General features: G+C 64.2%; 44 protein-coding genes and 1 riboswitch (2 of these 45 running past the window's edge). Of the genes, 22 read left to right on the plus strand and 22 right to left on the minus strand.

Annotated features, from left to right (window positions below):
- Window positions 1-725, minus strand: partial view of a M56 family metallopeptidase gene (locus tag QM588_RS10560; RefSeq protein WP_283313103.1) — the 5' portion only. Its footprint begins 232 nt before the window's first position; 725 of the gene's 957 nt are visible here — the first part of the coding sequence; it begins with the start codon at window positions 723-725; the stop codon falls past the left edge of the window.
- Between the two features lie 23 nt (window positions 726-748).
- Entirely contained in the window at window positions 749-1,165 is a 417-nt protein-coding gene (locus tag QM588_RS10565; RefSeq protein WP_032366177.1) for a BlaI/MecI/CopY family transcriptional regulator, read from the minus strand.
- Window positions 1,166-1,359: 194 nt separating this feature from the next.
- Between QM588_RS10565 and QM588_RS10570 the strand changes: the two genes are divergently transcribed.
- On the plus strand, window positions 1,360-2,661 hold the full coding sequence (locus QM588_RS10570) for an alpha/beta hydrolase (protein WP_283313108.1): 1,302 nt from the start codon (window positions 1,360-1,362) through the stop codon (window positions 2,659-2,661).
- 101 nt (window positions 2,662-2,762) lie between these two features.
- On the plus strand, window positions 2,763-5,285 hold the full coding sequence (locus QM588_RS10575) for a bifunctional lysylphosphatidylglycerol flippase/synthetase MprF (protein WP_283313526.1): 2,523 nt from the start codon (window positions 2,763-2,765) through the stop codon (window positions 5,283-5,285).
- 9 nt (window positions 5,286-5,294) lie between these two features.
- Here QM588_RS10575 and QM588_RS10580 read toward each other — a convergent pair whose 3' ends face one another.
- From QM588_RS10580 to QM588_RS10590, 3 genes are all read right to left on the minus strand, one after another.
- Window positions 5,295-6,164, minus strand: a complete 870-nt coding sequence (locus QM588_RS10580) for an ABC transporter ATP-binding protein (protein ID WP_283313110.1) — start codon at window positions 6,162-6,164, stop codon at window positions 5,295-5,297.
- Window positions 6,161-7,156 (minus strand): FecCD family ABC transporter permease, encoded by a 996-nt coding sequence (locus tag QM588_RS10585; protein WP_442972899.1) that lies wholly within the window; start codon window positions 7,154-7,156, stop codon window positions 6,161-6,163. Before QM588_RS10585 ends, QM588_RS10580 begins: the two co-directional genes overlap by 4 nt.
- A gap of 104 nt (window positions 7,157-7,260) precedes the next feature.
- Window positions 7,261-8,736 carry an iron chelate uptake ABC transporter family permease subunit gene (locus QM588_RS10590; protein WP_283313115.1) on the minus strand — a complete coding sequence of 492 codons (1,476 nt, stop codon included), beginning with the start codon at window positions 8,734-8,736 and terminating at the stop codon, window positions 7,261-7,263.
- Between the two features lie 183 nt (window positions 8,737-8,919).
- On the opposite strand from QM588_RS10590, the gene QM588_RS10595 reads away from it, so the two are divergent.
- The 8 genes from QM588_RS10595 (at window position 8,920) to QM588_RS10630 (ending at window position 16,164) form a co-directional block, all read left to right on the plus strand.
- Window positions 8,920-9,681: a hypothetical protein gene (locus tag QM588_RS10595; protein ID WP_442972894.1), complete on the plus strand. Its 762-nt coding sequence runs from the start codon at window positions 8,920-8,922 to the stop codon at window positions 9,679-9,681.
- A 222-nt stretch (window positions 9,682-9,903) separates the two neighbouring features.
- Entirely contained in the window at window positions 9,904-10,365 is a 462-nt protein-coding gene (locus QM588_RS10600) for a PaaI family thioesterase (RefSeq protein ID WP_027497142.1), read from the plus strand.
- A 5-nt stretch (window positions 10,366-10,370) separates the two neighbouring features.
- Entirely contained in the window at window positions 10,371-11,642 is a 1,272-nt protein-coding gene (locus tag QM588_RS10605) for a DUF6986 family protein (protein ID WP_283313119.1), read from the plus strand.
- Between the two features lie 50 nt (window positions 11,643-11,692).
- The gene (locus QM588_RS10610; protein WP_283313122.1) at window positions 11,693-12,325 is read left to right on the plus strand and encodes an urease subunit gamma; all 633 of its coding nucleotides are present in this window, start codon (window positions 11,693-11,695) and stop codon (window positions 12,323-12,325) included.
- Window positions 12,325-14,046: an urease subunit alpha gene (locus QM588_RS10615; protein WP_283313123.1), complete on the plus strand. Its 1,722-nt coding sequence runs from the start codon at window positions 12,325-12,327 to the stop codon at window positions 14,044-14,046. Before QM588_RS10610 ends, QM588_RS10615 begins: the two co-directional genes overlap by 1 nt.
- Entirely contained in the window at window positions 14,046-14,735 is a 690-nt protein-coding gene (locus tag QM588_RS10620) for an urease accessory protein UreF (protein ID WP_283313125.1), read from the plus strand. Before QM588_RS10615 ends, QM588_RS10620 begins: the two co-directional genes overlap by 1 nt.
- A 61-nt stretch (window positions 14,736-14,796) precedes the next feature.
- On the plus strand, window positions 14,797-15,501 hold the full coding sequence (gene ureG, locus QM588_RS10625) for an urease accessory protein UreG (protein WP_283313127.1): 705 nt from the start codon (window positions 14,797-14,799) through the stop codon (window positions 15,499-15,501).
- A 3-nt stretch (window positions 15,502-15,504) separates the two neighbouring features.
- Complete coding sequence (locus tag QM588_RS10630; protein WP_027497138.1) at window positions 15,505-16,164, plus strand: urease accessory protein UreD; 660 nt, start codon at window positions 15,505-15,507, stop codon at window positions 16,162-16,164.
- A 91-nt stretch (window positions 16,165-16,255) separates the two neighbouring features.
- Here the strand turns inward: QM588_RS10630 and QM588_RS10635 are convergent, their stop codons facing one another.
- The 6 genes from QM588_RS10635 to dapA form a co-directional block, all read right to left on the minus strand.
- Window positions 16,256-17,659 carry an NAD(P)/FAD-dependent oxidoreductase gene (locus tag QM588_RS10635; RefSeq protein ID WP_032366182.1) on the minus strand — a complete coding sequence of 468 codons (1,404 nt, stop codon included), beginning with the start codon at window positions 17,657-17,659 and terminating at the stop codon, window positions 16,256-16,258.
- Between the two features lie 112 nt (window positions 17,660-17,771).
- Window positions 17,772-18,572: a HugZ family pyridoxamine 5'-phosphate oxidase gene (locus QM588_RS10640; protein ID WP_027497136.1), complete on the minus strand. Its 801-nt coding sequence runs from the start codon at window positions 18,570-18,572 to the stop codon at window positions 17,772-17,774.
- Window positions 18,573-18,582: 10 nt separating this feature from the next.
- Window positions 18,583-19,272: a GAP family protein gene (locus QM588_RS10645; protein ID WP_283313130.1), complete on the minus strand. Its 690-nt coding sequence runs from the start codon at window positions 19,270-19,272 to the stop codon at window positions 18,583-18,585.
- Window positions 19,273-19,284: 12 nt separating this feature from the next.
- Entirely contained in the window at window positions 19,285-19,845 is a 561-nt protein-coding gene (locus QM588_RS10650; protein WP_283313131.1) for an isochorismatase family protein, read from the minus strand.
- A gap of 32 nt (window positions 19,846-19,877) precedes the next feature.
- Window positions 19,878-22,259: an excinuclease ABC subunit UvrA gene (locus tag QM588_RS10655; protein ID WP_283313133.1), complete on the minus strand. Its 2,382-nt coding sequence runs from the start codon at window positions 22,257-22,259 to the stop codon at window positions 19,878-19,880.
- A gap of 71 nt (window positions 22,260-22,330) precedes the next feature.
- The gene (dapA, locus tag QM588_RS10660) at window positions 22,331-23,275 is read right to left on the minus strand and encodes a 4-hydroxy-tetrahydrodipicolinate synthase (RefSeq protein WP_283313136.1); all 945 of its coding nucleotides are present in this window, start codon (window positions 23,273-23,275) and stop codon (window positions 22,331-22,333) included.
- 73 nt (window positions 23,276-23,348) lie between these two features.
- Here dapA and QM588_RS10665 point away from each other — a divergent pair, with 73 nt between their 5' ends.
- Entirely contained in the window at window positions 23,349-24,266 is a 918-nt protein-coding gene (locus QM588_RS10665; RefSeq protein WP_283313138.1) for a LysR family transcriptional regulator, read from the plus strand.
- Here QM588_RS10665 and helR read toward each other — a convergent pair.
- Window positions 24,225-26,384, minus strand: a complete 2,160-nt coding sequence (gene helR, locus QM588_RS10670) for an RNA polymerase recycling motor ATPase HelR (RefSeq protein ID WP_283313140.1) — start codon at window positions 26,382-26,384, stop codon at window positions 24,225-24,227. The genes QM588_RS10665 and helR overlap by 42 nt on opposite strands.
- Before the next feature lie 94 nt (window positions 26,385-26,478).
- Between helR and QM588_RS10675 the strand changes: the two genes are divergently transcribed.
- Window positions 26,479-26,988, plus strand: coding sequence for a hypothetical protein (locus QM588_RS10675; protein WP_283313141.1), 510 nt, complete (start codon window positions 26,479-26,481; stop codon window positions 26,986-26,988).
- On the opposite strand, the gene QM588_RS10680 is transcribed toward QM588_RS10675, so the two are convergent.
- The 3 genes from QM588_RS10680 to QM588_RS10690 all read right to left on the minus strand — a co-directional run bounded on the left by QM588_RS10680 (window position 26,961) and on the right by QM588_RS10690 (window position 30,127).
- The gene (locus QM588_RS10680; RefSeq protein ID WP_283313142.1) at window positions 26,961-27,362 is read right to left on the minus strand and encodes a hypothetical protein; all 402 of its coding nucleotides are present in this window, start codon (window positions 27,360-27,362) and stop codon (window positions 26,961-26,963) included. The two genes, QM588_RS10675 and QM588_RS10680, sit on opposite strands and share 28 nt — an antisense overlap.
- A gap of 217 nt (window positions 27,363-27,579) precedes the next feature.
- Entirely contained in the window at window positions 27,580-29,775 is a 2,196-nt protein-coding gene (locus QM588_RS10685) for a sensor domain-containing protein (protein WP_283313145.1), read from the minus strand.
- Between the two features lie 103 nt (window positions 29,776-29,878).
- On the minus strand, window positions 29,879-30,127 hold the full coding sequence (locus QM588_RS10690; RefSeq protein ID WP_283313147.1) for a hypothetical protein: 249 nt from the start codon (window positions 30,125-30,127) through the stop codon (window positions 29,879-29,881).
- 107 nt (window positions 30,128-30,234) lie between these two features.
- Here QM588_RS10690 and QM588_RS10695 point away from each other — a divergent pair, with 107 nt between their 5' ends.
- Entirely contained in the window at window positions 30,235-31,194 is a 960-nt protein-coding gene (locus QM588_RS10695) for a squalene cyclase (protein WP_283313149.1), read from the plus strand.
- Window positions 31,195-31,451: 257 nt separating this feature from the next.
- Here QM588_RS10695 and QM588_RS10700 read toward each other — a convergent pair whose 3' ends face one another.
- Window positions 31,452-31,754, minus strand: coding sequence for a hypothetical protein (locus QM588_RS10700; RefSeq protein ID WP_283313151.1), 303 nt, complete (start codon window positions 31,752-31,754; stop codon window positions 31,452-31,454).
- A gap of 103 nt (window positions 31,755-31,857) precedes the next feature.
- Window positions 31,858-31,945: riboswitch (ZMP/ZTP riboswitch) on the plus strand.
- Window positions 31,946-31,960: 15 nt separating this feature from the next.
- On the opposite strand from QM588_RS10700, the gene QM588_RS10705 reads away from it, so the two are divergent.
- The 6 genes from QM588_RS10705 (at window position 31,961) to QM588_RS10730 (ending at window position 38,437) form a co-directional block, all read left to right on the plus strand.
- On the plus strand, window positions 31,961-33,178 hold the full coding sequence (locus tag QM588_RS10705) for a benzoate/H(+) symporter BenE family transporter (RefSeq protein WP_283313154.1): 1,218 nt from the start codon (window positions 31,961-31,963) through the stop codon (window positions 33,176-33,178).
- 113 nt (window positions 33,179-33,291) lie between these two features.
- Entirely contained in the window at window positions 33,292-33,636 is a 345-nt protein-coding gene (locus tag QM588_RS10710; protein WP_283313156.1) for a nuclear transport factor 2 family protein, read from the plus strand.
- A complete protein-coding gene (locus QM588_RS10715; RefSeq protein ID WP_283313158.1) occupies window positions 33,633-34,472 on the plus strand; it encodes an SDR family NAD(P)-dependent oxidoreductase in 840 nt (279 codons plus the stop codon). Before QM588_RS10710 ends, QM588_RS10715 begins: the two co-directional genes overlap by 4 nt.
- 139 nt (window positions 34,473-34,611) lie before the next feature.
- Window positions 34,612-35,058 (plus strand): VOC family protein, encoded by a 447-nt coding sequence (locus QM588_RS10720; protein WP_283313160.1) that lies wholly within the window; start codon window positions 34,612-34,614, stop codon window positions 35,056-35,058.
- A gap of 542 nt (window positions 35,059-35,600) precedes the next feature.
- Window positions 35,601-37,199, plus strand: a complete 1,599-nt coding sequence (locus QM588_RS10725; protein ID WP_283313162.1) for a DUF2207 family protein — start codon at window positions 35,601-35,603, stop codon at window positions 37,197-37,199.
- 215 nt (window positions 37,200-37,414) lie between these two features.
- Window positions 37,415-38,437, plus strand: coding sequence for a GGDEF domain-containing protein (locus QM588_RS10730; protein WP_283313164.1), 1,023 nt, complete (start codon window positions 37,415-37,417; stop codon window positions 38,435-38,437).
- 35 nt (window positions 38,438-38,472) lie between these two features.
- Here QM588_RS10730 and QM588_RS10735 read toward each other — a convergent pair whose 3' ends face one another.
- From QM588_RS10735 to QM588_RS10750, 4 genes are all read right to left on the minus strand, one after another.
- Window positions 38,473-40,110: a cation:proton antiporter family protein gene (locus tag QM588_RS10735; RefSeq protein ID WP_283313167.1), complete on the minus strand. Its 1,638-nt coding sequence runs from the start codon at window positions 40,108-40,110 to the stop codon at window positions 38,473-38,475.
- Window positions 40,111-40,312: 202 nt separating this feature from the next.
- Window positions 40,313-40,768 (minus strand): tellurite resistance TerB family protein, encoded by a 456-nt coding sequence (locus tag QM588_RS10740; protein WP_027497122.1) that lies wholly within the window; start codon window positions 40,766-40,768, stop codon window positions 40,313-40,315.
- Between the two features lie 142 nt (window positions 40,769-40,910).
- Window positions 40,911-41,243 carry a hypothetical protein gene (locus QM588_RS10745; RefSeq protein WP_027497121.1) on the minus strand — a complete coding sequence of 111 codons (333 nt, stop codon included), beginning with the start codon at window positions 41,241-41,243 and terminating at the stop codon, window positions 40,911-40,913.
- Window positions 41,244-41,249: 6 nt separating this feature from the next.
- Window positions 41,250-41,390 carry a hypothetical protein gene (locus tag QM588_RS10750; RefSeq protein ID WP_155290166.1) on the minus strand — a complete coding sequence of 47 codons (141 nt, stop codon included), beginning with the start codon at window positions 41,388-41,390 and terminating at the stop codon, window positions 41,250-41,252.
- A gap of 30 nt (window positions 41,391-41,420) precedes the next feature.
- Between QM588_RS10750 and QM588_RS10755 the strand changes: the two genes are divergently transcribed.
- The 3 genes from QM588_RS10755 (at window position 41,421) to pabB (ending at window position 44,508) form a co-directional block, all read left to right on the plus strand.
- Window positions 41,421-41,759 carry an RNA polymerase-binding protein RbpA gene (locus QM588_RS10755; RefSeq protein WP_027497120.1) on the plus strand — a complete coding sequence of 113 codons (339 nt, stop codon included), beginning with the start codon at window positions 41,421-41,423 and terminating at the stop codon, window positions 41,757-41,759.
- Between the two features lie 276 nt (window positions 41,760-42,035).
- Window positions 42,036-42,425: a chorismate mutase family protein gene (locus QM588_RS10760; RefSeq protein WP_222068521.1), complete on the plus strand. Its 390-nt coding sequence runs from the start codon at window positions 42,036-42,038 to the stop codon at window positions 42,423-42,425.
- A gap of 10 nt (window positions 42,426-42,435) precedes the next feature.
- Window positions 42,436-44,508 carry an aminodeoxychorismate synthase component I gene (pabB, locus tag QM588_RS10765; RefSeq protein WP_283313172.1) on the plus strand — a complete coding sequence of 691 codons (2,073 nt, stop codon included), beginning with the start codon at window positions 42,436-42,438 and terminating at the stop codon, window positions 44,506-44,508.
- A 54-nt stretch (window positions 44,509-44,562) separates the two neighbouring features.
- On the opposite strand, the gene QM588_RS10770 is transcribed toward pabB, so the two are convergent.
- Complete coding sequence (locus QM588_RS10770) at window positions 44,563-45,159, minus strand: hypothetical protein (protein WP_032365824.1); 597 nt, start codon at window positions 45,157-45,159, stop codon at window positions 44,563-44,565.
- Between the two features lie 99 nt (window positions 45,160-45,258).
- Window positions 45,259-57,671, minus strand: the 3' portion of a protein-coding gene (locus tag QM588_RS10775) for a non-ribosomal peptide synthase/polyketide synthase (RefSeq protein ID WP_283313174.1). The gene runs 14,341 nt beyond the window's last position; only the last 12,413 of its 26,754 coding nucleotides appear in the window; its start codon lies off the right edge, out of view — the gene reads right to left on this strand; the stop codon is at window positions 45,259-45,261.

Genomic DNA, 57,671 nt, shown 5'->3' on the forward strand with positions numbered 1-57,671 from the left:
CCGGTGACCTTGACCGCTGTGTCATCGGCCAGTAGTTCGACCAACAGCTGAACGCTGCCCAGGGCGGACTTGCTACGAACGATTCTGGGGAACGCCTCGTTGACCGCGGTGAACGCTTCGAGCACCAGGTCGTGACGGGATCGAAGATGTGATCGCTCGTGGCTGAGAATCGCGGTCACCTCCGCCTCGGAGAGGCTGGCGAGCGTTCCGCGGCTCAGTACCACCCGCTGCCGTAGTCCGGGCAGGCAATACGCGATCGGTTCCGCCGCGTCCAGAACCCGGATGTCCGCATCACGCAGGCCCCTGAACGGATTGTCGGTCTTGTCGGTTCTGTCGAGCAGATCGACCAACATGCGATGACGGGAGCGGCGACGGCGGGTACGCACCGCCACCTGAACCACCGAGAACATCAGTTTCGCGCCGATGCCCAGCGTGATCGCGAGTACCACGACGTACAAGGTCCACAGGGGCAGGCCCAAGGCATCGATTTCGTCGGTCGGAGCCGTAGTCGGTCGACCGTCGGGTCCCGGCACGAGCAGCAATCCGCCGATCGCGAGGCCGGAACTGAAGGCCGACAGCACGGCTGCGAGGGCGATGGCCTGCCACAGCACCAGAGCAGCGCGAGGCGACCGGTACGGCCAGCTCGCACGGGCGAGCATTGCCGGCACAGGTCCAGCCAGGATCAGCGCGAGTATCGCGAATACCAGCGCAGTGGTGGAGTTCATGTCCTCACTTACTACGAGGAGCCTCAGTCCGTCGGACGGCCTTCTGCAGCAGAAGGTGACTCTGTCGTCGATTGTGCCACTTCCAGCGCCGCGAGTGCTTCACGGAGGGCGGCGGCCTCATCTGCTCCGACCTGCCCGACGAAGTGCACCAGGGCTGCTGCACGCCCACCGGAGGCGGGGGCCTGGGACAACGCGTCGACCATCAGACTCGCCACCAACTCGTCGCGGCCATGGACCGGGGCGTAGCGATGCGCTCGGTCGTCACGCTGCTGGACGACCAAACTCTTCTTCGCCAGACGCTGCAGGACCGTCATCACGGTCGTGTACGCGAGTTCACGATGAGTCGCGAGGGCCTCGTGGACCTGACGAACGGTCTGCGGCTCCGTCGATTCCCACAGATGGTCCATTACTGCGCGTTCCAATTCACCAAGGCCAGCCATTCCTCCGAGTCTACGGCCAGTCCGACGCGGATGCGTACTACTCGTAGTAGTAACTACGGTCCCGATGCTGTGGTCTCTGTCATAGCCGCGGTCGAGTGGCGTCGGCGGGTCGTGACCGTGTGCGGGTGCGTGCGAATACTCTGTCGAGAGTTGGTGCCGCTGGGCCGAGTCGGAAAGATGAGTGGAGACCTCGAGTGAAGTGGTTCGATTCGCTGTCGTTGCTCGATGGGCCGCTGCCGGTGATCGTGTCCGTGCTCGGCGCGGCCGGCGGACTGTGGTTGCTGGTCTCGAGGTCGCGTCGGTACGTCAGGCGCGCGCTGCCGATCGCTGCCACCGCGGCGATCGTCGTCACGGCCATCGGTTACGTGCTGGTCGAAAAAGTGTGGCGACCGTTCCCCGATCCGATCGACATCTCGATCTACGTGTGGATCGGAGTGGGTGTGGCGGCCCTGTTCGCGCTCGTACCACGGTCGATCGCTGCCCGCGGCGTGGTCGGCACAGTGGTGTCTGTGCTGGCGGCGGTCCTCGTGGTGGCAACGTCTGCTCTGCACGTCAACCTCGAATTCGCTGCGTATCCGACCGTGGGAAATGCGCTCGGTGTCGAGTCGGCCGAGCGCATAGCGTTCTCGGACGTGCCGCCTGCGGTCTCCGATACCGTCACCGGCACGCCCCTGGAATCTGCCTGGTCCGCACCTGCCGACCTGCCTTCCGCCGGCCGCGTCACCTCCGCCACCATTCCTGCCACCGCGTCGAACTTCACGGCGCGAGACGCCCAGATCTACCTACCGCCGGCCTATTTCGCCGACCACCGTCCGCTTCTTCCTGTCCTCGTACTGCTCGCCGGCCAGCCCGGCGCACCCGAAGACTGGTTGAACGGGGGCAAGCTCGCCGAGACCATGGACAACTTCGCGCGTGATCACGCCGGTCTGGCACCGGTGGTGGTGGTGGCCGACGGCACCGGTTCGTCGATCGCCAATCCGCTCTGCGTGGATTCGGCACTCGGCAACGCGGCCACCTACCTCGCGCGTGACGTTCCCGACTGGATCGACAACTCCCTTCAGGTGGATCGCAATCGTGCTCGTTGGGCGATCGGCGGATTGTCCTACGGCGGAACGTGCTCGATACAGATGGCCACCAATCATCCCGAGGTCTATCCCACGTTTCTCGACATGTCGGGTCAGCGCGAGCCGACCCTCGGCGATCGAGATCGAACCGTGCAGCAGGCGTTCGGCGGCAACGCCGCAGCGTTCACCGCGATCAACCCTCTCGACCTGCTGAAATCGCGTCGATACCCGGACTCTGCCGGTATTTTCGTCGTGGGGTCCGAGGACAAGGATTACCAACCGGGCCAGCAGGAGATGTACGACGCGGCGAAGGCCGCTGGAATGGATGTGCAGTACGTGGAGGTACCAGGGGGACACAGCTTCGCGGTGTGGTCCGAAGGCTTACGTCGAGAACTGCCGTGGCTGGCTACGAGAACAGGACTGACGGCGTGAACACCGATGAGTCGGGGAGTTCGACGGAAGCGATAGATGCTGCGGCACCGACATGGGTTTCCGGGAAGGTGGCCGTCGTGAGATCCGCCGCCTCGGCGACGATGCGGCAGTCGCGGCGATTGTGGTCGCTGATCCTGTTCGGTGCCGTGGGTGCCCCGGTCAGCTTCACCCTGCTCGCCGTGGTCTGGCTCTCGGGGATATATGCCGTCGTGTCGGACGGCCGTGGTCAGGTCGACAGGTACTTCGCGGTCGGCATCGTCCCGTTCGAGCACTGGCACCTCTGGACGCCACTGACTTCGGGCCTGGCAGCGCCGAACATCGCGGGCTGCGTGGTGGCGACGGTTGCGGTTCTCCTCGCTGCTGCTCCGATCGAACGTCGTATCGGTTCCCGACGGTTCGCGGTAGCCGCATTCGTGACGCAGGTTGCCGGGTCGTTGTTCGGGCTGGGCCTGGCCGTGCTGGCGAAGACCGTCGACGAGGATTGGGGTTTCCGCCTGCACGTAGGTACGGCCGTGGGCCCGACGACATGGGTCTTCGGAGTTGTGCTGGTTGCCACGTCGCGTATGGACACGCTGTGGCGCAGGCGGATTCGCGTCGGAGTGCTGGCCCTGTTGGTGACCCTGGCCCTGTTCGGCGGTCATCTGCAGGACGTCGTTCGGTTGGCGGCAGCGGTGATCGGTCTGATCGTGGGCCCGTGGATCGTCGGCCGCTCGGCGCGCGGTCCGAGATTGGCGGGAACGCAGCGTGAAGGACGTGTGCTGGTCGCGCTGATCGTCGCCGCCAGTGCCCTGGGTCCGGTGCTGGCGGCCTTGAGCCCCAATGCCGTGGGGCCGTTCGCGGTGCTTCGCGACGTGGTTCGCGGGGTGCCGTACACAGCTGCCGAGGTTCGTGAGATTTGCGCCGATGCCACGACCGATCCGGTGGAATGCCGCCGCGGGCTGCTCGACCTCAGGCTGGGCGGAGTCGGACCGACGATCCTGAGCATCATGCCGTCGCTGTTCCTCTTGGTGGTCAGTGACGGTTTGCGCCGCGGTCGACGGTTCGCATGGGCGATGGCAGTGATCTCGCAGGTGGTTCTGCTTGCGCTGTCGGTGGCGAACTACGCCATCCGGTTCCTCGAGGCCGGCGACGACGAATCCTTGTTCTACGGGCTGGAATCTCCCACTGCCTATCGCACTGCAGTGCCGTTCCTTCTGCCCCTGCTGGTCCTGCTGGTCCTGATCGTCACTCGGAAGTTCTTCGACGTGTCGGCGCCGGCAGGCACGTACCGACGCTGGGCCGCGTCCGTCGTGGCCGCCGCAGTGGGACTCGGCCTGATCTACTCGCTCGGCGGTTATCTCGGTCGCGGCGGTTTCGCCGACTCGCCGTCCTTCGGCGGACTGCTGATCGATTTCCCGCAGAGGCTGGTTCCGCCGGTCTATCTGCAGTGGCTCGAGCCCGCCCTTCTACCCCAGAGCATCCCGACCACCTTGCTGTTCGAGTGGACCGGCGTCGTGTTCTGGGTCGTGGTGTGTGTGCTCACGATCAGCACCTTCCTCACACCGGTGTACGGCCCGGAGACCGATGCCACCGAACGGGCTCGCAGCGTGCTGATGTCGAGCAGCGGCTCGGCACTGTCGTGGATGACGACCTGGCGCGGAAACAAGTACTGGTTCAGCGCCGACGGCCGCAGCTACGTGGCGTATCGCGTCATTTCCGGCGTGGCTTTGACCACCGGTGACCCTGTCGGTCCGCGAGAATCGTTGCGAGACAACGTCGTCGAGTTCGCCGAGTTCGCGTCGAAGAACGGGTGGATTCCGTGTTTCTACTCCGTCACCCCGGCCGTCCGGCGCATCACCGATTCTCTCGGCTGGGGCGGTATCCAGGTCGGTGAGGAGACCGTGCTCGATCTGGACGGGATCGCGTTCACCGGCAAGCGTTTCCAGGATGTACGTACTGCGCTCAACCGCGCGAAGAAGGCAGGCGTCGTCGCCGAGTGGATTCGGTTTCCCACCGCTCCTCTGGCCATCACCGATCAGATCACCGCGATCTCCGAGGAGTGGGTAGCAGACAAGGGGATGCCCGAGATGGGCTTCACCCTCGGCGGACTCGAGGAGGTCGACGACGAGAACGTGCGATGCCTGATCGCCGTCGACGAGCACCGAACCGTTCACGGGGTCACGTCGTGGATGCCCGTCTACGAGGACGGCGTCATAGTCGGGTGGACGCTCGATTTCATGCGGAGACGCTCGGAAGGATTTCGGCCGACGATGGAGTTTCTCATTGCTTCGGCCGCCCTGCTCCTCGAGCAGGAGGGTGCCCGGTTCCTGAGCCTGTCCGGTGCCCCTCTGGCCAAAGTCGACGAGAAGCAGCCCGAGCACGTGTCCAGCGCCGAGCAGTCGACGCTGTCCGGCTTGCTCGAACGGTTGCTCGATGTACTCGGGCGCACCCTCGAACCCGTCTACGGGTTCCGGTCGCTGCTGGCGTTCAAATCCAAATTCCAGCCGCGCTACGAACCGATGCACATGACGTTTGCCGATCCTGCCGCGCTGCCCAGCATCGGCAACGCAATCGGCCGGGCCTACCTGCCCGACGTGTCCATCGGGCAGGGCTTCAAGCTCGTCCGAACCATGATCGAGCGGTGACGGTCTGCGCTAGACGGCCTGCGAGTCCGGTGTCCCGGAGTGCCTGTCCGACTTCACCGGACCACCGACCGACCCGTACACGTGGCGAGTCCCGATCGGAACGATGAGCGGGCGATCCGACATGGGATCGTCGATCACGGCTGCTTCGAGTCCGAACACGTCGAGCAGTAGTTCCTCGGAGATGACGTCCTGAGGGCGACCGGACGTGACGATGTTTCCTTGCTTCATGACAATCAACTGGTCGCTGTACCGAAGCGCGAGGTTGAGGTCGTGCAACACCATGACGATGGTGCGGCCGAGCTCCTCGTGCAGCCGATCGACGAGGTCGAGTACCTCGATGGAGTGGGCGAGATCGAGGTACGTGGTCGGCTCGTCCAACAGCAGGATGTCGGTGCCCTGCGCCAGTGCCATCGAGATCCAGGCGCGCTGCCGTTGACCACCGGACAGCTCGTCGACGGGGCGATCGGCGAGGTCGCCGACGCCGGTGAGTTCGAGTGCGTTGGCCACTTCGGCCTCGTCGTCCGAGCTCCACTGCCTGATCCACGACTGATGAGGGTGACGACCGCGCGACACCAGATCGGCAACGGTCAATCCTTCCGGAGCAGTGGGTGCCTGCGGCAGCATGCCCAGGGTTCGGGCAACCTCTTTGGTCTTCATCGAAGAGATCGCCCGGCCGTCGAGCATCACGCTTCCGGCCTTGGGCTTGAGCAGGCGTCCGAGCGACCGCAACAGGGTCGACTTGCCGCAGCCGTTCGGGCCGATGACTGTGGTGATCACCCCGGTGTGAATCGCGAGGTCGAGGTGCTCGATGATGGTCCGGTCGCCGTAACCGAGGCTGAGATCGTCTGCGACCAAACGCGAAGCATGGCTGATTGTCATACGGAAGCCTTTCGATTACTGCGCACGAGAAGGTACAGAAGGAACGGTCCACCGAGTGCCGAGGTGACGATGCCGACCGGCAGTTCCACCGGCAGGATCGTCCGCGCGATGAGATCACTCGCCACTACCAGCAGTCCGCCCAACAATGCCGAGGCAATGATCGGCGGGCCAGGGGTTCGGAGGAGTCGTACCGCGATCTGCGGGGCTGCCAATGCTACGAACGCGATCGGTCCGGCCGCAGCCGTGGCAACGGCAGCGAGTGCGACGGCGGCGAGCAACATCACGGCCTGGCTGTGCTGCAACCGCACTCCGAGCGATCGCGCATTGTCGTCACCCAAACGCAGTGCTCCGAGCGTGAACGTCGACACGATGGTTGCGCCTCCGACGACGACGACAGCGACGGCGACCGGCCACACCGTCGACCAGTTGGCTCCGTTCAGAGAACCGTTGAGCCAGACCTGCGCGCGCGACACGTCGTTGATGTCGGCGCTGATCAGCAACCACCCGATGACGGCCGTGAGCATTGCGTTGACGGCGATTCCCACCAGAATGAAGCGAAAGCCGTCGACTCCTTTCCTCCAGGCCAGAGAGTAGATCGCAATCGCAGTCAGGACGCCGCCGATCAAGGCTGCCAGTGGAAGACCGAGGGTGGCGAGCAGACCGCTGAAGGTACCGCCGCCGCCCAGCACGATCAGTGCGACGGCTGCAGCGCTGGCACCGGCGGTGATACCGAGAATGTCGGGGCTGGCGAGTGCGTTCCGAGAGATGGATTGCGTGATCGCACCGGAGATTCCCAGGGCTGCTCCGACGAGCAAGCCCGTCAACGATCGGGGCAGGCGCAGGTCCATGACGATGAACCGTTCGATCCGCGTTCCGCCGCCGAGCAGGACGTCGAGCACCTGGGGGATCGACAGCGGAAAGTCGCCGCGGCCGATGTTGACACACATGACGAGAATCAAGGCGGCAGCCACGAGGAGGGTGGTGACGACCATCAGTGGACGGCGGACGAGGGACACCCGCCCCAGGCGAACGGCGGGCCGTGCGGGCACGGTGCCGGGACCGGCCGTGGAGGGCTCGGAGGACCGAAGCTCGGCGGTCACAGGCTCGCCAACTTTCTACGGCGTACGAGTGCGATGAAGAACGGCGCGCCGAAGAGGGCCAGGACGATGCCCACCTGCAGCTCGCCCGGGCGCACCACGACGCGTCCGATGACGTCGGCGATCATGAGCATCACGCCGCCCATGAGGCCCGCGTACGGCACGAGCCATCGGTAGTCGGGCCCGGTCACCGCTCGAGCGATGTGCGGAACGACGAGGCCGACGAAGGCGATGGGCCCGCAGGCAGCAGTTGCCGCTCCGGTCAGCAGAGTGATGGCCAGGATGCCGACAGTTCGGGTGACCGCGATGTTCGTTCCGAGGGATCGCGCAACGTCCTCGCCCAGGCTCATGACGTTCAGGCCCGGGGTGCTGGCGAGTGCGATCAGCACACCGAGAATCAGGAAGGGGAGAACCTGCCACAGCACGTCGAGCCCCCGGCCGGCGACCGATCCGACCACCCAGAAGCGGTAGCCGTCGAGGCTCGTCTGGTCGAGCAACACGACGGCATTCGTCATCGCCGAGAGGAAGAACGCGACACCCGCGCCCGCCAGGGCGAGGTTGATCGGACTCGATCTGCCCGACCCGATGGACGACAGACCGAACACCACGACGCTCGCCACCGCCGAACCTGCGAACGCGAACCACAGGTACTGGCTCGGAGAGGTGAACCGGAACAGGTAAATGGCCATGACGACGAAGAACGCAGCCCCGGAATTGAGGCCGAGCAAGCTGGCATCGGCCAGCGGGTTGCGCGTATGTCCCTGGATGAGGGCACCGGCGATACCGAGCGCGATGCCGACCACCAACGCCAGCACGGTTCGGGGGACCCGCAAGGTCCGCACGATGATGTCGGTGTCCGTGCCATTCGAATCGATCAGTGCATGGGCGATCTCGGCGAACGTCAGTGGTCGGGCACCGATGGCGATGCTTGCAAAGATGCCGGCGGCCAGAGCGACGACCAATACTGCCAGTCCGAGCAATCTGCGTCGGCGAATGGCGGCAACCGAACCATCCTTGGGAATAGGCTCGAAATCATCAGCTGAAGCTGTCTTCTCCCGCACGACCTCCGACGTGGACCGGCCGAGACCGAACTGGCGACGGAGAGCTCGACGGACACCGACCGGGCCGGTGGTGTCGGTGTCGCGGAGCGTCAGACTCATCCACCGTCTACCTGTGCTCTGCCCCTCGTTGCCATCGCGGTAGCCGCGGTTCCAGACGAACAAGGCGACGGCCACCGAGAGAGAAATGGCTCCGAACACGACACGGTCGGCCTGGCCACCGCCGTTGTCGTCGCGAAGGGCGTCGACGATCGACCACCCGATGAACAACGGCACGAGCACGATCAGAGCATCGATCCCCGCGGCTGCGACGCGTGTGCTCCGCGGTGCGGGACCGGTCGGTACGTCCTCGGTCCCGTATCGCTCGTCGGGCGAGCGACGCGAGCCGTGGGGGCCGAGTAGCGGAGCTGTGGTCACTGGGGTCGTGACTCCTCGCTGGATCGAAGGGACACGGTTTAGGTTACGGAACCCTTGCTCGCCGTGCGACAAGAGGTAAGGGTAGCGGTACCTGAGTCGGCAGTTGAATCTGGTTAGGCTAACCTACATTCATTGGTCGACGGTGGGGCGAGTTCACCGGTCGCGAACAGAAGGAGCGTTCAGGTGTCAGTTGCAACTGCGGCATTCACGGGCTGGGCCGATGTGCACCGATTCTCGGACCGATCCGGTGGGCGAGCCTTGCTGGCCGAATCGTGCTCCACCCTGCGCGCGCTCAATCCCGACTACCCGCGGATGTACGCGGTGGCCGCCATGGCCGACGAGGGCAAGCGGCGTTGGTGGCAGCTGTCGGTCGGTCTCGACGACGGTCGCGTCGAGCAGATGTATCGCCGTTCGCTCGAGGATCTCGATGTGCCGCACGCTGCGGCGGTGCAGGTGGCGACTGCGCTGATTCATGCGGTGGTCGGGCGGGTCGCAGCACTGCTCGTGCTCGAAGCGCGTGCCTGGGATCCGGGCATCGAGAACTTGTGGATCCATATGGACAGCGACGGGGGAATCGACTGGGCGGGTGTTGCGTCGCCCATCTTGCGAGTGCTGCCGGAGGATCCGGCAGCCGGCGAGCCCGGAACCGTGACGTTGCCCTGTGAACAGGCACTTCTCGTCTGGACCGCGCATCGGTGCCTCACGTCCCTCGGGTCTGTCTATCGCGCGATCAGTGAGCGGGCTCCTCTGGAAGCTCGCGTCTTCTGGGCGCTGGTGGGTGACGCAATCCTCGGTGCGTCGACGTACGTTCCGATTTTGGCCGGGACCGGCCCATCCGCCGGAACACGGCGAGGCCAGTTGCTGCTCGACGCGATGGTCGCTGCCGGAGCGCCCGTCCGATCGCGAGTCGGAGTGCCGGGCCGGCAGCGACTGCGAGCCTCGTGAAGGCCTTGCGCCCAAACTGAGGTATGCCTATGCTAATTTCACACCAACGGACCGCGCCGGAGACCTGAGGGCTGCAGTGTCTCCCGGTCCTTGCCACGGTGGGCCTCTCGTTCGACTCGAACGAGAGGCCCACCGATTTTCTCGGGCACTGTGTCGTGTATTTCTGGTCATGGGTCGACTGCAGTCGGCGAACATCCTCAGTACGCGACCGGAAGCGGAGCAATGACCGATTCGAACGGCACCACCGAAGCGAGCCCCTTCGAGACCCTCACCCCGGAACAGCTGACCGAACTCTGCGGACGCGGATTCGACGGCGTGGTCGGACTGACCTACCGAGAAGTGACCGGCGACGTCGTTCGCGCAGAGTGGGATGTCACCCCGCAACTGCACCAGCCGGCCGGGATCATGCACGGCGGTGTCCTGTGCGCCGTGGTCGAATCGGTTGCCAGCATCGGTGGATCGGCCTGGTTCGGTTCGCGCGGTCATGTCGTCGGGGTGAACAACAGCACGGACTTCCTGCGAGCAACGCGCTCGGGCTCTCTTGCCGCGCACGGACATCCGATCCATCGAGGCCGCACCCAGCAACTCTGGCAGGTCGACATCTCCGACGAGGGCGGCCGCCTGGTGGCGCAGGGCAAAGTGCGGCTGGCGAATATCGAAAACACAGCACGTCTGGGACAGTGAAGCCCATGACCGGACACGACGATGTCGTTCCCCCTCCCGCCGGCGGTGCGCTGACCGACGACGCGTTCGCCCGCATCGAAGCACTCTTCGAGCCCATCGATGCCGATCTGGCGCAGCACTATCCGGGAGACCGCATAGGCGGGCAGCCCTCCCACACTGTCTACGTCCCGGCCTCGGAGGCGTCCGAGAACATCCCGGCCGCATGGGGAACCGCAGCCCTCGGCCTGCTCGATGCGCATCCCGAGGCATTCGCCGACCTCGGTACCACCGATGCTCTACCAGTGGTACGGAACAGGCTGAGCGCGGCACCGATCCAGGACCTCAGGTTCGATTTCGAGGACGGCTACGGGTGGCGCTCCGACGCCGTCGAGGATCGTCACGCCGCGGCAGCAGGTGCAGCGTTGGCTGCCCTGGCACGCGACACGGCAGGCCCGTCGTGGCTGGGCATCCGCGCGAAGGGCCTTGCCGCTCACGAGCGTCGGCGTGGCATTCGAACCCTGGAACTCGTCCTGGACGGGGCCGGGGGAGTGCCCAACGGGTTCGTGTTCACAGTGCCCAAACTCCGCGCGGTCGAGCAGGTTTCGGCCGTGGTCGCGTTGTGCGAAGAGCTCGAGCGGGCTCACGGTCTTCCCGATCGGGCACTCCGTTTCGAGTTGCAGATCGAAAGCCCGCAGGCCGTGGTCGGTGCCGACGGTACGGCGACGCTGGCGCGTGCGATCACCCGCGCGGACGGTCGCTGTACATCGCTCCACTACGGCACCTACGACTACAGCGCGGCGTGTGGAATCACGTCGGCGCAGCAATCACTGACTCATCCGGTGGCGGACCATGCCAAGAACGTCATGCTCGCTGCGGCAGCGCAGACAGGCGTGTGGGTGTGCGACGGATCGACCCAGGTGGTTCCGACCGGCAGCGCCGAACAAGTGGCAGCGTCGGCGCGGCGGCACTTCGATCTGGTGACCAGATCCCTCGAGCGGGGTTTCTACCAGGGGTGGGACATGCACCCCGGCCATCTTGTGACGCGGTGGTTGGCCACGTTCGAGTTCTTTCGTCACGCGATGCCCGTCGCCGCAGCTCGGCTGGGCAACTACCTCGATCGTCGCGGCGGAGATGTGATGGACGAGCCGGCGACGGCGCAAGCTCTCGCGGGCGTATTGGTACGCGGCCTGGACGCGGGCGCGTTCGGGGTCACCGAACTGCAGGACGTGGCCCCTTCTGTTGACCGAAATGTCCTGCGGGGTCTGCTCGATCGGTCGGTCACCGTGCCCTTGGGCTGACTGCGTGTCAGAATTGCCGAGCATCATCACCGATCGGACGGAGAACCTACATGCGGTTGTCTCCGCACGAGCAGGATCGACTGCTCGTCAGCTACGCCGCCGAACTCGCGCGGCGGCGCCGTGCTCGCGGCCTGAAGCTCAATCACCCCGAGGCGATCGCGGTCATCACCGATCACCTCCTCGAGGGTGCTCGTGACGGAAAGTCCGTGGCCGAGCTCATGGCGTCGGGTCGGGAAGTGCTCACGGCCGACGACGTACTGAGTGGTGTGCCCGAACTGCTTCCCGAGGTGATGGTGGAAGCGACGTTTCCCGACGGAACGAAACTGATCACGGTGCACGAGCCGATCTCGCCCGAGCGCGGAGACGGCCATCTGGTTCCGGGTGAGATCTTCACCGTCGCAGGAGATATCGAGATCAACGACGGTGTCGAACCGATCACCTTGACGGTGGTGAACGGCGGCGATCGACCGGTGCAGGTGGGAAGTCACGTGCATCTTCCTCAAGCGAACGCCGCCCTGCAGTTCGATCGCGATCGCGCCTACGGGTGTCGGCTCGACATTCCGGCCGGCACTGCCGTGCGTTTCGAGCCGGGCATCGAGCAGACGGTGCAACTCGTGCCCCTCGGTGGGACTCGCGAGGTATACGGCTTGAGCATGACACCTCCAGGAAAGTTGGACAGCTGATGGCGCGTATGAGTCGCAGTCGATACGCCCAGTTGTTCGGCCCCACGACGGGTGATCGGATTCGGTTGGCCGACACCGACCTTCTGATCGAGATCACCGAGGACCGAAGTGGTGGTCCGGGCAAGGCCGGCGAGGAAGCGGTGTTCGGCGGCGGCAAAGTGATCCGTGAGTCGATGGGCCAGTCACGTGCCACCCGGGCAGACGGTGCCCCGGATACCGTCATCACCGGCGTCGTCGTCGTCGATTACTGGGGAATCATCAAGGCAGACCTCGGTATTCGCGACGGTCGGATCGTTGCGCTCGGAAAGGCCGGCAATCCCGACACCATGACCGGCGTTCACCCGGATCTCGTGATCGGACCATCGACCGAGATCATCGCGGGCAACGGAAAGATCGTCACGGCCGGCGGCATCGATTGCCATGTGCACCTCATCTGCCCGCAGATCAAGGAAGAAGCCCTCGGCGGCGGCATCACCACGGTGATCGCGGGTGGTACCGGGCCCGCCGAAGGCAGCAAGGCAACCACCGTGACCCCGGGTGCGTGGCATCTGTCCAGGATGCTCGAATCGCTCGACGACTGGCCGATGAACATCGTGCTGCTCGGCAAAGGGAACACGGTCAATCCCGATTCGATGTGGGAGCAGTTGCGCGGCGGCGCTTCGGGATTCAAGTTGCACGAGGATTGGGGGTCGACTCCCGCCGCGATCGACGCGTGCCTGCGAGTGTGCGACGAGGCGGGAGTTCAAGCGGCTCTTCACTCGGACACCCTCAACGAGGCCGGATTCGTCGAGACCACCCTCGCTGCGATCAACGGCCGTGGAATACACGCTTATCACACCGAAGGTGCAGGCGGCGGACACGCTCCCGACATCATTACCGTTGCCGCGCAAGCACACGTGCTGCCCAGCTCGACCAATCCGACGCGTCCGCACACCGTGAACACGTTGGACGAGCATCTCGACATGTTGATGGTGTGCCATCACCTCAGTCCGAGCATTCCGGAGGATCTGGCGTTCGCCGAGAGCCGCATTCGGCCGTCGACCATCGCTGCCGAGGACTTGCTGCACGACATGGGAGCGATCTCGATGATCGGCAGCGACGCCCAGGCCATGGGACGTATCGGTGAGGTGGTGCTGCGAACCTGGCAGACAGCTCACGTCATGAAGGCGCGGCGCGGATACCTGTCCGGGGACAACGGCGCCGACAACAATCGGGTCAGGCGATACGTCGCGAAATACACGATCTGTCCGGCCGTGGCCCACGGTCTCGATGCGGAGATCGGGTCGATCGAAACGGGAAAGCTCGCCGATCTGGTGTTGTGGGATCCGGCCTTCTTCGGTGTGCGTCCGCACATGGTCATCAAGGGCGGCATGATCGCCTGGGCCGCGATGGGCGACGCCAATGCGTCCATTCCTACGCCGCAACCCGAGTTGCCGCGGCCGATGTTCGGAGCGTCACCGAAGGCCGCCGCCGCGACGTCGCTGCATTTCGTTGCGCCGCAAGCGATCGAGGACGGTCTGGCCGATCGCCTCGCGTGCGATCGTCGTCTCGTTCCGGTTGCGAACGTGCGCGGGATCAGGAAAGCCGATATGCCGCTCAACGATTCGCTTCCGGAGATCGAAGTCGATCCGGACACCTTCACCGTGCGTATCGACGGCGAGGTATGGAAGGAACAACCGGCGTCCGAATTGCCGATGGCGCAACGGTATTTCCTCTTCTGATGGCCCTTGGATCCCTCACGTCGACTGCGTCGTCGAACGCTGCACGTCGACAGGTCACAACCCTTCTCTCGCTTGCAGATTCGCGACTTCCCACCGGTGGGCACGTTCATTCCGGGGGAGTCGAAGAAGCAATTGCGTCGGGTTTCGTGCGCGACATCGATACCCTCGAAGCATTTCTGCGTCGGCGGATCCGGACGTCGGGAGCCACGGCGGCGTCCATCGCGGGTGCGGTGGTTCTCGGCTCGTTGGATACGGATGCGGCGGACGCCGAGTGCGATGCCCGGACGCCGTCGCCGGCAGTGCGAGCTGCGTCGCGAGCTCAGGGTCGGGGGCTGCTCAGATTGGCCAAATCGGCATGGCCGCATCACGATTGGCAGTCCATCGGCCGCCGTCCGCATCTGGCCGTCGCGGCGGGGCACGTGGGACTCGCAGCCGACCTGTCCGTCGCCGACACCGCGGCTGTGCAGGTGTACATCACCATGACCGGCTCGGCGATCGCGGCGCAACGTCTGCTTGCGCTCGACCCCGCCGAGGTTGCCTCGTGCACCATTCGGTTCGGGGACTTCTGCGACGAGGTGACCGACGCCGCGTGCGCATCGCTCCCGGTTCTGATGGAGCTGTCCGATCCGCTGCTGGACATGTTCGCCGAAGCCCACGCCGTCCGCGATCGCCCACTGTTCGTATCCTGAACTCACGACCGCCGACACGGTTCTCGACCGCAGTACCGTTTTCTCGACCGAAGGAGATGTCATGCCCCCGCACCTGATCGATGGTGAGCCCCACGACCACGGGTTGGACCGACCCAAGCGCACACGGGTCGCAGGCGATGCTTTGCGTGTGGGAATCGGCGGACCCGTCGGGTCGGGCAAGACCGCCTTGGTGGCCGCCTTGTGCCGCCAGCTCCGCGACGAGCTGTCTCTGGCCGTGCTCACCAACGACATCTACACCACCGAGGATGCCGACTTCCTGCGGCGGCACGCAGTGTTGCCGGACGAGCGCATCACGGCCGTGCAGACCGGCGGCTGTCCGCATACCGCGATACGCGACGACATCACCGCCAATCTCGACGCGATCGACGACCTGATCGAGAACAACCCCCCTCTCGACCTGATTCTGGTGGAGTCCGGTGGCGACAATCTCACCGCCACGTTTTCTTCCGGTTTGATCGACGTCCAGATTTTTGTCGTCGACGTCGCGGGAGGAGACAAGGTGCCTCGTAAGGGTGGTCCCGGCGTGACGTTCTCCGACTTACTCGTTGTCAACAAAACCGATCTCGCGCCGTACGTCGGTGCGGATCTGGGTGTCATGGAGCGCAACGCCGCGCAGGTGCGCGAGGGTCGTCCCACGGCCCTGATCTCTCTCACGGACGATCCCGCAGCAACGACGGTGCTCGGCTGGGTGCGTGAGCAATTGAAGGTCATCGCCGACGCCGACGCACACGACCACGCGCACTGAACGATGCACACCGAGCTCCGCATCGACGCGAGTCGTCGACGCAGTCCCCGCATCACATCGGTCGGCGGACTCGCAGGTAGGCAAACGGGGCCCGACACCGTCCACCTGATCGGCACCGCGGCCACGCCTCTCGGCGGAGACACCATCAGCGTCAGGATCTCGGTGGCTGCCGGCGCTCGTCTGGATGTGCGCAGTGTGGCAGCGTCCTTGGCGATGCCCGGTGCAGCACAACGTCATTCGTCGGCGCACTGGCACGTCGAGTTGGGGGCGGGGGCGTCACTCGTTTTCGACCCCGAGCCGATGGTCGTCGTCTCCGATGCCTCTCATACGGTGCTCAATGTCATCGAACTGGAACAAGACTCGGATCTGTGGCTGCGTGAGCGCGTACAGATCGGCAGGCTCGACGAGGTGGCGGGACAGTGGGCGAGTTCGATGCACTGCGATGTGGGAGGCCGGCCGCTGTTGCGCCACCGGGTGGAACTGGGGGAGGGGACGGTGGCGCACGACGGCTTGTCGGCACCGATGTCGATGTCCAGCACGCTTCGCTATCCGGACAGTCGGGATTCCGAGGTCGATCTAGCGGGCGGCACCGTGCGCTTGGCCTTGGCCGGGGGTGGCTCGCTGAGTACCTCCGTCGGTCATCGCCTTCAGCCGACCCGATAGATCGGGCAGGGCAGAAAGAAAGGGCTCCGTCCGACGATGTGCGTCGGACGGAGCCCTTTCTGCTTCGCTTACCTTGCGGGTGCTGCGTGGATCAACCCGCTGCTTTTTCGCGTTCCTCTTCGACCTCGGCCGTCCGCTTGTTCACGTCGCCCGCTTTCTCGAGAGAGTTCAGTTGTTCGATGGCAAGCCGCGCGAACACCTGCTGCTCCGTCGATGCCATCTGAGCACGGCCTCTACCGAGGAACGTGACGAACCAGGAAATGACCGTGGTGATACGGCTGCGGTACCCCACCAGGTAGTACAGGTGCAGGGCGAGCCACATGAGCCATGCGATGAAGCCACCGAACTCCAGCTTACCGACCTTCGCCACCGCATTGAACCGCGACACCGTGGCCATGGAGCCCTTGTCGAAGTACTTGAAGGGTGCTCGCTGGGTGGGGTCGTCCTGCCCCTTGACCGATGCCTTGATCAGCTTGGCTGCGTAGGTGGCACCCTGGATCGCACCCTGTGCCATGCCGGGAACGTCCTTGACCGACATCAAGTCGCCGATGACGAAGACGTTCGGATGACCCTTGACAGTCAGATCCGGTTCCACCAGAACTCGGCCGGCGCGGTCCGTCTCCGAACCCGACTGGTCGGCCAGCTGCTTGCCGAGCGGGCTGCCCTGCACGCCCGCGGACCAGACCTTGCACTGAGCCTCGATACGACGCGTCGTTCCGTCTTTTTCCTTGACGGTCAGGCCGTCGTTGTCGACGTCGGTGACCATCGCGTTGAGCTGGATCTCGACACCGAGCTTCTCGAGCCGTTCGGCTGCCTTGCGGCCGAGTTTCTCGCCCATCGGGGGAAGGACGGCCGGTGCGGCGTCCAGCAGGATGACGCGCGCGTCGCGGGGATCGATGTTGCGGAACGCTCCGTCGAGGGTGCGGTCGGCGAGTTCTGCGATCTGCCCTGCGAGTTCGACACCCGTCGGACCTGCTCCGACGACGACGAACGTCATCAGGCGGTCCTTCTCCTCCTGGTCGTCGGAGAGTTCCGCCTGCTCGAAGGCTCCAAGGATGCGTCCGCGCAGTTCGAGTGCATCGTCGATTGTCTTCATGCCGGGCGCGAACTCGGCGAAATGGTCGTTACCGAAGTACGACTGCTGGGCACCGGCGGCCACGATCAGGCTGTCGAACGGGGTGACGGTGACGCGCTCGAGCAACTTGGACGTGACCGTCTTGGCCTCGAGGTCGATGTTCAGCACGTCGCCCAGCAACACCTCGGCGTTCTTCTGCTTGCGCAGGATGACGCGGGTAGTGGGAGCGATCTCACCGACGGACAGAATGCCTGTGGCCACCTGGTAGAGCAGCGGCTGGAATAGGTGGTGGGTCGTCTTTGCGACGAGGGTGATGTCGACGTCGGCCTTCTTGAGCGCCTTGACGCCGAACAGACCTCCGAACCCGGAACCGATGACGACGACACGGTGACGCTTCGATTCGACCGGTTGGATGCTCATTACCTGCTCCCTAGACGTTGCGATGTAGCCACAACGGTAGTCGCCCCGGGGCGGAGCGTCTCGCCAAGGGCCCAGCTACCGGTCGTCGGGCAGCTCTCGCTGTCGCGGGGAACTACGGGGCAGTAGCCGACCTCTTGGCCAGTTCCACCGTTGCAGCGCGCAGCTCGTCCGCGGAATCGATGGGCTCGGCGTAACCGACTCTGGTGTAGGCCACACCGCGCGGTGTGTGGACGTTCAGATCGAGGCCGTATCGATCTGCGGCCGTACACGTCGCCGAGGTCGCGTCCGGGTAGCCCCCCAGCTTTCGGGCCATCGCCAACAGAGACGTCGAATGGTCCGCGTTGAGGTGCTCGACGGCATAGGCCGAGGACGGAGACACGGGATCCGGGGACGCCTCGGAGTACGCGTCGGCCGTCGCCGAATCCATTCGGCCGTACCCGCCGACCCATCGCACCCGATGCACTCGCATGACCCAAAGCGTGAAGTCGCTGTAATCCACGTAGTACTTGGCGGCCGGCACCGCGTCGAGATGCGCTTGTCGTGCGGCAGTGAGCTCGGCTCCTGCCGGTCGCTCGACCACCCCGGCCAGCGTGATGCGGCCCGAGGCCAGCGGGTCCGTCTGTGACTGGGGTGCAACGATCGACAGACTCGCTCGTGGATCACCGTCGAGATTTCGACCATGCTCCGCCATCCGCGACACGCACAGCACGGGTGCTCCGTCGAGCAAGCCGTATGTCACGAACGACGCCCATGGATCGCCGTCGGCGGTCAGGCTGGCCAGCGTCGCGATATTGGTGGACGCAGCGATCGTGCGCGCCTCCTCGGCCGCCGACGGACGACGGTCCGCGACCACCGGAGACAGGGGAGGGGGAACGGACGGGGCGTCGCCGGGATCGCCGTGATCGAGTGCCATGGGCGGCAGTCTACGTTCGTCCCGGAACGAGATGGTGTGCGTGCGTGACCGCGTCGCCGATCAGTGCCAGTCCGAGAATCACGAAGATGATCCGAACCGCGGTCGGTCCGTACCGCGTGAGTGTGCGGACGGTGGTGGCGAACGCCCGCCTCGATCGTGGGCTTGTGCGCGAAGCGAGAAACAGTACGAGCACCGGCGGCAGTAATGCGATCGTGCAATAGACGATCACGATCGCCGGCCACCATGCTGGACGCGGTTCGTGAGCTGACAGCATGGCCAGTCCCGCCAGATAGGGGACACCTGTGGGCCCTTGGACCAGCCCGATCACGGCACCGGCGAGGCCGACGATCCACGGGTTGGAACCGAGCCGCGTCGCCCACGCAGGCGTGGAACTTTGCCTACTGCGCACGGAGGCCAACGCAAGCAGCACGACACCCACGATCACTTGAGCCCAGTATCGAACGGACGGTGTGAGGGTGAAGTCGAACAGGCCGGTCACGAAGTCGATGCCGAGCACCGTCAGCAGACCGAACAGGCTCGTCGCCGTGAAGATCCCGGCGAGGAACGCCGACCCGGCGCGGAAGGGGCTGCGCCGGGAAACCCTGGCCTGCACCGAAATAGCCGCGGTGATACCGACGACGAGCACATCGAGGGAGTCGAGAACCGCGAACCCGACGAGCGCAGCAAGCAGAGCAACCATAGGAGCGTCAGGCTAGCGGCCGACGAACGCGACGTCCTCGGTGGCGACGGCCGATGCGGTTCGACCGGGTGCGGTCTGGTTGTCCCAGTACATGTTCGTGTGCGCGATGACCTGCTGCGCTGTAGGCAGGGCGGGGTCCGGCAGGTTCTCCGTCGTGTGGGCGTCGCTGACCAAGGTCACGTCGTACCCACGAATCAGAGCTCCGTGCAGAGTCGATCGCACACAGAAGTCCGTTTGCGCGCCGGCAACCACCACACGACCGACGCCGGCACCGGCGAGCACCTCCTCCAAGGACGTGTCCTCGAAGGCGTCTCCATGCTTCTTGTGCACCAATGCATCTCCGGCGTCGATCGGAAGTTCCTCCACGAGTTGCCAGCCTGGGCTGCCGGACACGAGCTCGTGGTCCGAGGAATGCTGCACCCAGATCACCGGTGTGTCGGTCTTTCGCGCTCGTGAGACCAGTCGCACCATGTTGTCGACGACGCGAGTGCGATCGTGGGCGGCGGCCATGACGTCGTTCTGGACGTCGACGATCAACAGCGCAGTTGCAGGGCGGTCGGGCAGGGTGGTCACGTCGTCTCCATCGGGTATTCGGTTCTGGTCAGCTATCCGACGTACGCGGCCAGGTGCTTCGCGGTCAGGGTGGATCCGTCCGCCACCAGATCTGCGGGGGTGCCCTCGAAGACCACGAGGCCGCCGTCGTGCCCGGCTCCTGGGCCGAGGTCGATGATCCAGTCGGCGTGGGCCATGACGGCCTGATGGTGCTCGATGACGATCACCGACTTACCCGAGTCGACCAGGCGGTCGAGCAACCCGAGCAGTTTGTCCACATCGGCGAGGTGTAGCCCGGTGGTCGGCTCGTCGAGTACGTACACCCCGCCCTTCTCGGCCATGTGTGTCGCGAGCTTGAGTCTTTGCCGTTCGCCGCCCGACAGAGTCGTCAGCGGCTGGCCGATCTTCAGGTAGCCGAGTCCGACGTCGTTGAGCCGTTGCAGAATCTTGTGTGCCGCAAGCAGTTTCGCCGGTCCGTCGGAGAAGAAATCCTCGGCCTCGGCAACCGACATGGACAGCACCTCGTCGATGTTTCGCCCGCCGAAATGGTACTCGAGTACCGAAGCTTGAAACCGTTTGCCCTCGCACACCTCACACGTCGTGGCAACGCCGGCCATCATGGCGAGGTCGCTGTAGATGACGCCCGCCCCATTGCACGTCGGGCAGGCACCTTCCGAATTGGAGCTGAACAGAGCGGGTTTGACCGCATTCTCCTTCGCGAAGGCTTTGCGGATGGGCTCGAGCAGGCCCGTGTAGGTCGCGGGGTTGCTTCGCCTCGATCCCCGGATCGCACCTTGATCGACCGAGACCACATCGTCGGTACCCGAGAGCGACCCGTGAATCAGCGAGCTCTTACCGGAGCCCGCCACTCCGGTGACAACGACCAGCACGCCGAGTGGAACGTCGACGTCCACGTCTCGCAGATTGTTCGAATCCGCCCCTCGAATCTCGAGCACCTCGGAGAACTCGCGAACCGAATCCTTGAGACTCGCGCGGTCGTCGAAATGGCGGCCCGTGACCGTATCGCTTTGTCTCAGCTGGTCGACGGTGCCTTCGAAGCAGACGTGCCCGCCCGCGCTGCCGGCACCGGGCCCCAGGTCGACGACATGATCGGCGATGGCAATCGTTTCCGGCTTGTGCTCCACGACGAGAACGGTGTTTCCCTTGTCCCGCAACTGCAGCAGAAGGTTGTTCATCCGTTCGATGTCGTGGGGGTGCAGACCGGTCGTCGGCTCGTCGAACACGTAGGTGACATCGGTCAGCGACGACCCGAGATGTCGAATCATTTTCGTGCGCTGCGCTTCTCCGCCGGACAGTGTTCCCGACGGCCGATCCAGGCTCAAGTAGCCGAGGCCGATTTCCACGAAAGAGTTCAGGGTCTCGCTCAGTGTCGTCAGTAGCGGTGCCACCGACGGTTCCTTCAGGCCCGCGACCCATGTGGCCAGGTCGCTGATCTGCATCGAGCAGGCGTCGGCGATGTTGATGCCCTTGATCTTCGACGATCGTGCACCCTCGTTGAGCCGCGTTCCGTCGCATTCGGGACACGTGGTGAACGTGATCGCGCGCTCCACGAACGCCCGGATATGCGGTTGCATCGCGTCGACATCCTTCGAAAGAAACGACTTCTGGATCTGAGGAATCAATCCGGAATAGGTCAGATTGATCCCCTCGACCTTGATCTTCGTGGGCTCTCGATACAGCAGATCGTCGAGCTCTTTCTTCGTGTATTTCGAGATCGGCTTGTCGGGGTCGAAGTAACCGCAGCCGCGAAAGATCCTGCCGTACCAGCCTTCCATGCTGTAGCCGGGAATGGTGATGGCGCTCTCGTTGAGCGACTTGTCTGCGTCGTACAGGGCATTCAGGTCGAAGTCGCTGACCGAGCCGCGTCCCTCACAGCGCGGGCACATTCCACCGGTGACGGAGAAGGACTTCTTCTCCGTGGTCTGACGGCCTCCCTTGTCCACCTTGTAAGCGCCTGCACCGGAGACCGACGCCACGTTGAACGAAAAAGCCTGTGCAGAGCCGATATACGGCTTCCCCACTCTGCTGAAGAGAATGCGAAGCATGGCATAGGCGTCGGTGGCGGTTCCGACGGTGGAGTGGGGATTGGCACCCATTCGCTGTTGGTCGACGATGATGGCCGTCGTGAGCCCGTCCATCACATCGACGTCGGGCCGCGCGAGAGTCGGCATGAAGCCCTGAACGAAGGCGCTGTAGGTCTCGTTGATCATGCGCTGGGATTCGGCCGCGATGGTGCTGAAGACGAGGGAACTCTTACCGGAACCGGAGACACCGGTGAACACAGTCAGGCGTCGCTTGGGAAGTTCGACGCTGATGTCGGCGAGATTGTTCTGCCGCGCGCCCTGTACTCGAATCAGATCGTGACTGTCGGCGGCGTGCGCTGCCGATTTCTGCGTGACCTTGGTCGTCGCCATGCTCGCGGTGTCTCCTGATCGTCACGGCAACCGAAACCGAGAAGGTCGATTGCACCGAGGTATGTGTGCGATCACGGTAGTCGTATCGGAACGCGCATGCTTCTCGATTCCTGATCGATTCCTGTCACCGCCAACGCGTGGGCCAGACGCTGCAGATCTGCGGCGGACGATTCGAGCAACGGGCGCCGCACCGTGGCGTCGGCCAGCACACCGATGGCGACCAAGGCCGCCTTGGCCATGATCGCTCCCTGGGTGGTGCGCATGATGGCCTCGACGAGAGGTAGCAGCGATCGCTGTACCGCGTTCGCGCGAGTCAGATCTCCGGCACGGACCGCGTCGAAGAGCTCGGCGTAGCGGTCGGCGACGACATTGCCGACCACACTCACCGAACCCGTTGCACCGCAACACAGATAGGGCAGTGTCAATTCGTCGATACCGCAGTAATAGGCCAGGTCGGTTGCGGCCATGACGTTCATCGCCTCGTACAGGTCACCTTTCGCGTCCTTGACCGCCGTGATCGAGGTGTGCCGCGAGAGTTCGATCAGCGTCGAGGCGTCGATCGGCACACCGGTCCGAGCCGGCACGTCGTACACCATGACCGGTAGCGCTGCGGCATCGGCGATGGCGACGATGTGCTCGACGATGCCGGCCTGCGTGGGGCGCGAGTAGTAGGGGGCGGTCACGAGCAATGCGTCGGCCCCTGCATCGGCGGCACGTCGCGCCGCCTCGATCCCGGCGGAGGTGTTGTTGGTGCCGACACCCGCGATCACGCGCAGGGCGTGGCCCGAGAATTCGCGCGTCGCCGTGATCAGATCGGTCTGCTCACGCGGCGTGAGAGTCGGCGCCTCCCCAGTGGTGCCGGCGACGACGACGCCGTCGCACCCGGTCGCGAGCAAGTGGGTCAGCAATGCGTCCGTGCCGGTGCGGCTCACCTGCCCATCGGCGTTCATCGGTGTGCACATGGCAACGAGGTTGGTGCCGAACGTCGACGTGGCCGAAGGAGTGGACATGTTCATCGTCCGAGTGTGAGGCCACATGATCGTCCCGGTCCAGCGATGTAATTTCGGCAATATTGCGTACCGTTGCTTCATGATCGATGTCAATGCACTCCACGCGCTGCGTGCAGTCGCCGCCCTGGGCACGCTGACGAAAGCGGCCGACGAGCTCGGCTTCACCTCGTCGGCCGTCTCCCAGCAGATCAAACGGCTCGAACGCCAGGTCGGAACGCCGGTACTTGCGCAGGCGGGCAGAGGTGTTGTGCTCACGCCGGCCGGACGGGCAGTGGTCGAATCCGCGGACGAGGTGTTTCACGCCCTCGAGCGGTGTCTGGAGTCGGCGAGATCGGCAGACGAGGGTGCCGCGCGCGGGGTGGTACGAGTGGTCGGATTCTCCACTGCGATCCGCGGTCTGCTCGCACCTGCACTCGCGACCCTGAGCGCTCGCTATCCAGACCTCACCGTGCAGATCGGGGAGGAGGACCCGGATCGGGCGCTGCACAGTGTGCATTCGGGGGCAGCAGACTTGGCGCTGGTGCACGACGCCGACGGAGTTCCCGCAGTGGCTCCGCGCTCGATCGTTCGGCGATCCATTCACACCGACCACGGCGATGTCGTCATGAATCGAACCCACCCCCTCGCCGCAGGGAAGTCTCCACTGACACCGGCAGGCCTCGCGACGTACCCATGGGTGACGAGCCCGGCGGGCACGGTGTGCCACCAATGGTTTCGACGGTTGTTCGCCGATACGTCGAGCGAGATCGACGTTCGGCACCTCGTCGACGACTTCTCCACGCAGCTTTCCCTGGTCGAGGCAGACGATGTGCTGGCACTGATTCCCCGTCTCGCAAGACCGCCTCTGGGCTCGGCGCTCGTGGCCGTACCGCTGGCGCGCGCCCCCGAGCGAGAAGTGCATGCCGCGTGGAGGCGCAGCGCCGATGCGAGTCCGGCGATCCACGCCGTGCTGGACCTACTCGATTCGGCGCTGCGACGAGGTCAAGATGACGAGTAGACCGGTGGCTCGTGTCATGGCCACATAGGTGTCCACCGCAGCTGCGATGCCGGAGCCGAACGAATACGGGTCGATCAGAACGACCAGATCGAATTCCAGACCTTTGGCGAGCTGCGGTGTCAGCGAGCTGATTCGATCGGAATGCGGAAACGTCGGATCACCGATCGCGCATGCGGTTCCGCCGGTCGTCGAACCGAGCCAATCGGCGAGAACCGTCGGTAGAGACGCGACGTCCCGATATTCGACCGGCACGCCGGTACTGCGTATCGACGTGGGAACGTTGGCGTCTGGCAGCGCCGCCCGGATCACCGGCTCGGCCACGTCCATTACTTCCTGCGGCGTGCGGTAATTGACGCCGAGAGTGCTGATGGTCAACTCGTCGATACCTACTCGTTCGAGCCGATCCGGCCACGACTCGGTGAAGCCCCGACGAGACTGCGCACGGTCACCGACAATGGTGAAGCTCCCAGCAGGGCATCGCCGAATCACCATGTGCCACTGCGCATCGGTCAACTCCTGAGCCTCGTCGATCACTATGTGCGCGAAGGGACCCGCCAGCGGATCCGTCGGGTGGTCCTCGAAGCCGGACGAATCGACGAGAGCATCCCGAATTATCTCCTGACGGAATTGCGCGGCCATCTTCTCGTCGTCGTCGACCGCCATCAACTCGTCGACGACACTGTCCATTCGCGAGCGTTCGATCGCAGCAGCCAACGATCGGCGTCGTTGTCGTAGAGCATGTTTCGGATCGCCGAGTCGCGCCCGTGCCGCGTCGAGCAGAGGTAGGTCGGCCACGGTCCAGCGTGCCGCATCCGGGCGTCGAAGTGCTCGGATGTCGTCCGCGTCGAGCCAGGGTGCGCATGTGCGCAGGTATGCCGGAACGCTCCACAGGTCCGCGACGAGGTCGGCGGCATCGACGATCGTCCACGAGCGTTCCAGGGCATCACGCAGATCCTCGTTGTGCTGCAGCGACTGCCGAAACTCTTCGCGGGATGCTCCTCCGGCGCAGCGATCGGTCACGATGGTCGTCAATAGATCCCAGATCAGCTCGCGAGCCTCGTTGTGCGGAGTACCGGGATCTGGCGCACCGAATGCCTCAACCCAGTCGTTCGGCGTCACTACGAATGTGCCCCAATCTGTTTCGACTGTGACGTTCTGGACTGGTGGTCGTTCGTAGAAGGCAACAGCCGCCTCGATGACCGCGTCGACGTCGAGGTTTTCCTTGAGCCGCGCCGCAACAGGATCGGTGTCGTCGAGCGCATGTGCCCCCTCTGCGACGAGGTCTCGAAGGGTCCACGTCCGTACTCCCTCCTCGCCGAGACCGGGGAGTACGCCCGAGACGTACTCGAGGTAGGGCTGATGCGGACCGATGAACAGTACTCCGCCGCGGTTGTGTCCAATCCGTGAGTCTGCGTACAGCAGATACGCGGTGCGGTGGAGGGCAACAACAGTTTTCCCGGTTCCCGGGCCGCCGTCGACCACCAGTGCCCCGTGCGCGTCGGCTCGAATGATTGCGTCCTGATCCGCCTGGATCGTGCCCAGTACGTCACGCATCCGAGGTGAGCGCTCGACACCCAGACTGGCGATGAACGCGGACTGATCGTCCAGTGCGCCGTTGTCGTCCAGAGACGTGGGATCGAACACCTCGTCCCAGTAGTCGGTGATGCTGCCGTTGGTCCACCGATAGCGGCGACGGCTTCTCAGCCCCATCGGGTTGGCATGGGTTGCACCGAAGAACGGCTCGGCACCGGGGGAGCGCCAGTCGACGAGCAGTTGCTCGCCCGCATCTCCGAGCAAGCCGGTGCGCCCTACGTACACCGGTTGGTCCGAGCCGATCGGGACGAACCGCCCCAGACACAGATCGGCACCGTAACGATGCAGTTGACGCAGTCGCCCGTTCAATCGATGAATCTCGAAATCACGTTCCATCACCTCCTGTCCCATCCGTCCGGATGACTTCTGGATGGCGTTCAATCGAGCGATCGTGTCGGAACGTGACTTCTCGATACTGGCAGTGATCGCCGAAAAGTGCTGTCGGTCATGACCTATGAGCGAGGGTTGGCGCTTCGATGCGAGCCTGTCGGGGAGGTCGAAGACATGGGGCGGCACTGATTTCACGGGACTCCGATCCGATGGTGCGGGTGTGCAGCGAGCCATTCTGAACCCTCGACGGGGTCTTGCCGCAAGACCCCGGGTGCGCTATACATTGAAAGTGGAAAGAGAGCGAATCTTCTTCTCCGCATCACGCCGCAGACGCCCGTTTCGTGTTCTGCGTGGATTACTTCCCTTGATCGGCACGGGCGTATTGGCCGGCGGAGCCGTTCAGCTCGGTTTTGTGACCGGCGTACGGGTCGACGGTCACGGCGGTGAGGTCGGCGCTGCTGTCGCTCTGATCGGCCTGACATGTTGCGTAGCGCTTCTCGCGTGGGGTTGGACCGGATTGTGTGCGTCCCCGAAGGCGCTCGCGGCGGCCATTTCGACCGGGGTCCTGGCGTTCCTCACCACGGCGCTGACCATTTCCTTCGTGGCAGCGCCCTACGACGCGATCGTGTGCGGACACTCATCGGACTTCTGCGGACTGGGAGTGCTTCAGGTGGTTCCGACAGTCGGGGCGGTAGCGCCGTGGACCGTCGCCGGAATTCCCGGCCTACTTCTCGTACTCACGGATCGGCGCGCACGACGCATAACGAGGGATCAGACGGTCAGCCCACCACCGCGGTGAAGTTCGAGTCGGTGGATGACGCCGCCGAACAGGCTTCGTTGTACTGCTTCGTCGGCGAAGTAGCTGTCGATGTGAAGGGGTTCGAGATTGGGGTGCGCGTCGAGGTGTTCACGAATGACCGGTAAGACAACATCGGGCGTGAGCACGAATCGCTCGCCACCGAGGTCGGTGATGCTCGCTCGGCCGCAGCCGTCCCAATCGTGGACGTTGGACCAGTGGCGAATTCCGCAGCCCTCGATCGCTTCGATCAACAGTCGCTGCGCGTAGGGCAGCACAATGGTGCAGTTCGCGCGCACCGCCGCAAGGCTCTGCCGATACCCGGGAGCCGCGGCGTAAGCCCGAGCTGCGTGCTTTTCGACGTCGTTCCTGGTCATGAGAGTTCCAATCGCATTGTGCACCGGCCCCGCGCGCCGTTGCACCGGTCGGAAATCATGAACACGGCGTGACGTAACTGAACGTTCTTCATCGCAGATCCGGGCGGACCTTGCCCCTGAATCGCTGTCGGAGGCGGCGCGGGTGCCTTCTGCAGCTGGGGTGGCTATGCGAGTAGCTCTGATTCGGCACGCTATCACGAAGCGAAGTGACGGGGGTTCACTTAGAAGACCGCAGCAGATCGGTGATTGCTGCGGCGCTCATCGGACGTCCGAGCAGGAATCCCTGAGCTACGTCGCATCCTGTTGCGGCGAGTGCTTCGAGTTGTTCTTCGGTTTCGACGCCTTCGCCGACGACTGTGACGTCGAACGCGCGGGCGAGTGCAACGATCGCCGAGATTATTGCCCTGGCGCGGACGGCGGGCAACCGGGCCACGTATGACTTGTCGATCTTGAAGCTCTCGAACATCGGGTACCGGTCCAGATACGACATGGAACTGTGCCCCTTACCCATATCGTCGAGGAGCAAGGACACACCCATTGCGTGCAGCGCCGCAACGGTATTCGCCACCCTTTCGGTGTCTGCGACCCACACTGTTTCGGTCACTTCCAGACCCAATGCGTTCGGTGGTAGGCCGGTGTCAGCCAGAACAGTGGCGACCTGCGTCGGAAACTCGTGGTCTCGCAGTTGGAGCGCACTGACGTTGACGCGCACCACGACGTCGGAGAATGCGCGCCACCGCACTGCGTCGGTGCACGCGACGCGGAGCGCCCACGCGCCCAATGGTGTTGCGAGACCTGTTCTCTCGGCGACTGCGACGAATTCGGTCGGCTCGACAGGCCCTAGATCGTGATGATTCCAACGGGCGAGCGCCTCGACTGCAACGACCTCACGCGTCGAGATGTCCACCAGAGGTTGGTATGCCATGGTGAGTTCGTTCGAGCTCAATGCCGAGCGCAGGTCGACCGACAACGATCTGATCCGGTCGGCGTCGTACAGGTCTCCCGGGTCGAAAACTGCATGGCCACCGGTTCCGCTGTCCTTGGCGCGATACATTGCCAGATCTGCCCGGTGAATCAGCTCATGCCTTGTCGAATTCGAGTCGGAGACAGCGACACCGATGCTGGCACTGAGTGGGATGGGGACGTCCTCGGCAGCGAATGGTTTCGCGATGGTGCGGGCGATGTGTCGCGCGATCTCCTCCGCTCGTTCCACAGTGCGCACCCCTTCGCAGATGATCAGGAATTCGTCCCCGCCGAGACGAGCAATGGTGTCGGTCGCGCTCGTTGCGGACACCAGTCGCTCCACGAATTTCACCAGCGCCCTGTCTCCGGCGTCGTGGCCCAGGCTGTCGTTGATGATTTTGAAGTCGTCGATATCCAGCAGAAGGAGGGCCAAAGTATCGGACTGAAAGCGTGCCCGAGCCAGAGCGGTGTCGAGGACGTCGTAGGCGAAAGTGCGATTGGGCAACCCGGTGAGTGCGTCGTGGGTGCTGCGCCGTCGGAGTTGGCTTTCCAGTTCCATTCGTCGAAGTGCCGCGGAGACGATACCCGCGACGGAGCTGAGGAACGAGACTTCCTGTTCGCGATACAGCCGTGCTTCCACACTGTGGATCGAGAGGACTCCCCAGGCGTCTCCAACCGCAGTCATGATCGGTACTGCCACACCGCTGCGCAGTCCGAGCTCCGCCATCGTGCCTGTACGAAACCGGCTTTCGTCGCCGCGGTTGCTGCAAATCACTGGCTGTTCGTGAGCGAGTGCGTACCCGGTCATGGAGCCGTCGCCGGAAGGAACGTCCCGACGAATACCGAGCGAACCGCTCGCGGCATCCATGGTCAAGTAAGGATCGGTGGAATTCTCGAGGTGCGCGATGGCGGAATTTCCCACACCCATCAACGTGGCGGCAGTGTCGGTGGCTGCAGTCAACAGCTCCGACAGCTCGGCGACGACTGCGAACCGACTGAGGTCGGCCAGGGCTTTTTGCTCCTGTGCGTGTCGGCTGGCGGTTACGGCATCGGCCGCCATCCGGGCACTACGTTGTTCGACGGTGTGCCGATGCCGGATGATCGAGGCGACGACGTCAGGTCGGCCGTCCGGGGTGTGAACGACGTATGCCGAGACCACGACCGGAATACCTGCACCGGTCCCGTGATGGCGTAGTTCGCAGTAGCCGTCCCACCTCCCGTCGGAACGCAGCGCCGTACCGATCTCCTCGGCGCGCTCACGGCCGTCCGCAGTGAGGAAATCCAAAGCTGGCAGTGTCGATGCCTCGGCCCAGTCGGACACGCCGATGAGTTCCAGGCCTGCTGGGTTGATGTGGAGAACTGTGCCCGTCAGGTCGGCGAGTGCAACGAAGTCCGGCGATCGCTCCAGAAATTGCCGAAGCGACATCACATCGTCGGCAGCATCGAACATCGGCCCTCCGATCTGCGTCGCTCGGTGTTCGAGCGGCTCGGGCCAATGTTATTCGGCCACCGAGTTCGATGGGTTCGAACACGAGCGGGCTGTAACCCAATTGTCAGTAGCGTTGCACGAACAGATACCGGTCGCCGTCGAACGGCTTAAAAGTGATGTCTCGACCCCGGTAAGGGTTCGTCGAGTGGGGGGGGGCAACATCCGGGAAGTACCCCAGACCGATCGAGTCGATCAAGCCACCCTCCATGAAGAACCGGTAGCCATCATCGACGGGTTGGGTACGGATGACGGTGTAGAGACCAATTCTCTTGTCGTACGCCGCCTTCGGACAGTCGACAGCGGTTGCGGTCAAAGACTTCTCCGCCACGGAGAGTGCGAGGGGCCAAAATACAACTGGGCTCCGATGACCCGTCCGCACACAGCGCCGGAAAGATTGATTTCATTGCTAGCCTCGCCTTCATGGTCATCGACGAGTGGCTGCTCGATTCGGATCCAGCGATTCGATGGCAGGTACTGCGCGATCTGCACGACGCGCCCCCTGCTGATGCGGCGAGAGAGCGCAACCGAATTGTGCACGAAGGCTGGGGCGCGCGTTTGCTTGCTGCACGCGACCCGAACGGCCTGTGGGCCGGAGGTGCTTGCTTCCCATCGGGGTTCGACGGCGATTTCTCGAGAGGGCAGCCGTGGACTTCCACGCTTCATTCGCTGACGTTGCTGCGCGAGATGGGTGTCGACCCGGACGCCGGTGAAGTACGGACCGCCACCGAGGCGGTGCGCCGGAATTGCCGGTGGGAACACGCAGGCCAACGGTTCTTCGACGGTGAAGTCGAGCCCTGCATCAACGGGAGGACCGTCGCCCTGGGTGCATATTTCGGAGTCGACGTCGACGCTATCGTCACCAGACTGGTGAAAGATCAGCTCGCCGACGGCGGCTGGAACTGCGAGGCGGAGTACGGATCGACTCGCGGGTCTTTTCACTCGACGATCTGTGTGCTCGAAGGGTTGCTCGAGCACGAACGAGCCACGGGCGGCACTCCCGCGTCGATTGCCGCACGCCACCGAGGCGAGCAATACCTTCTGGAACGCCGGTTGGCCAGGAGGGTGAGCACGGGGGAGATCGTCGAACCGAACTGGTTGCTTTTCTCCTTTCCGACCTGGTGGCATTACGACCTGCTTCGTGGAGTCGACTACTTCCGAACCGCTGGATCTTTCGTCGACCCGAGGTTGACGGAGGCAATCGAACACATCCGGTCGAGACAGTGTGACGACGGCACATGGCTGCTCGACAGAACTCACGCCGGTGCGGTCCACTTTCCGATGGAGAATGGCGATGGGCGTCCGAGCAGGTGGATTACCCTGCGCGCCTTGCGAATCGTGAATTGGTCAGGATCGGAAGCGACGACACAGTTCGCGCGATGAGCCGGGTCATGCAGTGACCGAGCTGTAGTCCTTGTTGTTCGAGTCGGGAGAACTGCTGCGCCGCAGGATCAGCCGAGGATATCTGTTCACCCACACATCGAAGCTGGCCGTATCGCTCTGCATTCACCATCATCGTCCGCGACATCGCGGCCAGGCTTTCGATGTGCTTTCGTTTGTGGTTGCCGATTTGGAGTGGGGGAGAGGGACGTCGAAACCTTGCGGGTCGAGGTTCGGTTCATGCTGCGTTTCTGGCGTTCTCATGTCGGTGTGGAAGCCCCGCGCGGTACGAGCGCGCTGCGGATCTCGATGCCACCGGGATGGGTGCGGCCGATCACTCTGACCCACACTCCATCCCAAGCCAGGTCGAACTCTCTGTGCCGCAGCGGAATCACCCGTTCGACCTGCCATCGGTTCGAGGACGGCGTGTTCGGTGCGAGAAAGGCGTCGCCGGAATCTTCGATCAGGACAACGCCGGCACCGGTGACGTCGGATTCTCGGTGCACCACATAGGGTTGCAGATCCATGATCGGAGTCTTCTCGATACCGGGCCAATGCGTCATCGGCGCCAAAGATGGTTTGCGGGTTGTCGTGGTGGGGTGCTGAACGGGATGAAGCGGTCATCGCTGTTCTGGTACCGATCGTTCGTAGGTTCGGTCTACTCTGTGGTCGGGCCGTGACTGGCGCTGTGGATGGATCACCATCGGGAAGCGGCCTCGTCTGTTGACGTCTGCCGCGCGCCTGGGCTCCCACCGAGCCGAGGAGAACCATGAGCCACACCCCACCGCGTGATACCGCCGATTCTGATGCTCGTAAGACGGGTAACCTGGCGCCACCGATCACGGCAGGCGTGGTCTCGGCCTTGGTCGGGTTCACCAGTTCGTTCGTTGTAGTCCTCAGCGGCCTGACAGCGGTAGGAGCAACTTACGAGCAGGCCGCCAGCGGCCTGCTCGCTGTCAGCGTCGTCATGGGTCTGGCCTGCATCGTCCTTTCCTGGCAGACTCGGCTGCCGATCACCGCCGCCTGGTCCACCCCCGGCGCGGCCCTGCTCGCGACCACCGGCACCGTCGACGGCGGTTGGCCCGCCGCGGTGGGGGCGTTCCTTGTCGCGGGGGTGCTGATCGTCCTCACCGGTTTGGTACCCCAGCTCGCGGCGCTGGTCACCCGCATCCCCACCTCGCTTGCCCAAGCCATGCTCGCCGGGGTCCTCCTGCAGCTCTGTCTCGGCCCGGTCACCGGGTTGGCTGTGAACCCGATCGCTGTCGCCCCGGTTGTCCTGACTTGGCTTGTTGCACTTCGGTTCTCGCCCCGGTGGGCCGCGCCCCTCGCCTTTCTTGCCGCCGCAGTCGTCATCGGGATCACGGTGGCGGCCGGCGAAACCACGGTGGGCCCGGCGGACCTCGTACCTCGGGTCCATTTGACTTCGCCGACGTTCACCGTCGCGGGTGTCGTCGGGATCGCACTTCCGCTGTACCTCGTGACCATGGCTTCACAGAACGTCCCGGGTGTAGCCATCATGGCCGGTCTCGGCTACGAGGTTCCGTGGCGGCGATCGATGCTCGTGACCGGCGCAGGCACCCTGCTCGGCGCGACCGCCGGCGCGCATGCGATCAACCTGGCTGCCATCAGCGCCGCCCTGGCTGCCGGGCCGGACGCGGGTGTGGACCGCACTCGCCGATGGATTGCAAGTCTGACTGCGGGAATCGTCCTGATGTTGCTCGGCGTGGCGTCGGCGTCGTTCGGCACACTCGTTGCCTTCGCCCCCGTCGGGGTCATTGCCGCGGTCGCCGGACTCGCACTACTCGGGACACTCGCCGCGTCGTTGACCGCCGCGTTCGCTGATCCGGTAGAGCGAATCCCTGTCGTCATCACTTTCGTGACCGCCGCGTCCGGCACCGTCATCGTCGGTGTCAGCGCTGCCTTCTGGGCGCTCCTGGCCGGGCTGGCTGCACGCTTGCTGCTGGGTAAGCCACGGTCCGCCGCATGACGTCCTCGGTAATAGCGCTGACTCAACAGGGAGCCGGGCGAGTGCCGGGCATGGACACCGGTGTGCCGATTCGGTATTGACCTTCCCCCTGGGGGAGGCATCACCGTGGTGTCATGACCACAGAATGGGATGGACTCCCGGACAACGTGAAGAAGTTCATGACTGCACTCGATGCCCGACAGGGCGCTCGCGCGATCACCGTGTTCACCGCAGATGCCGTCGTGACCGACGAGGGCCACGACCACTCGGGCCGCGAGGAGATCGTGGTCTGGCTGACCGCGTCGGTCAATGAGAGTGAGTACACCTACACAACGGAGTTCACGGGAGTGACCGCGACCGGCACGAGCGTCGACGTCACGCAGCACTTGGAAGGCAATTTTCCCGGGGGAGTCGTCGACCTGCACTACCGTTTCACTCTGGACGGCGCGCTGATCAACCGGTTGGTGATCGAGCCATGAGCAAGCGATGGTTCATCACCGGCGGCACACCAGGCGGCTTCGGCATGGCGTACGCCGAGGTGGCTTTGGGTGCGGGGGACCGCGTGGTACTCACGGCGCGGCGTCCAGGGGAACTGGCGTCGTGGGCCGATCAGTACGGTGACCGCGTTCTCGTCGTGCCCATGGATGTCACGGACGCGGCACAGGTACTGCAGGCGGTACGAACGGCCGAAGAGCATCTCGGCGGTATCGACGTGCTGGTCAACAACGCCGGTCGCGGCTGGTACGGATCGATCGAGGGAATGAACGAAGCCTCGATACGGGCAATGTTCGAGCTGAATTTCTTTGCAGTACTGTCCGTTACGCGAGCCGTGCTACCAGGAATTCGCACCCGCGGAAGTGGGTGGATCGTCAACGTGTCATCGGTGGCCGGACTTCTGGCGGCGGTCGGATTCGGCTACTACAGCGCCACGAAATACGCGATCGAAGCCGTCACCGACGCTCTGCGCCAAGAGGTTGCCGAGCACGGTATCTCCGTGTTGGCGGTCGAACCAGGGGCTTTCCGCACCAACGCCTACGCTGGATTCGCCGACGAGCCCGTCGCGGAAGCGATTCCGGACTACCACGACATGCTGGAACAGGTTCGTGTCGATTTTGTCGACATGAACGGGGTGCAGCCGGGCGATCCGCACCGTGGTGCGCGTGCGGTGATCGAAGCGATGGCTCAGGACCCGCCGCCACGCCGACTGATCCTGGGCAACAGCGGGTACGACGCCGTGATCGGTGCGCTGGAACAAAACTTGGGCGACATCCGGTCGAATGAAAGGCTGTCACGGAGCGCGGATTTTCCGGAGTAACCGAGTTGGTGGAGCTCGCTGATTCTGCTGCGGCTGTACGAGGGGACCAGTGAGATCCAGCGGTTGATCGTCGGAGGCGGGCTGATCAGAGCCGAACAGAAGCGCAATTCGTGAAACATGCCAGGCGTAGGCTCCTGGCATGTCGTTCAGAATTCTTCGCTCCGACCACGTCGGCTTCGCCGTCGGTTCCCTCGATGACGCCCTTCGGTTCTGGATCGATGGTCTCGGCGCGGTCCTCGAACGCACCGGTGAGATGGGTGGAGAGTTTCTGGGAGAGGTCACCGGAGCGCACGGGGCTACAGTCCGGATGGCGGTGGTATCCGTTGCGGGTCAGACGATCGAACTGCTGGAATATCGTAACGTCCAGGGAGAGCAGGGATACTCTCGACCACACGATCCTGGTTTCGCGCATCTTGCCTTCGAGGTCGACAACATCGACGCGGTCCTGACGCGAATCGCGGACTTCGGGTGGACGGCGCAGGGAACTCCTCAACCTATTGCCGGCGGGGCAAAGGTGGGCACCCGCGTGATGTACGCGGTGGGTCCACATGGAGAGACGATCGAATTCATGGAGCCGCCGCAGTGACAACCGATTACCCAGGAAGTCGGGTTTCGCACAAGGTTTGGAATTTGGCGCTGAAGTTGTCGCGCGCAGTGCAAGCGTAGTTCGACCGGTCGTCCCGTCGATCGAACGGTGACGTGACGACCTCGAGCAGTTGGTCGAGGACAGTACCTGACATAATGTTGATTATCGGTAAACTTTTGACCTGCAGTTCGCTGAGATCGACTCGTAGTTCGCTGCAGCCCAACAGCTTTCCTCGACGCAGTCGATTCGGCTGAAGCTCTTCGTTGTCCGAAGTCTGCGTCGACGCGACGCGTCCTGTGCTGTCGATATGCCTGCGGGGAAATGTGGCGGGTTTTCCGGTCAACAGCTGTCGCAGCCGGCCCGCTGACTGCCCGCTGTCATAGGATCGGCGCACTGCGGATCAACCGGCACCCTCTCCCTCCCGCCCTTCCCCTCACCGTACTTTCGTCACAGTGACGAAACTACGGTGAGGAGGACAATCCACTGCCGCGTCGGCCGAATGTGCTGGCTACCGGATACGAACTCTGGTTAGAGTTCGTTCGATGGACGCCTTTCTCGAGACATCCCGTCGTCGGAACTTGAACCGCCGAGCTGCTGCCGCCGTACTGATGGCCCTCATTGCATCGTTCGGCCTCGTCGGCTGCTCCGACGATCCGTCCGGCGGAGACGCCGGCTTCGAGGGTTTGACCTCGGGTCAGCGTGTCTACGACCGAACGGGTTTTTCCCTGAATCCGGCGCAGACCGCGGACATCCAACGTCAGTTGGAGAACCTGAAGTCCGACACCGGTGCGGACGTGATCGCGTACGTGCGTGAGCTCGACGCGGACCCCGACGACACGTTGGATCAGGTCGAAGACCTGCAACAGGGATGGGTGTCCCTGACGGGCGTCGACCAGGACTCTGCAGGCGCAATACTGATCAACCGGGAGCCGGGAAAGGTCGACGAGGCTCGCGCGGGCATCTTCGTCGGCTCCACGTACGACGACGGTAACGTTCCGCGGGACGAACAAGAGGCCATCATCGAGGACGCACTGATTCCGCCGCTGCGAGATGGTGACGTCGCAGGAAGCCTGACCGCGGGCATAGATCGCCTGGCGTCCGACATTCGCAACGGTCCGCCGGTGACTGCCCTGGACAGATTCGCCGACGGTCCAGGCTCGACCTGGCTGCCGTGGGCCGGTTCGGTGTTCGCGCTTCTCGGGCTGCTTCTGGTGGGAACGGTGTTTCGGGGCCGAGCGAAACCGACTGTCTCCCAACAATATCCGACGACCGTTCGACCGGACCAGGCCACCGATGCAGCGTACGCGACCGCCCTGGTGCACCGCAGCGCGCAGCCCAGCGGCGTACCGGGGACCGTACTGGCGCTTGCCACCGCCGATGCGCTCACCTTCGAGCAGGACAAGAAGCCGGGAAAGGTCGGCAAAGGAACAGTCAAGATCAGGCTTGTCGACCGAACCCGTGCCCGCGGCGAGGTTCAACAGGCGGTCTGGTCGATGCTCGCCGAACGAGCCGAGGACGATGTCGTATCCGGCGACGAGTTGAAGAAGATCGCTCGAGGCCCCGGTGGAACCAAAGAACTCGTGGAGAAAACACTGCAAGACAGCGGATTCGTTGCCGACGGCTCAGGTCGACGCCGGACAGCGTTGGCCGGTTTGGGCGTACTCGGCGGCGCTCTCGCGATCGGAGGAATTGCCGTGGCGACGTCGGGTGCACCGACGATGTGGCTCGCGGTGGTGTTGTCGGGCCTTCTCTTCGTTGCAGGACTGTGGACGGCGATCGCCTACTCACGCTTCTCGGTCGCGGGCCTGGACGCCTCTCGCCCCTGGGAGGCGTACCGCGACGGACTGAAGCAGGCCGCCAAGGACAACGACGAGTCGGTCGATCTGAACGTAGCTCTGCCGGACATCGTTGCGTTCGGCTTGGCCCCGTTCTTTCGGAAACGACTCGAGGCCGCAACCGACCCCGGGAGTGGCACGCCGCTACGAGCCTTCACATCACCCGCGGATGCCGACTATGCGGCGGGTGTCCCGGTGCTCCTCCCCTGGTCTGCGTTCTCCGGTGTGTTCGTCTCCAGCAGTAGCGGATCCGTTGCGTCCGGTGGAGGTGCAGGTGGAGGAGGCGGAGCGGCAGGCAGTACCTGATCTATGGGTCGATGACCGAGCTCGTTCGGATCGACGACGGTTCGGCCGGCCCCCGAGCGAACAAGGGAACATTGGGAAACCCCGGTTCCGCTACCCTTTGCCGGTTACGGTGCTCGGAGGTGCACAATTTCCAAGCAAGGGTTTCCATGATCGCCGTACGCGCACTCTTCGCTGAATCGGTTCGACCGTCTGAACCTCGACGGGACAACCCGGTCATGCTCGACCTCGACATCGGCCGAGTCAGAGTCGCGCAATTCTTCATCGGTATGGCCACTGTCATCATCGGGCTGATCGGATTCCTCAGTGCGCCCACCAAGGAATACGACGGTATCGGTGTCGTCGTCGTGGTGCTCGTGAGCCTCACGACGTTTCCCGTCTCTCTCCGATGGTTCATCGGTGGGTGGCCCACGCCGAAGGCGCTCGTTGCATACGTGGTCTATGCCGACGTGTCGATAGCTGCCTGCCTGTTGCTCAAACAAGACCTCCTCACCGCGATCGGCGGCACCGTGCTGTTCGCAGTGGTCACGATGTTCGCTGTCATAGCCGTGCGGCCACCTGTGTATTGGATGCACATGGCTGCACAGGTCGTCGTTCTCGTGATCGTTTCCGTCAGAGCCGCCCTCAACGATGCCGCCAGTGTGTGGGTCGTGGCGGCTCACACCCTCACCATGCTGCTCATGTTCGTGGCACCGATGATCCTGGTTATCTATGTCAACGAATTGCGCTCGCGCGCACAAGAATCGCTGGTCGACCCTCTGACCGGCCTGCGTAATCGTCGCGGGCTTTTCGCCGCCGTCGAAACGGTTTTCACGAATTTGCAGAACGACCGATCTGTCGAGATGAGTGCCGTTGTGCTCGACGTAGACGGGATGAAGCACGTGAACGACACGTTCGGCCACCACACCGGCGACGCTGTTCTGGTGGATCTGGCGCAACATCTTCGTGCAGTCACCGCAAACAAGTGGGTGGTCGCCCGGCTCGGCGGCGACGAATTTGCGTGCGTGTCCGTAGCGGAACCGGGGACCTTGGAACCGGACATCGATGCCGTGGTTGCTGCGTTGTCCGACACACGAGGGATGTCGGGGCTTTCTGTCAGCGTGGGCTCGGCTACCACCGAAACGCACCTCGAGACTTCGGAACAGGCCGTACTCCTCCTGCTCCGAACCGCGGACGCCGAGATGTACCGCGTGAAGAGCGCCAGAAGACATACCGACTACCGCGGTTCTGCGCCAGGCTGACGGCTCCCCACGCCTCTGCTACTCGAACCGCTGGACTATCCGGTGTTGTCCGGTGTACGCGGCTCGTCGGTCTCGGAGTCGATGCGATCATCGATGTATTCCGGGGTCGAATGCCCCACTTGGTCGGCCAGTTCCAATCCCGCGCCAGCGTAGACGTTGAAGGCGATATCGACGCCCTGGTCTTTTGCCCACTGCACCTCGTCGTCGTACCGTGCGACCGCCGCCACTGTTCCGCCGAAGCCGGACTCTCGCAGACACGCCAGTGCAGTGACGTTCGCTCCGTGCCGCGGCATGGCGAGCACGGCGATCCGAACGGAATCCGATCTGCGTAGTCGGTGCCAGAAGTCGAGGTCGGTGGCATCGCCCTCGATGACGCGCAGTCCCTGCTCGGCCAGTCGACGGATGCGCGGGCCGTCGTAGTCGACCCCGACCACGTCCAGTCGGTAGTGCTCGTTCAGTCGCTGGTAGGCCGCGAACCCCACACGCCCCATGCCGATGACGACGACTTCGGCGTCGCCGGCATCACCGGGGCGTTCCTCGGGGTGCAGGCTCTGCTCGTCTTGAACGGGCAGCCGGCTCGCCATCTTCTCGACCATCAGGTGGCCGCGTCCGTTGACAAGGGCGGACACCACGAAACTCAGAGCCACCGCGATCGACATCTCGACCAACCACGTAGGTGCCAGCAGCCCGGTCGTCACTCCGACAGAGACGACGATCAGACCGAACTCCGAGTAGTTCATCAGACTCAGTCCTGCGAGCAGGGCCGTTCGATACCGGAGTTTCATCGCGGCGAACAGCGCTACGTAGAGCACGGATTTGAGCGGCAGAACGAGCATCATCAGCAGAGCGACAACGAGACTGGGCACATCGGGCAGCCCGGACAGGCCTATCGAAACGAAGAAGCCCACCAACAGAAGTTCCTTGAGGTGGAACAGAGACCGTGCCAGTTCCGACGACGCGGAATGCGAAGCCAACAGGACGCCGATGATCAAGGCGCCGAGGTCACCTTTGAGGCCCAGCGTCGAGAACAGTGCGTACCCCGGAACCAGAGCCATCACGATGCCGAACAACGACTGCATCTCGCCGTGCCCCAGCCCGCTCCAGATTCTCCGAAGAATTCGCGTGAGCGGCCACAGCAGGACGAGGGTGAAGGCCCATGGGCTGGGCAGAGTGCCGCTGGTGACCGTCAGGAAGACGACAGCGACGATGTCCTGCATGACGAGAACGCCGATGGCGACCCGGCCGTAGAGCGCATGCGACTCCCCCCGCTCCTCGAGTACCTTGACGACGAACACGGTGCTGGAGAACGACATGGCGAAGGCCAGGAGTGCGATGGTCGTCAGGCTTTGCCCGGACAGCATGGCGAGGCCGGCTACGGCGGCCAACCACAACACCGTGGTTCCGAGCGCGACACTGATCGCAAGATGGACCGACGTGGTGAGCCAGACCTCGCGGCGCAACAGAATGCGGAGGTCGAGCTTGAGGCCGATGGCGAACAACAGCAGCGTGACCCCCAAGTCGGCGAGCAGGTCCAGCTGCGGCACCTCACCGATATCGAGAGCGTTGATGACGAACCCAGCGGCCAGAAAGCCGACCAACGGAGGTAGTCGCACCGCCATGGCGAGTCCGCCGAGGCCGAATGCGATGACGAGATAAATCGCGGCAACAGTCATGCTCGGTCTCCTCGGTCACGGATCGATCGGTCCGCTGACGCGTCGACGACGTCTTTGCACCCAGCCGGAACGAGCAAAGTAACCCGCGGAGTAGGAAATTGCAGGACAGATGGAGTTCGCGGACGACAACGGCGACCGTCGACGTCTGACGTCGTCGGTCGCCGCAGACCTCATCCGGTCTCGATGCCCACGCCGGGGCGGGTCAGAGCTCGAACTCGGCCGGGTCGATTCCCACTGCGAAGCATGCGTTGCGAACGGCGGCCTTTTCGTGATCGTCGAAATGCCCGTCGGCACCGCCGATGATGATGCCGATCTGGATGACGGCACGGGCCTGGTCCGGCTTGGACTTCAACTTGCCGATCGTGGCGGTGGCCTCGACCTTTCCGAAGTCGAAGTCACCCTGCAGCTTGTCGCAATACCAGTCGAACTTCTGACGGAGCTCGTCGGACTCGAAGACTCGGAGAGCTTCGTTTCCGGCAATCAGCGCTGCCGTCTTCTGCCGCTCGGCCGGATCGATCGTGCCGTCCGCGGCTGCGATGAGAGCGCACATCGCCATGCTGCCGTTGGCGAACTCCTTGTTCTTGAACTGGCTGGTCTTGGTTTGCAGCTGCCCGTTCAATTCCTGTGCTTTGGACTTGAGTTGATCCCAGAACGCCATGGAGCTCCTCTGTGTGTCTTTGCGTCCGCGCAAGGCGCGCGTGCGTCGCCCATTGTCCACGGAGTCGGTGAACAACGACGAGAGCGATGTCGTCGACTGTCGCGCCGCCCGAAAGACGACCAGCGAGGAGCCCCGGAAATACTCAGCGCAGCCGCTCGGCATCGTGTGCTTTCGCCACGAGTTCGATACACAGGCGTTGCAGTTCGTCGGCGGCGGCGCCTTCTGCCACGGCGGTACTGACGTCCTCGGCCGCGCATCGCAGTTCGAATGCGCGATCCGCAACGGCCGATGCTTCTTCGGCGGTCAGCACAACGGCGTCGACGGGAATGGACGTCCCTTTGACGGCACTGCGCTGCTCGTACGCACGTTGTCTGCACGATTGTCGGCAGTACCGTCGTTTGCGGCCGGTGCCGACATCGTCGATGGGACGTCCGCACCACTCGCACGTCTGGTTGCGACGGGTTTTCACGGACATGGTCGCTCAGCCTACTTTGCCGGCGAGGTAAGATGCCTTGATCTGCGCGGGCGAGCCGGGAACGAACGGACGCACGACGACGTTGTAGATCAGTGGGTGGACGACGAAGCTCGGCCGCGCCGAAACCGGCCGGTGGAATCGGCGCACATACCTACTATCGATGGAGAGGACTTCACTATGGCAGATCGTGTACTTCGAGGTAGTCGACTGGGAGCCGTCAGCTACGAGACCGATCGTGATCACGACCTGGCACCCCGCCGCGTGGCTCGCTATCGCTGCGACAACGGTGAGGAATTCGACGTACCGTTCGCCGACGACGCCGAGATTCCCGGTACGTGGGCGTGCCGTAACGGACTCGAGGGTTCTCTGATCGAGGGCACCGCGCCCGAGGCCAAGAAGGTCAAGCCTCCCCGTACCCACTGGGACATGCTCCTCGAGCGCCGTTCGGTGGACGAGTTGGAAGAGTTGTTGAAGGAGCGCTTGGATCTGCTGAAGGTCAAGCGACGCGGAGCCTGATCTCCTGACCGATGCACCGCCCGATTGAAAAACAATCCGGCGGTGCATTTTTTCTCCCGGTGGGAAACCTGGAGATTTTTTTCGGGCGAGTGGTGTGATTATTGTCGTTTATCGCCCGTTTTCTTCGAGTTTGAGTGGCGCGAAAACGGCTCGAGATGACACCATCGAACATCGCATGTAGTCGGTTACCGAGTCTGCGATGATCGCGGTAACAAATGTCGGCTGCGACCGATAATCATCAGCACCGTAGTCGTCGAAAACAGGGGGCATCAACTCGTGAGCCAGGGTTCCGATCAGTGTCTGCACGACGATCCGCGGACGGCGGCGTCCGAATCGGACGGACGCGTTGCGGTCGGCGAACAGAAGTTGGCGGAATTGCGCCGCGAATTGGACGGTATCGACGAGGTCTTGCGCGCAGCCGTACGCGACCGTATCGATGTGTGTGTACGGGTGGCCCACGTCAAACGCGAATTCGGTATTCCCATGATGCAGCCGGGCCGGGTGGGCGTGGTGACCGAACGGGCTCGCGAGTTCGCTTCCGCGAACGGATTGTCCCCGGACTTTCTCGAAGAGCTGTACAAATCGATGATTGCCGAGGCGTGTCGCGTCGAGGATCTCATCATCGATTCTTCGGGGCCAGAATCTGGCCTCGAGGGCGAACGATAGAGGTACCTCGATGACGATCAGAACTCTCCTGGTGGACAATTACGATTCGTTCACCTACAACCTGTACAGCCTCCTCGCCGAGGTCAACGGCCGGCCACCCACCGTGGTCAAGAACGACGTCGCGTGGTCTTCCCTCGACTTCGCCGCGTTCGACAACGTCGTGATCTCGCCCGGTCCCGGCCGCCCGGACGTCGAGCAGGACTTCGGTATCAGTGGTCGAGTGATAAGCGAATCCGGTCTCCCGATTCTGGGTGTCTGCCTCGGCCATCAGGGGATGTGCCACCTCTTCGGGGGTGAGGTCGATCTGGCCCCCGCACCGATGCACGGCCGCATCACCGACATCACGCATACCGGGGTGGATCTGTTCGAGGGGATTCCCTCGCCGTATTCCGTGGTGCGCTACCACTCTCTGGTCGTCACCCGGACCCCCGCCGATTTCGAGGAAGTCGCCTGGACCCCGGACGGTCTGGTGATGGCGGTTCGTCATCACAGCAAGCCGTTGTGGGGAGTGCAGTTCCATCCCGAGTCGATCAGCACCGAATACGGGCGTGAGCTGCTGGGAAATTTCCGCGATCTGACGCTTGCGCGGTCGAGCGCAGCGAACGCAGCGGGGACCCACGATTCGATGTTCACCATCGAAACCCGCACAATCGAACGCGATTTCGACTCCGAGCGCGTGTTCCAGACGCTGTTCGCGCACGACACCAAGAGTTTCTGGCTGGACGGAAGCGCCGCACTCGAGCCCGAGTGCCGATTCACCGTCATGGGCGATTGCTCCGGGCCGCACGCCGAATACGTGACGTACTCGGTGGCCGAGACGATGGTGACCGTCGAGGGCTCCGACGGCACGAGAGAACACATCCACTCGACGTTCTTCGACTACATCGACGTCCAACTACGCCGCCGAGCTACTCCCCCACGGCACGATCTTCCCTTTGCATTCGGACTGGGCTACGTCGGCTACCTCGGGTACGAACTCAAGGCCGACACGGGCGGGCAGCTGGTGCACACCTCGGCGACCCCCGATGCCTCGATGGTGTTCTCCGATCGGGCGTTGGTGTTCGATCATGAGGCCGGCACCCTGTACTTGATGGGGTTGGCTGATACCCCCGGAGACCCGGTCCTCGCGCAGTGGTTCGACTCGGTCACTGCAACGCTGAGTGGACTGTCCGAGAAGGCAGAGACAGCCGCGCCCAGTGGGATACCAGCATCCGGCGCTCCATTGCTCGGAGCGGAGCTGTCCCTCGAACCACGGCTCAGGCACGATCGCACGCATTACCTCGACCTCATCTCTCAGTGCCTCGCCGAGATTCGCTCCGGTGAGACCTACGAGGTGTGCTTGACCAACACAGCCACCGTGGCCGGTTCCATAGACCCAGCGGCAACGTACTCCTTCATGCGGGAAATCAACCCCACCCCATACAGTGCCTTCTTGAATTTTCCCGACGTCTCGGTCCTCAGCGCCTCCCCCGAGCGATTCCTGCGTATCGACGCCGACCGCATCGTGGAGTCCAAGCCCATCAAGGGAACTCGGCCGCGCGGGGCCACCCCCGAAGAGGACAACGCACTCAAGGCCGACCTCGTCGCGAACGAGAAGGACAAGGCCGAGAATCTGATGATCGTCGATTTGGTGCGTAACGACCTGGCTCAGGTGTGCATTCCTGGTTCGGTACACGTGCCGAAGCTGTTCGACGTCGAAACCTATGCTCCCGTACACCAATTGGTCTCCACGGTTCGTGGCCGGCTGCGTGACGACGCGTCGGCTGCCGACTGCATCAGGGCAGCATTCCCCGGCGGCTCGATGACCGGCGCTCCGAAAATTCGCACGATGGCAATCATCGACAAGCTCGAAGATGGGCCGCGTGGAGTGTATTCCGGTGCTATCGGCTACTTCTCGATCACGGGCACGGCGGATTTCTCGATCGTCATTCGTACGATCGTGGCGACCGAGCACGAGGTCACGTACGGCGTCGGAGGCGCGATCGTTGCGCTCTCGGATCCCGACGAGGAGTTCGAGGAGACGATGGTCAAAGCGGTGTCGATGCGTCGAGCCCTCACAGGCCGGACAGCGAACAGCGGGTAGAGCGCACGCGCTCTACCCGCTGTTCCACATCCCTCGGCCAGTGGCCGTCGTGCTCTACGCAGTGGTGAAGTACTCGAACACCGCAGGCTGAGCTTCGGGGTTGGCGTTGTTGATTCCGATGACCGTGCCGGCGACCGTACCGATCACGGTTCCGATGATGCAGCCCGAGATGAAGTTCGGGAAGATCGAGACGCAGCCGATGGCGAAGCCGAGGCCTGCACCGATGGCCGTGCCGACACCGCCGCCGTTGTTCCAACCGATGGCGAGCTGGTTGACCATGTTGTCGAAGGCCTGCTGCTTGGTCTTCGCGCCGGCGACCTCAGCGACAGGAACGGTCTGCGGGGTGAGAGTGAGTTCCCGACCTTCGGCACCGATCAGGGGCGCAATGGAGTAGACGGTTCCATTGATGGAGTACTCCAGCGGGATCGACGCCACCGTGGAGCCGGCCTGGTCGACGATCGACACGGTCTCGCTCGTCGCATCGACGCGGAAGAGACCGGCATCGAGGATGGTCTTGACGGTTCCATCCGGGTTGACCGACGTCTGGTAGTTCATCGACTCCGACGTCGGATCCGCGACGGCCTGGCCTGCGCCGGTGGCTACGGCTGCGGTCAACGCCACCGCGACCGTTGCTGTTCTGATCAGTTTCACTGTGTCCCCTGGTAGTAGTGATTCGCATTCGACCACTCGAGTATCGAAAGCCGATGCTATTCGAGCGAGTGCTCTTTCACGCAAGAACACTCGCAAACGTTATGGATATGTATTGCCCAGATGTGCGTCGACAACCGGACCGATCACCGAGACAGCATCGGGATTGGTCATTTCGTTGTGGAAAACGTCGACACCGTGGATGACGATATCCCCTGACACGTACGGTCGCCATTCCTGTGGTGACCGAACAATTCCGTCACTCGCGCCTTTCGTTGCAGAAAAGAACAAAACATTTCCGTCGAACACGTCCGGGATGAACTCGGCCATGATTCGCGTCGAGTTCTCGAATCCTGCATTGATTCTGCGCAAATGATCCGCCGTGACACCGGTGGTCTGCCCCAAGGATTCGTCGAGCAGTTCGACCCCACGTTCGTAGGTCAACGGCTCGGACGACGCCTGAGCAGTCAGATCCAGCCCCAGACCCGCGAGCAGGTTCTCGACGCTCAGCTCACCGTCGGCCGTCTCGTCGTGGCCGTCGACGTAGCTGTCCAGCAACGCGAGAGTCTGCACGTCGCTGCCGGTGCTGCGTAGTTCCACGGCAATCGCGTGGGCGAGCGAACCACCGAGCGACCACCCGAGCAGGTGGTACGGACCGACCGGCTGGACGGCCCGAATTTCGTCGGCGTACCGGTGCGCAAGGTCTCGAATCGAGCCGAACGGCGTGCCCTCCACGATGCTGGGCAACTGCAGGCCGTACACGGGACGGTCATCAGCGATCTGGGACACCAGGCCCGCATATCCCCACGACAAACCGATTCCGGGATGGACGCAGAACAGCGGCTCCTTGGAGCCTGTGCTGCGTAGTGGGATGACCACGCCGAACACCGAATCCAGTTGTGCACCGGACGAATCCACGTCCGACGCAACTCGAGCCGCGAGCCCTGCCGGGGTCGGATCGACGAACAACGCCTGCAGCGGGACGCGAACTCCGACCGCGTTCTCGATGGCCGGGCCGATCTTGGTTGCCACCAGCGACGTGCCACCGAGCTCGAAGAAGTTGTCGTCCATACCGACTCGTTCGACACCCAACACCTCGGCGAACGCGTCGGCGATGGCTGTTTCGAGATCGGTACTCGGTGCCCGATACGGCGTCGTCGAGACCGTCAGTTCCGGCACCGGGAGAGCTCGTCGATCCAGCTTGCCCACCGGAGTGAGTGGGATGTCGGCGAGTTCGATGATCGTCGACGGGACCATGTGGCGCGGAAGCACGGTCGCGACGCTGTCGCGCAGCGCCTCGACGTCCACCGATGCACCCTCGGCCGGCAGGACGTAGGACACGAGAACCGTATCTCCCGACGCCGCACTGTGACCGATGGTCGCCGCGAAGCCGACCTCGTCGTGATCGGTGAGCGCGGAGTCGATCTCGCCGAGCTCGATACGGAATCCGCGAACCTTGACCTGGAAGTCGCTGCGTCCGACGAACTCGAGCACACCGGTACTCCCCCAGCGCACGACGTCACCGGTCCGGTACATCCGCTCACCGGCGGTACCGAACGGGTCGGCGACGAAGCGTTCGGACGTGAGCCCGAATCGTCGCAGGTAACCGCGTGCCGTACCGGGGCCTGCGATGTACAGCTCGCCCGACACTCCGGCCGGGACCGGCCGCAGACGTGCGTCGAGCACGAGGAACCGGAATCCGGTACCCGGCCGGCCGACGTCCACCGTGCCGCCTGGAATCAACGGACCGCCGACACTCGCCTGAATAGTCGTCTCGGTCGGACCGTAGCCGTTGAACATCTTGCGGCCCGGTGCCCACTTCGCCACCAGCTCCGGGGTGCAGGCCTCGCCGCCGACGGCGAGGACGCGGACGGTGCCCAGACGTGTCTCGTCGATCGAGGACAATGCCGCCGGAGTCAGGAACGCGTGCGTGACGTGTTCCGATTCGAGCAGGTCGGCGAGTTCGCTGCCACCGAACGTTCCCGGTGGCACGATCACGACGGTGGCACCGACGCCGAACGCCATCGTGAGCTCGTACACCGAGGCGTCGAAACTCGGCGAGGCGATGTGCGACACCCGCGAATCTCGGGTGGGACGGAATCGATCGATCACCTCGGCCTGCAGGTTGGCCAGGCCCCGGTGCCGCACTGCTACGCCCTTCGGGCGACCGGTCGAACCCGAGGTGTAGATCAGGTACGCCGGGTGGTCGAGGTGCAGCGTCGCCGTACGCTCCGCATCGGTGACTGCGGCCACGGGATAGCGAGACAGCTCCGACGACGTCTCTGGATCGTCCAGCACGAGCCACGGCACGGTGTCGGGCAGTGACTCCCGACTGTCGACATCGGTCAATCCCATTGCCGCACACGAATCTTCGAGCATGTGCGCAATGCGGTCGGCCGGGTAGTTCGGGTCGACCGGCAAGAATGCCGCACCGGTCTTGGCGACCGCCCACACCGACAGAACCGACTCGATGGACCGAGGCAGTGCTAGTGCCACGAACGTTTCCGGGCCGACGCCGTAGTCGATGAGCATCCGCGCGATTCGGTTCGACCAGCTGTCGAGGTCCGCGTAGGACAGGCTCACGCCCCGGTACGTGACGGCGACCGCATACGGGTCGAGCGACACCGAGGCGGCGAGCATCTCCGGCCACGTTCGCAGCGCGACGTCGACCGACCCACGGGCCGGTGCCAAAGCCTGCTTCTCGTCGGCACCGAGAATGTCGATATCTCCCACCGCGGTGAGTCGATCGCTGCCGACGGCGTCGAGTACGCGAACCAGTCGCGCTGCGATCGCATCGACGGTGGCCGCATCGAACAGTGAGGTGGCGTAATCGAACGCTGCCTCGAATCCGGCGGGTCGCCCGTCGTCGTCGAAGGTCTCGGACACCAGGAGTTGCAAATCCTGCTTGGCCACGGGAACGTCGAAGTCGAAGCCCTCCACGCGCAGATCGGGGAGCTCGAGTGACGCCTTCTCGTTGTTCTGGAACGACAACGCCACCTGCGACAGCGGTGCATACGCCGTCGATCGCGTGGGATTGAGCACCTCGACGATGCGCTCGAACGGCATCTCGGTGTGATCGAAGGCGTCGAGGTCGTGTGCTTTCACCTGCGTGAGCAGATCCACGAACGAGGCGGAGTCGTCGATCCGGCTGCGCAACACCAAGGTGTTGACGAACATGCCGACGAGATCGTCCAGTGCCGCGTCGCCGCGCCCTGCCACCGGAGTGGTGATCGCGATGTCGTCGGTACCGCTCAGGCGCGCCAGCACCACCGCGAACGCGGCGTGCAACACCATGAACATACTGACGTTCTGCTCGCGAGTGATCTCGACGAGTGCCCGATGGATCTCGGCGTCGACGGTGAAGCGAACCCGGCCACCCCGGAAATCCTGCGTGGTGGGCCGCGGTCGATCGGTGGGCAACGGCAGCAGATCGGGTAGACCTGCGAGCGCTGTCGACCAGTACTCGAGCTGGGCCGCGGCCACGCTCGACTCGTCCTTCTCGTCACCGAGCAACGAACGCTGCCACAGCGTGTAGTCGGCGTACTGCACCGGCAAGGGCTCCCAGCCCGGCGCTCCTCCCGCGGTGCGCGCCGAGTACGCGAGCACCACGTCTCGTGCCAGCGGTGCCATCGAGGCTCCGTCGGCCGCGATGTGATGCACCACCATCGCCAGTACGAAGACGGGCTCGGCATCGGTATCGGCACCGACGACGTGGAACAGCTCGACGTGCACCGGAATCTCGGTGGTCACGTCGAATCCGCGACCTGCCAGGTGCGCCACCCGGTCGGTCAGCACACCGGCATCGATCGATTCCGGCTCGACCACCGGAGCTACCTCAACGGCCGGATGTACGAGCTGGACCGGGAAGTCCGGTCCGTCCGGGAACGTCGTCCGCAGCGATTCGTGCCGCTCGAGGACGTCGACGACTGCCGCGGCGAGGGCCGCAGTATCGAGCTGCCCGGTCAACTTGACGACCAGTGGCACATTGTACGCCGCCGAGGTGGTGTCGAACTGGTTGATGAACCACATGCGTTGCTGTGCGAGCGACAGCGGGATGTGATCAGGACGTTGTGTCGCAACGAGATTCGGACGCTGCGTCCGTGTGGACGTTGCGCCGACCGCGCTCGCCAATCCGGCGACAGTCGGCATCTCGAAGATCGTGCGCACGCCGATCGTGGTGCCGAGTTCGGCATTGACGCGAGCGATGACACGGGTGGCGCTGAGTGAGTCTCCACCGAGCTCGAAGAAGCTGTCGTCGGCACCGACCCGATCGACGTCGAGAATCTCGGCGAACACAGCGGCCACGGTGAGCTCGGCCGGCGTGCTCGGCTCGCGGAAGGACGTCGCCGACCCGAACTCGGGCACCGGCAACGCGGACCGATCGAGTTTTCCGACCGGCGTGAGCGGAATGGCGTCGAGCACGACGATGGCTGCGGGAACCATGTGCGACGGCAACATGCCGGCCAGATGGTCACGTAGGACACCGGTATCGAACGCGTCCGCCGCGTCCTCGGTGGTTCGTACGTACGACACCAGGACGGTCGCTCCCGACGGACCCGGAGTACCGAAGGTCGCGGCGAAGTCCACGGACGGATGCGATGCGAGCGCAGCGTCGATCTCACCGAGTTCGATGCGGAAGCCACGAACCTTGACCTGCGAATCGCTTCGACCGACGTATTCGATCGTCAGATCGGGCGACCACCGCACCACGTCTCCGGTGCGGTACATCCGTGCACCGGGTGCGCCGAACGGGTCGGCGACGAATCGCTCCGCCGTCAGGCCCAATCGATTGTGGTAACCGCGGGCGAGTCCGACACCCGCGAGATAGAGCTCACCTGCGACGCCGACAGGAACGGGCTGCAGTCGTGAATCGAGCACGACCTCGTACACGCCGCGAACGGGACCACCGATCGAGACGGTGTCACCTGCAGTCATCGGCGTGCTGATGTTGGACATGATCGTGGCCTCGGTCGGACCGTAACCGTTGTACAGATTCCGGCCCGGTGCCCACTTCGCGACCAACTCGGCCGGCACGGCCTCGCCGCCGACGACGACGTCGGCGAACGTGTCGAGCCCGGTCGGGTCGACCGACGCCAGAGCCGACGGGGTGATGAAGCCGTGGGTGACCGACTCCGCTGCCAGCAGCGCCGCGAGTTCGTCGCCGCCGTAGACGGTGGGCGGCACGATGATCATCGTCGCACCGACGCCGAAGGCGAGCAGGTACTCGAGCACGGATGCATCGAAGCTCGGCGACGAGACATGCAGAGTGCGTGAATCTTTCGTGATTCGGTATCGCTCGCGCTGCTCGGTTGCGAAGTTGTCGAGACCGGAGTGCGTGACGACGACACCCTTGGGCACACCCGTCGAACCCGAGGTGTAGATGGTGTACGCCGCGCTTTCGAAGGCGATGCGTCCGTTCCGCTCGGTGGCGTCGATCGGCTCGTCGCTCACTGCGTTCGGGCCGTCCGTCGCCAGATCGTCGAGGACGATCCATGGCACGGTCGACGGCAAGTCGTCGAGATGGGCGCGGGTGGTGACGCCGAACGTTGCTCCGGAGTCGGCCAACATGTGCTCGATGCGATCGGCCGGGTAGTTCGGATCCACCGGTACGAATGCCGCGCCGGACTTTGCGACGGCCCAGACCGTCAGTACCGATTCGATCGACCGTGCGATACCGAGCGCCACGAAGGTCTCGGTGCGCACGCCGTGGCCCAGCAGAATTCGAGCGAGTCGGTTGGACCGACGGTCCAATTCTCGGTACGTCATTTCGCCGTCGGTGCTGCGCAGTGCGATGGCGTCCGGGTTCACCGCGGCAGCGTCGGAGAAGATCTCCGGCAGCAGCCGGGCCGAGCGTCCTTCGGGTCCGAACACCGGTGCCAGCGAGGCGAACTCGGCGTCGCCGAGCAGTCGCAGCCGTCCCAGTGGCTGCTGTTCGTCCTCGAGCACGGCGTCGAGCACACGCTCGACTCGATCGACGATGGCGTGCACGGCATCGACGTCGAACAGTTCCGGCAGGTATTTCGCCTTCAGGTTCAGGCGCTCGTCGACCGACGAGACCAGAGTCAGCGGGTAGTGCGCTGCGTCGGTTCCGAGAATGTCGGTGACCTGCATACCGGCGAAATCGGTTGCCGCAGAAGCGCCGGCGCGGTCGACGGGGTACGACTCGAACACCGTCAAGGTATCGAAGGCCACGCCTGCACCTGCTGCGCGTTGGATATCGGTCAGGCCGAGGTAGTGGTGATCCAACAGCGATGCCTGCTCGGCCTGAACCCGATCGACCAGTGCACCCAGCGTTTCGCTCCGGTCCAGCGTGACACGGACGGGCAGGGTGTTGATGAACAGCCCGATCATGCCCTCGATACCCGGAACCTCCGGCGGACGACCCGACACCGTCGCACCGAACACGACGTCCTCGCGTCCGGTGAGGGTGGCCAACACGACGCCCCATGCGGTCTGGACGAGGGTGTTGAGGGTCGATCCACGGCGAGCAGCGAAGTCACGCAGTGCCGCGGTGGTCTCGACCGACAACGACCGCTCGGTCTCCTGCGACACGGTGGACAGTTGCCGGCCACGATCGTCGGTGACCAACAGCGTGGGTTCTTCCACGCCGGCCATGGCACTGACCCATTGCGCGGTGGAGATCGCCACGTCGCGTTGGCGCATCCACGCCAGGTAGTCCCGGTAGGCAGGAATGCGCGGCAGCATCGAGTCGTCGGACTCGGTGACGTAGAGCGTGATGAGTTCCTTGACGACCAGTGGCGTCGACCACCCGTCCAACAGGATGTGGTGGTTGGTCAGCAGCAGACGCCAGTGATCGTCGGCCAGGGTGATGAGCGTGAACCGCAGCAGCGGCGCCCGGTCCATCTCGAAGCGCACCGCACGGTCGGCCTCGAGAACTGCCTCGAGGGCCACCTCGACATCGGGCTCCCCCCGAAGATCGATCTCGGACCACGGAACAGTGACCGAACTCTGCACTATCTGCAGTGACTCGCCGTTGCTGTTGTGTACGAACGCTGCTCGCAGGTTGGGATGGCGAGAGACCAGTTTGTCGACAGCAGCGTGCATCCGCGCCGCATCGACCGTTCCCCGGAGCTCGAGGCCCAGCTGAACCATGTACGCGTCGACACCCGAACCGGCACTGCCGATCTCGCCGGCCAGGCGAGCGTGGAACAGCAAGCCGGCCTGCAGAGGCGACAACGACCACACGTCGTCGAGCTTCGGGAACTGCTCTTCCAGAGCATCGATGGATGTCTGATCGATGTCTACCAGCTCGAGATCCGACGGCGTGAAGCCGCCCGCACCGTCGGCCGAGGCGTGCTCGGTGATCGAGGTGAGGGCCTGCGTCCACAGTTCGATCAACCTGCCGACCTCGTCGGCGTCGAGAACGCCCGCGGGGAAGGCGAACGTCGCGTCGAGCTGCGGGCCGTCGGGGGTCGAGGTGGTGACAGCGTTGATGTCCAGCGCCGCAGGCACCGGCATGTCCGGATTCTGCGCGTCGCCGAGCTCCGCGTCGGCCACCGGGATCCAACCCACGTCGTCCATGCCTTCGGTGGATCCGGTGGAGAACCGGCCGAGGTAGTTGAAGCTGACCTGTGGGGCGGCGAAGCCGGACAGAGCCTCGGCTGCAGCGGCATCGAGGTACCGCAGCATGCCGTAGCCGATGCCGTGATCGGGGATCTCGAGCAGCTGTTCCTTGATGGTCTTGACCAGGGCACCGGCCGACGCGCCGCCCGCCAGAGCGTCGGCGACGTCGAGCGACCCGAGATCGAGACGCACGGGGAAGATGGTGGTGAACCAGCCGACGGTCCGACCGAGATCGGCACCGGGCACCACCGCGTCCTCGCGGCCGTGGCCCTCGAGAGTCACGAGAGCGTCCCGCACCGCATCGCCGCGTTCGCGACGCCACGCCGTCAGGGCCAGAGCCAAACCAGCCAGCAGGCCGTCGTTGACGCTGCCGCGGAACACGTCCGGGACAGTGGTCAACAGGCGCTCGGTGACCTCGACCGGCAGAGACGTGCGGACACGCTGCACGGTGGCGTCGACGTCGATTCTCTTGTCGAGCGCGCGAGAACCGATCGTCGGGTCGGCTCCGTCGAGGATCCGACGCCACAGTCCGAGCTCGTCGGTTCGGGCGGCCGTGACCTCGGTGAGTCCGGTGGACCACCGACGCATCGACGTACCGATCGGAGCCAGTGCAGGCTCTTGGCCTGCGACGATTTGACTCCATGCCGTGGCGAGGTCGGGAACCAGAATGCGCCAGGACACGCCGTCGATCACGAGGTGGTGCGCGACCACGAGCAGTCGACCCGAGCCACTGGGGCTCTGGAACCACACCATCTGCACCATGACGCCGTCGGCCGGAACCAGACGATCGGCAGCGGCGTCGAGCTCGGCCGCGGCGACGACGGAGAATTCGGGGCCGTCGACGGATTCGACCGAGACCGCGTGAAGGACGCTCGCAGCCGAGACTGTTCCGACCGGAGCCACTTCCTCGTGCCACTCCCCGTCCGCGTCCTGGTAGAGGCGCGCACGCAGCATGTCGTGACGATCGAGCACCGCTGCCACCGTGCGTTCGAGCGTCTGGCGCTCGATGCCGACCGGAAGCTGGAGCAGCGCTGTTTGTGTGTAACGGCCGAATTCGGTGCTGCGGTCCAACATCCACCGTACGACCGGGGTGAGCGGCATCGGGCCGACTCCCCCACCGTCGAGTTCCTCGAGCACCACGGCGTCGCCGCCGAGAACAGCGACCTCGGCCAGAGCGGCCACGGTCTTGCGCTCGAAGATGTCGCGGGGAGCCAGCACCAGCCCGGCCGCCTTGGCGCGCGAGACCAACTGGATCGACATGATGCTGTCGCCGCCGAGTGCGAAGAACGAATCGTCGACGCCGACGCTGTCGAGCCCGAGAACGTCCGCGAAGAGACCGGCCAGGATCGATTCGACTTCGGTTGCAGGCAAACGGCTTTCGGTGACGTTTGCCGAGAAGTCCGGTGCCGGGAGTGCACGGCGATCGAGTTTGCCGTTGGCGGTCAGCGGCAGCTCGTCCAGGACGATCAACGCTGCGGGCACCATGTACGAGGTCAACGAGTTGCCCACGAAGTCGAGAACGGCCGCATGGTCGAGTGCGCGACCGGCCTCGGCCACGACGTAGCCGATCAGACGGTCACCGAAACCGTCGTCGCGGACGGCTACCACGGAAGCAGCTACCCCGTCGAATGCCAGTAGCGCGCTTTCGATTTCGCCCAGTTCGATACGGAAGCCGTGCAACTGGACCTGCATGTCGCTTCGACCCAGATATTCGAGAGCCCCATCGCGGTTCCATCTGGCGGTGTCACCGGTGCGGTACATACGCGCACCCGCATCGCCGGAAGGGTCGGCAACGAAACGCGTTGCGGACAGCCCTGCTCGGCCGAGGTAGCCGCGAGAGAGCTGTGCCCCGGAGACGTACATCTCCCCCACGACGCCGGGCGGAACAGGATTGAGACGGGTGTCGAGCACTGCGACACGCAGCGCCGGGATCGCCTGGCCGATGACGCTGGCCGAAGCGGACGCCGCGAACTGCTCGGTCAGAGCCAGATGGCTCACGTGGACCGTCGTCTCGGTGATGCCGTACATGTTGACCAGAGTCGGCGACGTCTCCTCGTGCCGTGCGTACCAGCGACCGAGCTGCCCGAGATCGAGTGCTTCTCCACCGAAGATGACGTACCGCAGCGACAGTGCGTCCGATCCGTCGGCGGATCCACCGGCCGCGGCTGCCACACGATCGGCTTCGGCAAACTGGTAGAACGCCGTCGGCGTCTGGTTGAGAACCGTGACCTTCTCACGAATCAGCAACTCGCGGAACAGTTCCGGCGAGCGTGCGGTGTAGTAGTCGACGACCACGAGAGTGCCGCCGTGCAGCAGTGGTCCCCACAGTTCCCACACCGAGAAGTCGAACGCGTAGGAGTGGAACATGGTCCACACGTCGTTGTCGTCGAAGTGGAACAGATCCGTGGTGTTCGCGAACAGCGTCGCGACGTTGCGGTGCGCGATCTGCACACCCTTGGGACGTCCGGTACTGCCCGAGGTGTAGATGACGTAGGCGATCGCATCGGCATCGGTGGTGCCGATACGGTCGGCGTCGGTCAGCGGGGCACCGGACACGCTTGCCAGTTCGGCGACCACTTCGGGTGCGTCGACCAGCAGCATTTCGACATCGGATGCGGGCACCGCTGCACTGTCGGCGACCGTGGAGATCACACAGACCGGTGACGCGTCGTCGAGCATGAAGGCGAGCCGGTCGGCCGGATAGCCGACGTCGATCGGGAGGTAGCCGCCGCCGGATTTGACGACCGCCAGCAGAGCAACGATCAGCTCCTCGGTGCGCGGCATCGCAACCGCCACCAGGGACTCCGACGTCACACCCCGATCCACGAGGATTCGTGCAAGTCGGTTCGAGCGGTCGTCCAGCTCGGCGTAGGTCAGCGAGCGATCGCCGAACACGACTGCGTGCGCTTCGGGGAACTGCGCAGCGGCAGCAGCGAAGCGATCGGCCAGTGTCGCATCGGTCGCCGCGTGGCCGTCGTGGTTCCACTGCCGGGCCATGGCGTCGAATTCACCCGGCAACAGGATGTCGATGTCGCCGACAGCACGGTCGGGATCGGTGGTCACGCCGGCGAGGACGGCACCGAATCGAGTCGAGAACTCGTCCACGGAGGTCTCGTCGAACAGGTCGACCGCGTAGGTGATCGCAGCGGTCATACCCGCCGCAGCGCCGGAGTCGTCGAACCGTTCCGCGACGGTCAGCTGGAGGTCGAACTTCGCGACGTGGGCGTCGATGTCGACGGCCTCGACCGTGAGTTCGGGTAGTTCCAGTGCGGCCGAGGTGTTGTTCTGGAATTCGAGCAGTACCTGGAACAACGGCGAGTGGTCGGTGGAACGGGCCGGATCGAGGACGTCGACGAGACGCTCGAACGGCACGTCGGTGTTGTCGAACGCCGCCAGGTCCGCGGCACGGGTCCGGCGGAGCAGCTCGGTGAACGAGAGATCGGGCGCTACCTCGGTGCGCAGAACCAGAGTCCCGACGAACATGCCGACCAAATCGTCGAGCGCTGCGTCGCCACGCCCGGCGATGGGCGTGCCGACTGCGATGTCCTCGGTCCCGCTGAGGCGAGCCATGAGGATCGACCATGCTGCATGCATGGCCATGAACACGGTCGCGTCGTTCGCGCGGGCGAGGTCCACCAGGCCGGCGTGGACGTCTGGCTCGATCTCGAACCGAACACTGTTGCCGCGCATTGACTGGCGTGCCGGGCGAGGATGGTCGAGCGGAAGCGGCAGCAGCTCGGGTAGATCCGCGAGAGTGGACTTCCAGAACTCGAGCTGCTGTGCTGCCACCGAGCTCGGGTCGGACTCGTCGCCGAGAACCGTGCGTTGCCACATCGCGAAATCGGCGTACTGAACGTCGAGCGGTGCCCACATCGGAGCTACTCCCGACACGCGAGATCCGTACGCCACCATGACGTCTCGGGCCAGCGGTGCCATGGACGCGCCGTCGGCGGCAATGTGATGCACGATGATCGACAGCACGAAATCCTCGGGTGCCGTCCGGTACAGAACGGCCCGGAAGGGCAGGTCCTTCGACACGTCGAATCCGCGGGCGGCGGCGGACGAGATCGCGGTGACGATGTCGGTGGCATCGACGTCGACGACGTGCAGATCGGTCGTCGCCGCGTCGGTGCCGAGAATGTGCTGCTCGGGCCGATCGCCGTGCGAGGGGAACACGGTGCGCAGCGACTCGTGCCGCGCCAGCACGTCACCGATCGCAGCGTTCATTGCCTCGACATCGAGACGGCCTGTCAACCGAACCGCGAGCGGGATGTTGTAGGCGGCCGAGTCCACGTCGAACTGGTTGATGAACCACATTCTCTGCTGAGCCATCGACAACGGAATCGAGCTCGGGCGAGGCTTCGCGGTGAGCGCCGGACGGCGCGCGGCACCGGCCGGGTTGCTGTGCACTCGTACCGCCAACGACTCGACCGTGGGTGCCTCGAACAACGCACGAACACTGACGGCAGTGTCGAGGGCCGCATTCACCCGAGCGGTGAGGCGGGTGGCGCTGAGTGAGTCTCCACCGAGATCGAAGAAGCTCGAGTCGATGCCGACGCTGTCGACGCCGAGCACCTCGCCGAAGATCTCGGCGATGATTCGCTCGGTCTCGTTGCGGGGAGCGCGCGAGTCGCTGCCGAGGTGCAGATCCGGGGCGGGCAGCGCCTGTCGATCCAGCTTGCCCGCAGGCGTGAGTGGGATCGACTCCAGAGCAACGAATGCCGTCGGAATCATGTGTGTCGGAAGCGAACTCGACGCGCGCGTGCGCAGCGTCGTCACATCGATTTCATGGCCGGGCCGCGGAAGAACGTAGGCGACCAGGATCGTGTTACCCGCAGGTCCGTCGACACCTATCGTCGTAGCGAATTCGACTGACGGATCATCGGTCAGCACCGCGTCGATCTCGCCGAGCTCGATACGGAAACCGCGCA

The sequence above is a fragment of the Rhodococcus sp. IEGM 1354 genome (assembly GCF_030056855.1).
Classification (GTDB): Bacteria; Actinomycetota; Actinomycetes; order Mycobacteriales; family Mycobacteriaceae; genus Rhodococcoides.

Excerpts from the sequence above, each read along its gene's own strand:
- QM588_RS10565 (WP_032366177.1), bottom strand. The coding sequence starts at position 1,165 with ATGGCTGGCCTTGGTGAATTGGAACGCGCAGTAATGGACCATCTGTGG.
- QM588_RS10575 (WP_283313526.1), top strand. The coding sequence starts at position 2,763 with ATGCGGCAGTCGCGGCGATTGTGGTCGCTGATCCTGTTCGGTGCCGTG.
- QM588_RS10580 (WP_283313110.1), bottom strand. The coding sequence starts at position 6,164 with ATGACAATCAGCCATGCTTCGCGTTTGGTCGCAGACGATCTCAGCCTC.
- QM588_RS10585 (WP_442972899.1), bottom strand. The coding sequence starts at position 7,156 with ATGGTCGTCACCACCCTCCTCGTGGCTGCCGCCTTGATTCTCGTCATG.
- QM588_RS10600 (WP_027497142.1), top strand. The coding sequence starts at position 9,904 with ATGACCGATTCGAACGGCACCACCGAAGCGAGCCCCTTCGAGACCCTC.
- QM588_RS10605 (WP_283313119.1), top strand. The coding sequence starts at position 10,371 with ATGACCGGACACGACGATGTCGTTCCCCCTCCCGCCGGCGGTGCGCTG.
- QM588_RS10610 (WP_283313122.1), top strand. The coding sequence starts at position 11,693 with ATGCGGTTGTCTCCGCACGAGCAGGATCGACTGCTCGTCAGCTACGCC.
- QM588_RS10615 (WP_283313123.1), top strand. The coding sequence starts at position 12,325 with ATGGCGCGTATGAGTCGCAGTCGATACGCCCAGTTGTTCGGCCCCACG.
- QM588_RS10620 (WP_283313125.1), top strand. The coding sequence starts at position 14,046 with ATGGCCCTTGGATCCCTCACGTCGACTGCGTCGTCGAACGCTGCACGT.
- ureG (WP_283313127.1), top strand. The coding sequence starts at position 14,797 with ATGCCCCCGCACCTGATCGATGGTGAGCCCCACGACCACGGGTTGGAC.
- QM588_RS10630 (WP_027497138.1), top strand. The coding sequence starts at position 15,505 with ATGCACACCGAGCTCCGCATCGACGCGAGTCGTCGACGCAGTCCCCGC.
- QM588_RS10635 (WP_032366182.1), bottom strand. The coding sequence starts at position 17,659 with ATGAGCATCCAACCGGTCGAATCGAAGCGTCACCGTGTCGTCGTCATC.
- QM588_RS10640 (WP_027497136.1), bottom strand. The coding sequence starts at position 18,572 with ATGGCACTCGATCACGGCGATCCCGGCGACGCCCCGTCCGTTCCCCCT.
- QM588_RS10645 (WP_283313130.1), bottom strand. The coding sequence starts at position 19,272 with ATGGTTGCTCTGCTTGCTGCGCTCGTCGGGTTCGCGGTTCTCGACTCC.
- QM588_RS10655 (WP_283313133.1), bottom strand. The coding sequence starts at position 22,259 with ATGGCGACGACCAAGGTCACGCAGAAATCGGCAGCGCACGCCGCCGAC.
- dapA (WP_283313136.1), bottom strand. The coding sequence starts at position 23,275 with ATGAACATGTCCACTCCTTCGGCCACGTCGACGTTCGGCACCAACCTC.
- QM588_RS10665 (WP_283313138.1), top strand. The coding sequence starts at position 23,349 with ATGATCGATGTCAATGCACTCCACGCGCTGCGTGCAGTCGCCGCCCTG.
- QM588_RS10680 (WP_283313142.1), bottom strand. The coding sequence starts at position 27,362 with ATGACCAGGAACGACGTCGAAAAGCACGCAGCTCGGGCTTACGCCGCG.
- QM588_RS10685 (WP_283313145.1), bottom strand. The coding sequence starts at position 29,775 with ATGTTCGATGCTGCCGACGATGTGATGTCGCTTCGGCAATTTCTGGAG.
- QM588_RS10695 (WP_283313149.1), top strand. The coding sequence starts at position 30,235 with ATGGTCATCGACGAGTGGCTGCTCGATTCGGATCCAGCGATTCGATGG.
- QM588_RS10700 (WP_283313151.1), bottom strand. The coding sequence starts at position 31,754 with ATGACGCATTGGCCCGGTATCGAGAAGACTCCGATCATGGATCTGCAA.
- QM588_RS10705 (WP_283313154.1), top strand. The coding sequence starts at position 31,961 with ATGAGCCACACCCCACCGCGTGATACCGCCGATTCTGATGCTCGTAAG.
- QM588_RS10710 (WP_283313156.1), top strand. The coding sequence starts at position 33,292 with ATGACCACAGAATGGGATGGACTCCCGGACAACGTGAAGAAGTTCATG.
- QM588_RS10715 (WP_283313158.1), top strand. The coding sequence starts at position 33,633 with ATGAGCAAGCGATGGTTCATCACCGGCGGCACACCAGGCGGCTTCGGC.
- QM588_RS10720 (WP_283313160.1), top strand. The coding sequence starts at position 34,612 with ATGTCGTTCAGAATTCTTCGCTCCGACCACGTCGGCTTCGCCGTCGGT.
- QM588_RS10725 (WP_283313162.1), top strand. The coding sequence starts at position 35,601 with ATGGACGCCTTTCTCGAGACATCCCGTCGTCGGAACTTGAACCGCCGA.
- QM588_RS10730 (WP_283313164.1), top strand. The coding sequence starts at position 37,415 with ATGCTCGACCTCGACATCGGCCGAGTCAGAGTCGCGCAATTCTTCATC.
- QM588_RS10735 (WP_283313167.1), bottom strand. The coding sequence starts at position 40,110 with ATGACTGTTGCCGCGATTTATCTCGTCATCGCATTCGGCCTCGGCGGA.
- QM588_RS10740 (WP_027497122.1), bottom strand. The coding sequence starts at position 40,768 with ATGGCGTTCTGGGATCAACTCAAGTCCAAAGCACAGGAATTGAACGGG.
- QM588_RS10745 (WP_027497121.1), bottom strand. The coding sequence starts at position 41,243 with ATGTCCGTGAAAACCCGTCGCAACCAGACGTGCGAGTGGTGCGGACGT.
- QM588_RS10755 (WP_027497120.1), top strand. The coding sequence starts at position 41,421 with ATGGCAGATCGTGTACTTCGAGGTAGTCGACTGGGAGCCGTCAGCTAC.
- pabB (WP_283313172.1), top strand. The coding sequence starts at position 42,436 with ATGACGATCAGAACTCTCCTGGTGGACAATTACGATTCGTTCACCTAC.